This is a genomic window from Caloramator australicus RC3, assembly GCF_000297115.1.
Classification (GTDB): Bacteria; Bacillota; Clostridia; order Clostridiales; family Caloramatoraceae; genus Caloramator; species Caloramator australicus.
The window spans coordinates 57,672-115,342 of sequence record NZ_CAKP01000096.1 but is presented as its reverse complement, the minus strand read 5'-3'; the positions used below and the strand labels follow the sequence as shown (position 1 = coordinate 115,342).

The window sequence follows — 57,671 nt, the reverse complement described above, 5'->3', positions numbered from 1 at the left end:
TAAAATAAGATCTGAATACCCTTTTTTGTAAAAGTAATAAAAATCATCACTATTGATAAAAGCCATTAAATCTGTCTTTTTGTTCCCTTTAAATTGAGCTCTTAATTTACTTGTATATCCAATAAAATCATCATATTTTTCTAAAAGTCTTTTAATTTTTGTAGATAAAAATACTGCTGCCTTAGGATTGCCAAAATTCGTATTTAAACTTAAAGTTACATTTTTAGTCCTTACATTCATCGATGAGACCATATTACCATTTAAAAAATTACTACAATCAATATATAATTTGCTATATTGTTTACAATCTTTAATGATTTCCTCCTTAATTGCTCCATCCAAAGCTATTACCATAATATGTTTGTCTAAAATAAAATCTGATCTATATTCTCCATTAAATAAGTATAAATTATCATATTTTAATCTATAAAATTCATCTAAAAAATCCTTAGATAATACATAAACTTTAGCTCCACTTTTTAAAAAGGATTTAGTCTTTATAAGACTTGCCCTTCCTCCTCCGATAATACCTATTCGTATTTTTGGGGAAATTAAACTAACTCCTAAATACTCTAATTCTTTATTATTTTTTCTATTATTCTTATACATTCATCTCCCCTACCCTCTAAATATTCCTCCTTTAATACCTTTATAATCCTATGGGCAAAATAGTCTGAAACACTTTTAAAGTAAAATTCAGCCATCTCAAAATCTAAACTATTATTTTTATATTTTTTAATAAATTTATCCAACCTTACTTTATAATTTTTGTTACTAACATCTTGAATATTTTTTATCAAAGGAATTATTTCTGATATTTTTTCCCATTTCATAAATTCACTTACATAATCATCAATAATAAATCTATATTCTTGCATAATCTTATATCTTAAATTGATATTATTTTCATTCATTTTTGATATAGCATCAATATCATAAAGCTCAATACCATCTATTAACTTCACATCCTCCTCCACATCCCTTGGCATCGCAAGATCAAAGATAAGCATTTTTTTCTTGATATCCCCTTTTTTTATAATAGTATGTGGAGCAGAGGTAGCAGAAATTATACATTCAACAGCTTCAATATAGTTTTTCCAATTTTTAAATTCTATAAATTCTAATCTATCATCCATATTTTTAACTTTATTTTTATCTCTAACCGCTATAAAAATTTTCTCAACACTTTTTGTTAATAAATATTTACATGTTAACTCCCCAATCTCACCAAATCCAAGTATTAAAACCTTTTTAATACTTCTTTTTTTAACTTCATTAGCTATAATAGATGCCGATGATACAGGATACATATATAATTTAGCCTTTCTTCTAAACTCCTTACCACATGCAACAGCTCTTTGAAAAAGTCTTGATAAAATTCTCATGCATGATTTGTTTTCCCTTGCTATTTCATAGGCTCTTTTAATTTGTCCTAAAATTTGTTCTTCTCCAACTATCAAAGAATCAAACCCACATGCAACTTCAAAAATATGTTTAACAGCGTCAAAATCCGTTAAATAAAACAAATTATCTTTATTATCATCCCACTCTAAACTTTTTAACATTTTATCTAGATTATATTGCTCATTATAATAATATATCTCTGTTCTATTACAAGTGCTAAGAATAATAACTTCCTCACAAATTTCCTTTAATTTTTCTAATTTTTGAGGAATTCTTTTCTCAATTATTGACAATTTTTCTCTTATTCTTATGTCTGTCTTTGGACTTATTCCTATTACTCCAACCAATTCCATCACCACTTTAAAACATATTGAAGTATTTCATCTATACTATATATTCCATCTTCTTTAGGTCTTAAAATAACCAATGGAACTATACCTATTTTTTTACACGCTCTTATTTTTTGCAATGTTCCACCTTCGTTACCACTATCCTTCATAACTACATACTTAGCATCAAATTCTTTAAAAAAAGCTTCGTTAAAATCTTCAGAAAATACTCCTTTAATTGCTACTAGGTCACTTATTGGTATTCCTAAAGATATACACTTTTTAATACTGTCCTCTGATGGTAAAATTCTATAGATAAATCTTCTACCATTTTTTACTCTTTCAAATACTTCTATATTATTTGAACCTATAGTAAAAACAACATTCCCTTCTTTGTCTTTTAAGTAATCAGCACATTCATTAAAATCTTTAAAAACAACACAACCATCAAGTTCTGTTTCATTCCTTAAATACCTTATATATTCAATTTTAAACTCCTCTGCCACTTTTTTAGAATTCAATGAAACTTCCTTTGCAAATGGATGTGACATATCAACTATAAGATCTATATTATTTTTAAATACAAATTTTTTCATATCTTCATAGTTTAACCTTACCTTAACAATATTATATTTAAAGAATTCCCTTTCACCTTCATCAGTAGCAACAGTTGCTATATAATTTACCTTACCATGGACATTTTCCAAAAGCTTTTTAGCCTCATAAGTCCCAGAGATAATCCAAATCAAATAATATACCCCCTTGGAGTTATCATATATCCATCTTTAACATAGGTCATACTATTGCCTATTATTAAAATAGTTCTCATATCAATATTCTCAAGATTAATACTATCAAGAGTAGTTATAATCTTTTCTTCATTATATCTTCTTGCGTTTTTTACAATACCTACAAAAGTTTTTGGATTTCTATATCTTAAAATAATCTCCAATGCTCTATTAAGGTTATAAACTCTTGCCGAACTCTTAGGATTATATAATGCTATAACAAAGTCTCCTTCAGCAGCAGCTTTAATCCTTTTTTCAATAATCTGCCAGGGAGTTAAAAGATCACTAAGACTAATAGAGCAAAAATCATGCATAATAGGTGCACCTAAGCTAGCTGCTGCTAAAAAAGCAGAAGTAACTCCGGGAATGATTTCATATTCTATATCTGTGTTGAGTTCTAAAAGAAGTCCTGCCATACCGTAAAGTCCTGAATCCCCAGATGATATAACACCGGTATCATATCCTTCCTTTACCTTGCTAATAGCTAGTCTGCATCTTTCAACCTCACTCTTCATTGAAGTTTTTATTATTACTTTATCTTTAATAAAATCTTTAATTAATTCTATATAAAAATCGTAACCAACGATTACCTGACATTTTTTAATACATTCTACAGCCCTTAAGGTCATATCCTCCCTCTGACCCGAACCTATACCTATAACATATAATTTTGCCATATTCAATCCTCCTTTGAAACAGCAACTGTTACCCCATCTATGATTTTCCTATTAACTATAATATTTGGTGATAAAAGATATGCACAGGGCTCGGCAACAGAATATATTCCAAAGTTCCTATAAACCCATGGACTTTTGGGGAAGTTTTCCTCAACCTTTTTGATTTCCTCTCTTGAAAAAAAGATAACCGGAAGTTTTTTTTCTTTTGCAAATCTTAAAAGCCCTTCTTCATCCTTTTTTATATCTAAAGTCCCAATAGACTTTATACTAAACATACTTAAATTATTTTCTTTAAAAACTCTTTGAATTGCTGAATCAATTTTCTCAAAACTTGTCCCCCTTTTACATCCTATTCCAACATGTAAAACCTTTGGTCTTAATATACAATAAGGTTCTTTTCTAGGAAATTCATCCTTATAAGTAATATAAATAAATGCCTCGCCTTCATCGGTTATATTTGGATAATCAATTTTAATATTTATAGAAGAACATATAGAAATTGTTCTCCCCTCAATCATTAGGGATGTAATTCTTTTCAATCTTTCCTTATCTTCTATATAAAAATCATTATCCTTTGCTATAAGGTCAAGGGATTTGAATCCCCTTCCATCTGATGCAGTTGTAACAATTGGCATAGCACCTATTTTCTCGGCTACTTCAATACAAAATTCATTCGCTCCTCCAAAATGTCCTGATAGTAAACTAATCACATATCTACCCATATCATCTATCACTAATACCGCTGGATCTTGCCATTTACTTCTTATATAAGGAGCTAAAATCCTAACTGCTATACCTACAGCAGAAATAAAAATAATCCTTTCATACTTTACTATCTTCTCAATGTTTTCTTTAAAATTCTCTTTAGAAAAAACATCTACCTTTTCATAGACATCTTTTATCTTTTTTACAACTTTTTCTCCTTCCTTAGTAAAATAAATACAAGCTATCATTCCTTTGCCTCCCTAAAGCCATGGCTAAAATTTTTAGAATACAAAAGGCTTCTTGAGGATTTTTTCAAAAATTCACCAACGAGTATTTGAGCAGTTTTGTTTATTCCAACACTTTTAACCTTTTCTGCAATATCCTTAAGCGTTCCTAATATAATTTTTTCATCTTTCCAAGTAGCTTTATAAACAACCGCAACTGGAACATTTTCATCTTCATATCCTTTTATAAGTTTTTCCACAACTTTATCTATATCTTGAACCGACAAAAATATTGCCATAGAGGCTTTGTGCTTTGCTAAAAGTTCTAAATCTTCGCTTTCAGGAACACTAGTCCTTCCGGATAACCTTGTTATAATTATGCTTTGTGAAATTTTAGGAACTGTAAATTCCTTTTTCAATACCGAACAACTTGCTGTAAAGCTACTCACTCCTGGAATAATTTCGTATTTAATGCCTAATTTATCCATCTGATCCATCTGTTCACCTATTGCCCCATAAATAGTTGGATCACCAGTATGAAGTCTCACAATAACCTTATCTTCTCCATCGTATTTTCTTATATATTCTATAATCTCCTCTAAAGTTAATCTGGAACTATCAATAATAATTGCATCTTCTCGACAAAATTTTAAGTGTTCACTTGAAACTAAAGAGCCTGCATAAATTATAACATCTGCTTTTTCAAGCAATTTTCTCCCCTTTACCGTAATTAAATCTACATCTCCTGGACCTGCACCAACAAAATAAACCATATACTCACTCCCTAAAGGATATTATCAAAGCAAGATAATCCTCATCTTTTTCTATATCTTCCTCATCCATTAAAATTTTTTCACCATCCAAAGTGCACCTTTTAATATAGTAGTTTTTAAAGCCTTTTTCTTTTAACTTCTTTATTATCTCCTTTTTGTTGTTAGCTTTAAGGAAAATTATTTTGTCTATATCATTAACTTTATCTAATTCAATATTTTTATCTGTAATTAAAACAGATTCATTTTTAACTGCAAAGGGTAATTTGATTTTTGAAAAGGCTGCATTATATGATGTAACTCCTGGAATTATTTCTACTTTAATACCGAATTTATTTATTTCTCTGTATAAATATATAAATGTGCTATAAGTTAAAGGATCTCCTAACGTTAAAAAACAAGCAACATCAATATCTCTAAAAACTTCATTTATAATTTTTGCTGCTTCTTTGTAGTTAAACTTATTTTCTTCTCCCATAGGGAAATTAAGTTCAATTATTTTTTTACCCATTAAATATCCTTTAACTATCTCCTTTGCTAAGCTTTTTCCTTTGCTAGCTGGAACAAATATGATACTACTTTCGTTTATAACCCTTAAAGCTTTTAATGTTAAAAGTTCTGGATCTCCTGGTCCTATTCCTATTCCATAAAATGTTTTCAAAATATCACCTACCTCTTGTAGCCCTCGCTATAAAAATAGGATTGTTGGCCTTTAAAAGATCGTTTTCTATTTTTGAAATCGATAGCATCCTAACCTCAAGATCATATTTTAATTCTCTAAAAGTTTTAATAAATAAACTTAAATTTTCCACCTTAATAAAATTCGCAACAACAATTTTATTATTTGGATTTTTATCAATTAAATTTATAATTTTTAAAAGGTTACCACCACTACCTCCAATAAAACATTTAGTAAAATTCAAACTTTCTATATAATCCTCTGCATTTCCCTTTATAATTTCTATATCTACGTTAAATTTTTCTTTATTCTTTTTTAGAAGCTTAACAGCCTCATCATCCCTATCAATAGCGAAAACACTTGCACCCAAAATTGCAGCTTGAATTGAAATACTACCCGTTCCTGCCCCTATGTCAAGTAAAACATCTTTATTGCATATATCAAGATATGCTAAACTAATAACCCTTGCCTCAAATTTTGTCATAGGGACATCTCCCCTTACAAAATATTCATCCTTTATCCACATGCTTCCACCACCAAAATACTCAAATTAGACATCTCTTCAAAAGTATCACCTATGTTTCCTTCAACAATCACTTCATCCTCATATGACAAATTGAATCCTACATAAATTTTCCCTTTATAACCTTTCCAAAACAAATGCTCTGAAAAGAAAGACGGATTATATTTTGAATCTGTAAATATAATAGTTATTCCATTCCTTTTTACCTTATCTAAATCAGCCTCTCTTCCATGAAAACTTAAAATCAAAGCATCGTTCCAACTCTTTTTTAATTTACACATCATATATTGAAAGGACGATATGGAGGGAATTACCTTTTCAATTTTTATCCCTTTTCTTTGTAAAAAATCAAAGGCACTATATAAAAGCGGATCACCAGAAACAACTAATGTAACATTTCCGTCGTAATCTAATATATCTTCCAAGGTTCGTATATATTTTACAGATACCATATCTTCTAATTCTTTCCCTAATCTTGAAAAAGCTAAAACTTGTCTTGAATTTTTAATAACTTCTATAGCCTCAAGACTTGCATATTTAATATTTCCAGGTCCAATACCTACAAGAATCATTGCACCACCCTACCATCCTTAAAGGTATAAATTATAACATCTAATTCGATATCATAATCGCTTATATAGTTTCTTATTCTGTCTATTATTCCTTGTTTCATATCATTAAATATGACATCATATCCTCTTTCTTTTATAAAAGCTGCCACCTCCTCCGCTGTTTTAAACTTCTCAACCCTTTGAATTATTTCATAGGGACATCTTTTTTTTGCAAGATAATACACAAAGGCTTCCATTCTTGAATCCACTACTTTACTATGTGTATTAAAGGCTCCTATTGACAACTTGCACATTTTTCCTATATGGCCAACTATCGTAATTTTTTTAAAACCAACTTCCTTAGCATATAAAAGAGCATCGCCAATATAATTTGATGTCTTTATAATGTCCCCCTTTATACCATTTTTTTTAACAAATTCTTCTCCATGATTTCCAAAAGTAAATATTACTTGATTACTTTTTCTGATAAGTATATCAAGCTGCATATAAATTGTTTTTTTCATCGCATCATCAGACATAGGATAAACTATCCCTTTAGTCCCTATTATTGAAATGCCTCCCACTATACCAATCTTTGGATTATATGTTTTTTTAGCAATTTCAATCCCATCAGGTGCAAAAATCAAAACATCTGCTCCTTTTGGATACACCTCCATAATAGCTTCTTTAATCATTTCCCTTGGGACTTTATTTATTGCAGCCTCACCCTTCTTACCAAAAGGCGAATCTTCTATAAATCTTCCTATTCCTATTCCACCATCTATATTTACTTTTCCATCTTGCCTTAACTTAACTTTAGAATAAATCTTTATCTTATCAGTAACATCCACGTCATCTCCAGCATCTTTTTTTACAGAAGCTACTGCAAATTCTCCCTCTTTAAAGCATTCAATAACTTTAATTTTTAGTGTTATCCCTTCAGGAGTTTTTATTTCAACAAATTTCGTTTCAACCCCCAATAGTTTTAATAATGCAGCCTTCGTTGCAGCTGCTGCACAACTTCCAGTAGTATAACCTAGTCTTAACTTTTTCCCTTCATGGATTACATATTCCATCATCTTCCCACCGCCATATATAGTATTGCATTAAATATGGCAGCAGCCACATTGCTTCCTCCCTTTGTTCCTTTTGTCGTAATAGAAGGGACATCCAGTTTATATAAAATCTCCTTAGACTCTTCCGCTCCAACAAAACCAACAGGAACGCCTATAATTAATTTAGGCAAAATTATTCCTTTTTCAATATACTCACAAAGTCTAAAAAGAGCCGTTGGAGCATTTCCTATTACAAATACCTCTGTCCCGTCCTCAACTGCTTTATCTATAGCTGCCATAGAACGTGTTATTTTTTTTAGCCTTGAAATTTCATAAATTTTCTCTTCATCAATATAACAATGAATTGATGACTCCGTTATTAAAAGGGATTTTTTATTTATTCCTGACAAAGCCATTTTCGTATCTGTAAAAACTTTTGTCCCACCTCTAATTGTTTCTATCCCTACATTAACAGGTTTATTTTTAAACCTAATTATATTTTCATAATCATAATCCCCTGTAGAATGAATCGCTCTTAAAACAACAGGTATTTCATCTAAAGTAAATTCCCTTTTAATATTTGATTTTATAATTTCAAAGCTTTTTTCCTCTATTTTTAAAGGGTCCTTAATGTATTTCATATAATCTTCCTTTCCCCATTAAATCGTTCCTTTAGAATTTCTAAAATAAATGGATGATATTCAATTGGACTTGTAAATTCTATTGTTAAATCTTTATATTTGTTTGCAACTTCTTTTAATAGATTTGGAATATCCTCTTTTATATGAATTCCAGTATACAGAAAATAAGGTATAGCAATTATTCGTTTTATTCCTTGTTTGTAAATTTCATCAATCGCTTTTTTTATATTAGGTTCATTAAACTCCATAAATGCTGGAAAAACCTTTATATTCATAAAATTCTGGAACTCATCCGAAACTTTTAAAAAGGTTTTATAAGCATCTTGACTCCTACTTCCATGACTTATTAAAAGAATAGCTTCCATTTTTATTCTCCTTTCATTCTTTGTAAAATATTTTTAACTATATTAAAACTACCAAAGAAGCTTACATGAGGATACATTGCAAAGGCATTTTTATATTGATATCCACAATCAGTAATTCTATTTCCCATTGCCTTCTTAACCCTTAAAATTTTTTCATGCTTTAAATTTACAACTGACTTATGGAACTCATGTCCTGTAAATTTATCTCCCTTATAACCAATAACACAATCTCTTTCAATTTCAACTTCTACATATCCAAAATTTTGTAACTTGTCCGTCATATATGTTTCGCCTTTAAAAATACCAACCATATATCTATCATCTATCTTTTCTGTTAAATACATAAGTCCACCGCATTCAGCAAACAAAAAACCACCGCCTTCAACAAAATCTCTAATTGACATTAACATTTTTTTGTTTGCCGAAAGCTCCTCTTTAAAAATCTCTGGATACCCTCCCCCAATATAAACAAAATCAGCATCTGGTAAAACCTTATCTTTAATCGGCGAAAAAAATTCAACTTCAAACAGTGAATTTAAAATATCTATATTTTCCCTATAATAAAACGAAAAGGCTCTATCTAATGCAATTGCAGCTTTAAAATTTGTTTTAGTGAATGTCATCGGACTAAATACATTAATTTCTTTTGTTAATTTCAAAAATTCATCTAAATCTACATTTTTTTTTATTTCGTGTGAAACCTTCTCTATCTTTTCCTCCAAATCTTCTACCTCTACACTTTGAATTAATCCCAAATGTCTTGAATTTATTTCCAAATATTTACTTTCTTCTATAAAACCTAAAACTTTTATTCCAACATATTTTTCAACTATTTCCTTTAATAATTTAAAATAGTTTTTAGAAACTCTGTTAAAAATAATTCCTTTTATATTAGGAGCAAAATTTACCATACCCTGAATTTTGGGAACTACACTAAACATCTCACCCTTTGGAGCATAAACCAGAATAGCATTTAAATTTAAATCTTTTGCTATGCTGTATGTCGAATTTTCAAAGGTATTATATATCCCATCAAAATATCCCATAACACCTTCAATGATACAAAGGTCTAAATCCTTATTTATTAAAATTTTATATTCCTTTCCTTGAAGAAAAGAATCCAAATTTTGAGCTTCTTGACCTGAAATTCTTCTTAAAAAAGCCGTGTCGATATAGTCAGGTCCAACTTTGCATGGAAAAACCGTATATTTTAAATCTTTAAGAGTTTTTATAATTCCCAAAGTTAATATTGTTTTTCCACTGCCACTATTTGGTGCTGCAATCACTATTCCCTTCATTTTATCCCCCTCAAAAAGCTTTTTTTAATGTTTTTAATAAGTAAGACTTATATCCTTTAAAGTTTACATCCAAATATACAGGTTTTTCAAACACTATACCTAACATATTTCCACTATGTGCACCAATTAAACCTAATGCTCCTTTTTTTCTTGATAACCATAAACAATCATCGAGAATTTGATAAGGCAATCTTTGCTGATTTCTTATTATACTCTCAGTTGAAATCTGTGCTAATGTCCTTATATCTTTATTTTTAATTGCAACTTTTAATTCGTCGAATAAATCAGAAACATTCGCTAAACTTATTTTTACATTTTTATTAAACTCAACCGTATCTATTTCCTTTTCTCCTTCAAAAGCCCAAACATAAAATTCAAAATATTCTCCAAGTTCTTCATAATATTCTCCATTTTTATAATCAAAGGCACATGCTTTATTAAAAATAATACTATCTGTGGGTTCAATTTTTATTGTTTCTCTAATAAGTTCCTCTTGATTGTATTCTTTGTTAAACTTCTTTAATAAGCAATGATAAAGAGCACATAGGTCTGCCGTGCTGCTGGCAAAGCCTTTCCCTTTTGGAATAGTTGAATTTATTTTAAAATACACTTCCTCTTCTATATCCCAAGAAATCAAGAGATTCTTAGAAAAATTTTTTGCCTTGTAATTACCATCATCGAAAAGATCATCAATTAATTCCACATAAGTAAAAAGATTAACCGGAAAGGAAACTAAAATATCTTTATCCTTTACTCTTCCCTGAAGAATCTCTCCAATGCTTCCTGGGTATTTAAATTTCATCTTCATCACCTAAAATATTATTAATTTCTCTTAATAAAACTTCATTATCTTCTTTTCTTTTTATTGCTATTCTAATAAATGTATTATCTAATCCATAAAAATTTGAGCATTTCCGTATTAATATATTTTTTTGCAACAATCTTTCAAATATATATTCTTCATCATATTTTAATAATTTAATAAGCATAAAATTGCAATCTGTGTTAAAGGGTTTAACATTTTTAATTTCACTAAGTCGTTTAAACATATAATCCTTTTGAATCTTTATATATTCTTTAGTCTTTTTTATATAATCTTCATTAAAAATAATATCAGCAGCAAGTTCTGCAAATATATTTACTGTCCAAGGTAATTCATAATTTGAATACTTATCAACAAAATTTTTATCAGCATAAGCATATCCAAGCCTTATTCCAGGTAATGCAAAAAACTTAGTAGCAGCTCTTATAATACATACGTTTTTAAAAGCTCTAAGTTCCTTTATACTATCGTATCCTTCACAAAACTCAAAAAAAGCCTCATCAAGCAGCAAAAAAGCACCTCTTTTTTCCGTTAAACTAGCTATCTCGATCAATTTATCTTTATCTATTCTAAGACCAGTTGGATTATTAGGATTACCTAAAATCAAAAGATCCGACGATTTTAAATGTTTGTGAAGTAAATCTAAATCTAAACTAAAATCATCTTTAAGATATAACATTAACACTTCCTTTTTATACAACTTAGGTCTTAATATATATTCAATAAAACATGGAACAAAAACAACTATCCTTTCAAACATCAAAACTATATTGTTTAATATATCCACAGCACCATTTCCAACTATTACTTCTTCAACATTTACTCCTAAATAGTCAGCAATCCTTTTTTTTAAATTTCTATATTTAATATCTGGATAAACCTCAACCCTATTAAAATTTTGAAATAAATGTTCCTTCAACCCCTCAACAATTCCAAGAGGATTTATATTGCTTGAAAAATCTAATACAGTTTTTTGTATGGAATATATATCTCCTCCGTGTATCATACATCCTCCTTAAATCCAAAAACTTAATATTAATGAAATTATTAAAAACAAAAATTCTGTTCTAAACATTATTTTTATAGTTTTTAATATATCTTCCTTTTCTAACTCTCTAACCGCATCACCAATCGTAGGTTTTTTAACAAGTTCACCAAAGTAATAATTATCTCCACCGAGCCTTACCTTTAAAAGTCCAGCTGCTGCACCCTCAGGATAAGCACAATTTGGACTTTTATGATTTTTTCGATCTCTTATCATTATTTTTAAAGCATACTTTATATCATAATTGAATATCCCTGACAATATCATTAGAAATCCTGTAATACGTGCAGGAATAAAATTGAAAATATCATCTGTCTTAGCAGGGAAAAAACCAATATACCTATATTCTTCCTTCATATATCCAAGCATTGAATCCATTGTATTTACCATTTTATAAACAAATCCTAAAGGAGTTCCAAAGATCAGGAAAAAAATAGGAGCAATTACTCCATCAGAAGTATTTTCAGCAACTGTTTCTACTGTTGCCCTTATAATTTCCTTTTCTTCTAAATTTTTAGTATCACGTCCTACTATGAAAGAAAGTCTATATCTTGCTTCATCTAAAGAAATATTTAATGCTTTAAAAACCTTGAAAGCCTCATCCCTTAAACTTCTTGCAGCCACCAAAGTATATATAAAAAATATATTTACAGCATGATATATATACTTATTAAACCTTAAAGCTTTCAAAATATAAAATGGAATAAAATATGCTAAAGATATATTAATTAAAACAATTAAAAATCCTGCAAAATATAAACCATTACCTCTAAACAATCTTCTTGAAATCTTTTCCTCAAATGCAATAAGTTTTCCCATAAATTTTACAGGATGTGGAAACCAATAAGGATCACCAAATATCAAATCTAAAATACATCCTAACAAAATATCAATCATATCACTCTTCCTCTTTCATGAGCTTATATATGAAATCTATATCCACATTTTGTCTAAAAATGTCCGCAAGTTTATTAAGCTCCTCCTCCCTTTTTTCATCCAAATCAACGGACTTTTTTATTCTTATCCCCTTTTTATCCCTAATTAAATTTAAAATAAAACTCCTAAACTCTCCTGAATCAAAAATTCCATGAACATATGTTCCAAAATACTTATTATCCTTATAATCTCCATCAAGATAATTTTCTTTTTCAAAATTTATTTCAACAAAAGGATTTTTATTATTTATGGTTTTTCCCATATGTATTTCATATCCTTTTATTCTTTTACCAAAAGCTTGTCCTGAAATATTTCTTGTCTTTTTATCTCCAAGCAAAAAAGTTGTTGTATCAAAAAACTTAAGTCCCTCCTCAAAATCTCCCTTTTGTGTTTCCCAACCTTCTACATCTATTACTTTATTCCCCATCATTTGATATCCGCCACATATACCAAACACTATACCATCAAATTTTAAAAGTTCATCATAAAATCCGCTGACTTTTAACCATCTTAAATCCTCTAAAGTATTTTTACTTCCAGGTATTATTACCATATCTGCACCTTCAAGCTCAATAGGTCTATCAATAAACTTGATAGTTACATCCTCGTCAAACATAAAAGCATCAAAATCTGTAAAATTTGAAATCCTAGGTAGATTTATAACCCTAATATTAATTTTGCCATTGGCCTTTTCCTTTCTGTATCCTGCAGCATCCTCGTCTTCAAGTTTTAAATTAAAATAGGGCACTATACCTATAACCGGAACATTTATTAATGATTCAATTTTTTCGATTCCGCTTTTTAGAAGTAATTTATCCCCTCTAAATTTATTTATAATTATTCCTTTTATTCTTTTTCTTTCTTCATCTTCAAGCAACATGTATGTTCCATAAATTGAAGCAAATACTCCACCTTTATCAATATCTGCCACTAAAATGACTTTTGAATTTGCAATATCTGCCATACCCATATTCACAATATCATTTTCTTTCAAGTTTATTTCTGCAGGACTTCCAGCTCCTTCTATAACGACTATGTCAAAATTTTTCTCTATCATTTTGTATATTTCTTTAATTTTATCCTTAAGGTTAGCTTTATATTCAAAATACTCAACTGCATCCATATTTTTGTATGGACGCCCCATTATAATAACCTGACTTTTTTTATCTGTGGTAGGTTTTAACAAAATTGGATTCATAAAAGCTCTTGGCTGTATACCTGCAGCTTGAGCTTGAAGAACTTGAGCTCTTCCCATCTCTAATCCTTCATCATCCACATAAGAATTTAATGACATATTTTGGGATTTGAATGGACATACCCTGTAACCATCTTGATAAAATATCCTACAAAGAGCTGCAACAGTTATACTTTTACCACAGGAGGATGATGTTCCTTGAACCATTATTCTCATTTAATCACTCCTTATAAAATCTTCCTAATATGTGTATAGGGATATCAATTTTCGATTTAAAATCTTCCAAATATTTTTCTTCTAATGTAACAATTGCACAGGTTGATGGTCCTCCAGACTTTTTTAAATCTATATCAATTTGATTTCTATAAACCAGTTTTAAATTATTAGCCCTTTCAATCTCCTTTAACTCAACATAAATCCCCTTTGAGCCTACAGGAAGAATTTCTTTAACATAGCTTATAGACCTAATTTCAATAAGTTTTTTTATCGTCAAGATTTCTCCTTTATCTTCTAATACTTCTTCTCCAACCTTTGGTATTCCTACTATCAACGCTATATCACCTTCATGGGTTGTTATTGGAAAATTCTTTTTTAAAAGATATCCTATAACAGTAATTCCAACACCTGTTTGCACAGTTTTAAAATTTTCTTCCGTGCTACCGTTTAAAATACAATCAACCAAACCAGCTTCCCTGGATAATTTTTTAATACCTTCAATGATCTTTATTCCATAATTATCCATTTCAACCGAAAGAGTATCTATTATCGTAATTGGCTGTGCCTTTATAGATATAACCTCAGCCAATGGAACATAAGCGGTATAATAACCTACTATTTCAGGCTCGGCTCTGACAACGTCAAATTCTTTTTTTCCAACCCCTCCACAAGAATCACAAGCAACAACAAGATATTTTTCATCGTCTAAATCAATTATTGTTAAATCCCTGTATCTTTCAATCCTCATATTATCACCTTATTTGCGTCAATTTAGACAAAGGAACTATAAATGGCCTGTTATTAATAGGATTTGTAAAAACAGAAACTTCTAAATTAAAAAGCATTTTAATAACATTTTTATTTATAACCTCTTTAGGTGTTCCAACTTTAATTATTCGTCCATCCTTCATTGCTATTAAAAAATCACTATATTGTGAAGCCATATTCAAATCATGTAATACACAAAAAATTGTAATATTTAGTTCTTCCTTTAATTTTAAAAGCAAATCCAAAATTTCTACCTGATAATTTATTTGAAACTCCCACGACTAAAGTCGCGGGATTCCTGCTTCATTGACCTTTTACCTACTATCTCCACAGGCGTTAATTCGAGTAGTCCCTACCCTACTGTTTTTACTTATGCTATACCTAATATCCTCTTTCCCTCTTTTAATATATTTTTAATTGCATTTACATCTCTATCGTGGACTGTCCTACATATTGGACATTCCCACTCCCTTATGTTTAAGTCTTTTACTTCTTCATTTTTATAACCACATATATTACATATTTGACTTGATGGATAAAACATATCTATTTTTACTATTGTTCTTCCATACCATAATGCTTTATATTCAAGCATATTTGCAAATTTTGACCATGCTACATCTGATATGGACTTTGATAGTTTGTTATTTCTTAACATATTCTTAACCTTTAAGTCCTCCAAAATTATAACTTGGTTTTCGTTTATAATTTTAGAGGACAGCTTTTGCAAAAAATCTTCCCTTTGGTTTCTTATCTTCTCATGTATTTTGGCTACTTTCTTAGCTTGTTTCTTAAAGTTACTACTACCTAATTGTTTTTTAGAAAGCTTCCTTTGTTCCTTCAGGTATTTGAGTTTTAGCACAAGATAAGAAAGTCAACATAATAGTCAAAATTATACCTAAAGATATAAATTTAATTTTACTTTTAAACATATTTATCCCTGCAGTTTTAATGTTTTTAATATTTAATTCCTTTTCTTGCCATTACACCCTTCATATAATAATAATGTTTTATTTCTTTCATCTCAGTAACCAGGTCAGCGATATCTATTATTTCCTTGTGAGCATAGCGTCCTGTTAAAATAAGTTCAGTTTTTTCCGGTTTTAACTTTATCAAATTTAAAACTTCATCTAATGAAACCAATCTATAGTTTTTGTTTGATAACTCTATAGATTAGAACAGCTATTAAAGAATTTAAAAAAGATGCAATAGTAAGCGGAATAACTACAGCATAAAATAATGGCCATCCATTTAATGGTAGTTTAAATAAAATTGAAATAGCAGATGCTATCAATGCTGCAATAGGACCATTTAATATTGTAACTATACCAGTTGCTATATATGGATTATACCTTTTATATGTAATAGAAAATACATAAGCAAATACAAACATCTCCAAAGCAATAATAATATGCATAGGTATAGTTAAAGGAAAGCCACTTGTTATTGCTGTAAGTAAGTGCCCTAACAAAGCTACTATTCCACCTAAATAGGGTCCTAAAATTATTGCAGCAAAATAACCTGGCATTGAATCAAAAGCAATTGAACCTTGGATTTTAATTAAAGACCCTATGAAGGATAAGGCAATTAATATCGCCATATAAGTAACTGTTTTAACATTAAATTCTTTAACATTTTTCATCTTATCGCCCCTTTACATGCAATCTAAAATTATTAAATTAATAATAAATATAAAAACTATCAATATCTCAATTAAAAAACTTTTTTTAAAACTAACATCGAAATATGAAAGCTTACCATTAAAACAACGTGAATCAACTGAAACTTTTATTTCTTGCCATTTAAAAAACATATTTTTAAAAAGTAAGGCTCCAATCTTTGCACTTGTTTTAATCATTTTTATATTAGAGTCAAAACCACCCTTTGACTTTGCTGACTTTATCATTATTGAAAGTTCATCTTCTAACACGATTATGAATCTTTCCATAAGTTTTGCAATATCAACTAAATCTATTAAAGCTTTATTTTTAGACATAATAAATAGGATATCATCTAATGGAGTTGTAAATATAAAAAATGTTATCGAAAGAGAATTTATAAATCCTCTGTAACACATTAAATAAAACAAGCTAAAATTTCCATCTATTAAAAAAGTTATGCCGCTTAAAATATAAAATAATGTTAACGAAAAAACATATTTTAAAACTTTTATAATAGGCGTTTCATATTTTAGATGTAGAAAAATTAAAACTACAAAATTGATTAAAAACTGTCTAAAACTATTAAAACATCCATTAAATACTATAATCAAAATGCATAAAATAAATTTTTTTTGAGGAATAATACTTCTAGCTCTGCTGTTCTTTGAAAACAAGATTATCTCTTTTATCATTTTTCTTCCTTCCTAAAACATACCCAATAATGAAAGCTCCACCGGCAGATTGAAGTGCAAAAATCAAACTTTCTATTTCACCTGAAGGGGGCTCAAATATACTGTTAAAATATGGCTTATAATCTGGAGCAACCTCAGATATGACATCCTGCGCCTTATCGTCAGCACCTCCCAAATCTCCTCTTTGAGAACCTATTAGCAATGATGTTATTATTATTAAACATGCTATTAATCCTAACAACCAATTTCTTTTCACTGTTTTTCCCCCCATAATTTAAAACTTTGCCTAGTATTTTCAAATAAATAATCAAAAATTATAACAGTAAATATCCCCTCAACAACAGCTAAAGGAATTTGAGTCAATGCGAAAATACCAAGAAATTTCACTAATGAAGCAAAAAACCCTCCATTATTCGACGGAAATGCAAGAGCTAATTGAATAGAAGTTATAACATAAGTTGATAAATCTCCCAGAGCAGCTGCTAAAAACACTGAAAGCTTTTTATTTTTATCCTTTAAAAACTTATAAATTAAGAATGAAACAAAAGGACCAACTATGCCCATAGAAAAAGTATTTGCTCCTAATGTTGTTAACCCTCCATGAGCCAGAAATATAGCTTGAAATAATAATACCAACATGGATAAAACCGAAGTAACTAACGGACCAAAAACTATAGCACTAAGTCCAACTCCTGTTGGATGTGAACATGAACCAGTAACAGAAGGTAATTTTAAAGCAGAAAGCAAAAATATAAATGCTCCACAAAGGGCCAATAAAAGCTTTGAATCCTTTTCTTTGTTTGAAATTTCTATAACCCTTTTCATTCCTAAAAATATAACTGGAAATGAAATAACAAAATAAAATATCGCCCATTTTATAGGCAAAAATCCTTCTGAAATATGCATTGCATGAACAATACTTGAAATTTGAAATAATAAAAACAAAGTTAAAAATATAATTTTTCGCATTTTAATCCCCCCTATATGGAATAATTGATTTTACATTAAGGGCCTTAATATATGTAAAATCATCATGAATAGATATGATAGTTATAGATGCTGGGTCAACTTGAAACTTATAAAATAAATTTATATCATTAAAGACATAACATAAAAAACATCTTATTACTCCTCCATGGGTAACTATTAATAACTTTTTATTATTCATATCTAAAGATTTTATAAATTCTTCTGTGCGAATATATAAATCCTTTAAACTTTCGCCATTTGGAATTTTATAGTTTACAAAATCCTTGTTCCATTCCATAACTTCTTTTTGAAATCTTTCAAGAATGCTATTATAACTTAGTCCCTCAAAAATACCAAAATTTATTTCCCTTAATCTTTCATCGATCTCAAAGGGTCCTGTAAATAAAATATTTGCCGTTTGAATGCATCTTTTTAATGGACTAGATATACATTTTTCAAATTTTATTTTTTTTAAATATGGTTTTAAAGCCTTTACATTTGCTATCCCCTTCAAAGACAAATTGCAATCTGAACTCCCTGAATAAACACCTAATTCATTATCTTCACTTTCTCCATGTCTCACTAAATATAAATCCACTCTAACACCACCCATGACAGAAGAAGAACTATTTCATTTAATTCTATAGAAGCCCCATAAATATCTCCTGTTAATCCTTCTATCTTTTTATAAGATAATCTCATTACCAACAGGGTATTTAAAATTCCGATAATTAACAATATAAAAAACCTTGAACCAGCTAAAACAAAAGATAATATTCCAAAAATAACCACAGAAAAAATAAAATAAACTTGCCTATCCCTTCCTGTAAATAAACTTCCGAGTCCGTCTTTTCTTGCACTTTTACCGTAAGTAAATAAAAACGAAGTAAACAATCTTGCCCATCCCAAAGCTAAAATTAAAGCGATTAATGAGCTTTTTCTCGATAAATTTTTCAAAATAAGAAATTTACTTAAAATATCAAAGACAATCGCAATAACTCCAAAAGTTCCTACCCTGCTATCCTTCATTATATCAAGGATTTTTTCCTTATCCCTTCCTGAAAAAAAACCATCACATGTATCTGAAAGACCATCTATATGTAATCCTCCAGTTATAAAAATCCATAACGCTAAGGAAAAAAAGGCCTCTAATTCTTTATTAAATTTATTTATCATAAAAGGAATATTAATTATCATTGCAATAATTGCCCCAACAAACGGAAAGAAAAAAGTCATCTTTTTAATTGTTGATTCATTAAAATCGACTTTAATATTTACTGGCAGCCGAGTCAGAAACTGTAAACTTAAAATAAAAGCTTTGATCACTTTATTTTAAGTGGAATTCCTAAAAACACAAGATAAACTTCATCTGATATAGCGGCTGCCATCTGATTAACCCTTCCTTGAATGTCCCTAAACACCCTTGCAATATAATTTTCTGGAACAACTGACATCCCAACCTCATTAGTCACTATAATTAAATCACCATCTATTTCACGAATCCTTTTTATTAAGCCTACAAGTTCCTTCATAACTTTATCTACTATCTCCTTTTGTTTAATATAATCAATTATTTCTAAATCTTTTGTTACATCGAACATAATATTTGATATAAGATTTGTTAAACAATCAAGCAAATAATATTTTTCACTTCCAACTGCATCAACTAAATTATATGTTCCTTCAAAGGTTCTCCAAGTAGCATTTCGTCTTTTTTTATGTAAATTTATTCTCTCATCCATCTCATCGTCAATAGCTCTCATAGTAGCTATATAAACAACATCATTTTTATTCTCTAAAAGTTTTTCTGCAAAGGTGCTTTTTCCTGATCTTACACCTCCACTTATTAACCTTATCAAAATATCACCTACTTTTCCCTTATATCTATTAAAAAGTCATTTACAATATTTGCCTCTTCAAAAGTTCCCATCTCATTAACTATTGCAAGTGCTGCCTCTATTATCATAAAGGCTAATGGACATCCAGATCCCTCACCAAGCCTCATCTTTAAATTGATCATCGGCTCTAAACCTAATTCCTTCATCATATATACTGCTCCCGGCTCTGCTGAAAGATGGGATGGAAATATGTAATCCCTAACTAAAGGGTTTAACCTTACAGCACAAAGTGCAGCTGCTGATGAAATAAAACCATCAATTACTATAGGAACTCTGTTTTTTGCTGCAGCCAGGAAACAACCTGTTAATCCAGCAATATCAAATCCTCCAACCTTTGAAATAACATCAATAGGATCATTTCTGTTAGGTTTATTTATTTCAAGGGCCTTCTTAACAACATTAATTTTATTTTTATGCTGCTCATCAGTAAGACCTGCCCCTTTACCTACTACAATATCCGGAGACAAACCTGATAAAGCACACAGAACTGCAGCAGAAGTTGTAGTATTGCCTATCCCCATTTCACCTGTCCCAAGAAGATCAACACCATCCATAACTAGCTTGTCTACTACTTCAATTCCAACTTCAACAGCTCTTATAGCATCCTCATAGCTCATAGCAGCTTCTTTTGCAATATTTTTTGTTCCATAAGCTATTTTTTTGTTTAATATTTTAGGATTGTTAAAGTCATCATCTACACCTATATCTACTATTGTAAGGTCTGCACCCGCCTGTTTTGCTAAAACACATACACCAGTTATTCCTCTTGTAAAATTTTCTGTAACTACTTTAGTAATAAACTTTGGAGCACAACTTACACCTTCTTCAACAACACCATTGTCTGCAGCCATTATAACTATATTTTTCTTTTTGACCTTATTGTGAAGCTTACCCGTAATCCCTGCAAATCTAGCTCCTATTTCTTCTAACATCCCCAAGCTACCAATAGGCTTTGTTAAATTGTCAATGTGCTTCCACGCCATCTCAACTGCATCCTTATCAAGAGGCTTGATATTATCAAGAGTTGGTTTTAAAAGTTTCATGTTATCCTCCTTTTCTAAAAAAATGCTCCCAACCTTCGTTGGGAGCTTTTATACGTAAAAAAGCCTACCAAAGGGTAGGCTTAACTTCATATAAATACTTGTATTTAACTACGCCATTCCCTTCCCTCCGAAGGATTAGCCAACATCAAAGGCAGGTCTCCTGGCTCACGGGTCCTCCTCCTCCAACCCTTCCCAGTTTCCCAGTGGGTATTGGATTTGTCGCCGTATACAGTAGCGGGGGCTGCAGCGGATTTTCACCGCTTTCCCTTTTAAGCTCCTAAGAGCACCCTTGACTGAAATATTCACTTTTAATTTTATTATAGTCTACTTTTCTGAAAATTTCAATATTTAAATTGCTGTTTTTCTTGACTGATACATGCTTGAAACCATCCCTAATATATCATGAACAAAGTTTGAACCTCTGCTCACTAAAATACCCGTAAGAATATTGCCTACATAATTTATTTTTGTCAATCCAAGATAGGTAGAAAAAATATCAAAGTCAAAAATTATGCACATAAAAACTGAAACTAAAATAGCTCCTATCCTGTCAATATTAAAATACTTATCCTTTTTTATCATCTTTAAAGTTTCCCATATGGCCTCTGTAAAGATGGCGATTATAATTATCTTTTCCATAAAGAACCCTTTAGATTGCTCTTATATAAATATATTTTTTAAAGTTATTATTTATTCCTAGGTAGTAATATATTAATAAATTCCTTATTTATTTCAAAGTTTGCCTCATTTGTTTCCAAAGTTTCACCGTCAATATTTACGATAAAATTTTTATTTGCTTGTATGCTCAATCTCTTAGTTTTAAATATTGTAACCTCTTTAATCTGTGTATGGGTTCCCTTTAAGAATTTATATAAAAGTGCAATTATTTTTATTTTACTTAAATTTTTAATATGACAAACATCAAAATATCCATCTTTAATGTCTGCATCTGGAGTTGGAATCATACCTCCTCCATAAAATTTGCCATTGGAGGCTGTAATTAACAAAGTGTTTGCCCTAAAGGAAACATCATCAAGTTTTATATTAAAATCTATTCCTTTATAAGTTACTAATGTTTTTAAAAGTGTATTTAGATAGGCTAATTTTCCTGGTAAAAGCTTTTTAACCCTTTGAACCCTATGGGCAATCTCTGCATCAATACCTGCACTTGCTATGTTAATAAAGTATTTATTATTGCATTTTCCTATATCTATACTCTTAACTTCTCCATCAATAATAGTCTTAAGAATATCATCTATGTTAAGGCTTGGATAAATTGTCTTTGCAAAATCATTCCCTGTTCCTGCAGGGATAACTCCAAGGATAGACCTGCTTCCTGCTATTCCGTTGACTACCTCATTTAAAGTTCCATCCCCGCCTACGGAAACAATTTTATTAAAAGAATTCGAGGCCTCCCTGGCAATGGTTATCGCATCCTCTGGTCCCTTTGTGTAGGCAATTTCATAATCTTTTTTTAAAATTTTCATCTTTTCTTGAATTTTATCCGATACTTTTAATGCCTTTCCATTACCTGCCTTGGGGTTAACAATAAACAATATACTCATAAAATCACCTAAAAAATTATGTTTTCTATACAAACATTAATTTTCTCCACCAAATTAATATCATAGGGTTCTATTTCTTTGCCTTCTTCATTTTTAAATATTCTTACCCTTGGTCTGTCGGGGAAACCCTTATTTTGTCCAATTACATAGGCATGGCATCCATTTGAAAGCTTAACTTCAATTCCTAATGGATATACACAAAAATGATTTCTAAAAAGGTCAACAATTTCCGGATCAAAAAACGTTCCAGAGGAAGCTAATATAAACTCATAGGCCTCATTTGGGGGAAAGGCCCTTCTATATATTCTATCACTAATTAGAGCATCATAAACATCGCTAACACAGGCTATCCTTGCATACTTTGATATTTCATTTCCTTTAAGCCCATAAGGATAGCCCTTTCCATCATATCTTTCGTGGTGTTCTAATACTATACTTTTTCCTCTTTCATTTATGCTATTCATACTTTTAATCATTTCATAGCCTATTTCAGGATGCGTCTTCATTACATCGTATTCTTCTTCAGTTAACTTACCATTTTTATTTAAAATGCTTTGGGGAATCTTCATTTTTCCTATATCATGAAGAAGCGTCCCTGCTCCTAAATCTATTAGCATTGCTTTAGAATAAGCCATTTGAACCCCTAAAAACAAGGAAACAACACAGGAATTTAAAGAGTGAACAAAAGTATAGTTATCATAGGTCTTTAACTCAGTTAAATACATAAAATTAACTTCTTTATTGTCTATCAGATATTCCACAAGCTCATTTATAGTCTTTAATGTTTCCTTAAAATCTCCATTACTAACATTATGCACCCTTGAATAAACCTTGTTAAGGGCTTTTACTGCCTGTGTTTTAATTTCTAAAAAATGCAAATCCTGACCTGGTATATCAGATAAATTCTTGTCCTTTATATAAACATACAAAATACCTAAATCTATTAGCTTATTTATATACTTTTGTGTTAAAACTACGCCTTCCCTTAATAAAATATTCCCCTTAGCATCTATGATGGTTTGGGATAGCACATCACCTGGGCTTACACTAAAGATGCTGGTAAGTTTCATAGTCCACCTACTTCCAATGTTAAATTCTATTCTCCACAATTCAAAATTTTATACTATAATTTGCAATGTTTCAACAAAATTTGATGTTTTAGACATAAAAAATGGAATAGGTAGCCGTTTCATATCGTATGTAAAACTTTTTTGACATAGAAACAAAAAAAATAAGACCTACAAAGAGGCCTATTGATTAAGGACTTTATTCAAATCGTTCATGAACTTATAAGTTTCTTCAACTTTGTAAAATTCTTTATCAATTTCTGAGATGAAATTAAGGATGGTTTGTTGAGTTGATTCAATAGAATCAACTTTTGAATTAATTGAATTTAGTTCTTGATAAATAGGCTTAAGTTTTTCATCAAGCAGTTTTTCAATGGCTTTTAAAAGAATTTCGTTTTCCATATCAACACCTGTGAAAAGATAGTGATTTAATTATAGCATAGTTTTCAGGGGTTGAAAAGAACAATTAAGAATGATGGAGTAAGTATGAAGGATTTATATTGTTCAGAAAAGGCTTTTTATCTTAGGTAAATATTCGTCCTCTCCCTTTTCATTATAAACATATCCACATACTCCACATCTTGGTGAATTCTGTCCTTCAATTATTTCATAAATTATTTCATGATAACAATTGCTTCTATCATTTTCAATACATTCATCACAATAGTAATTGCTACATTCATAGCAGTAAAAGCGTGCTTTATTCCCACACTTAGAACATTTATATTCTTTTGGATTATTTCTTGCCATTATCTCAATTCTACTGAGCTGATATCCCTTTTGCTTGCCTAAAACCTTTATTGTAATATGCGTTGTGTTACCAAAATCATACTCATAACTAAAAGTTAGTCCTTCGCGCAATACATTTTTTATTTTTACATCCATACTTTCATATTCTTTTTCGAAAATTAAACCATATTCATTTGCACTTTCTACATCAACGTCATAATCAATTCCTTCAATTTTAAACACGCTTAAATGGCCACAACATTCAACCCATACATCTCTTAAAAAAATGTCTAATTCTCTTAATGATGAATTCTCATCAATTGAAATAAACATCCAATAATCATCCGGATTATATTTATAACTTACTTGTAGTAAAAATAAGTTTTTCCTTCTTTTCCTCTCCAGCTTAACCTTGTTTTGATACTCTTCCTTTTTAAGACATGATTTTAAATGTTTTGTAACTGAAACTCTCGATATTTCTTTACCACAATAATAACATTTCCCTTTCATCTTCTTTTCTCCTTTACTAGTTTTTTCAGTTTTAAGCTGCAAATTGCTTCATCCTGGCACTTTCGGCAATTTCAAGATGCTTTTAGAACGTATTGAAGCGAATTAGCAATCCAGCTCTGTTTTTATAATAGAATTTGATAAAGATTTTTGAAAGTTTAAAAGACTTTTAAGATACAAAAAATGGAGCAGGTAACGGGAATCGAACCCGCATAGCCGGCTTGGGAAGCCGGAGCTCTGCCATTGAGCTATACCTGCCCATCGAAAAGCTAATATTTTCTTTATTTTAATTATATTCTTGTAAAACTTAATAAACAATTTTAATTTTACTCGATATTCAATAATTTTTTTGATATTTCTTTTAATTTCTTTTAGTTTAAAATTATTCTTTATTTTTTCATAATATTTACATATTTGAAATATATTTATTATTGTGCTATAAATCATACTGTAAGGGGGATGATAATATGCACAGTTTAAACCTCATAGTGCATGATAACATTCCGCTTTTTAAATGTTCCTATTGTGGAAATTGCTATGGCTTTTTAGAATCAACATCGTATCTAAAAGTTAAAATGAGGGGATGCTGCTGGTATTTCCCCAAATATAAGTTAATCGATATAAAAAACATCTTAAACCTTAGAAGGGAAGATTTTATTTACGATATTGCAAATCTTTCAAATTCAAAGATCGAAAAATATAACATCGAAGTTTTAGGATATTTTGATGATGAAAAATATAATAAATTAAAACCTCAAGCAAAGGATTTTGATTCAAAGCTTTTCTTTAAGCTTTGCCCATTTTTTGACAAAAACGGTTGTAAGCTTCATTTTACACTAAGGCCTCACCCCTGCAACCTTTACCTCTGCCGTGAGGTTATTGAATCCTGCGGATCAGAATATGAAAGTTACAATAGAGAAAGAAAAGATTACTTTGCCTACTGCAATTATTATAACGATTTATTAGCTAAAGAATTGCAAAACAATAATCTAAACTTAATAGATAATTTTGATGATAGCATAAAATTTTTAAAGCAAATCCACATTCCTAATTTCGATTTTAGAAGGCTGAGAGAAATACAAATAAATTTCGAAAATGAAATAGCGGTATAAAAGCCACAATATATTGACTTGACAATATATTCAGAATGTATACAAACTCTTTTTTGAGTTCACACTTTGCAAGAGCCCCGTGAATGGATTTCAAAAAGGCATCTCTCATAAGCTCTAGCAATTCTTGCTTTTCGACTTTTCAAAAGCCCGTAATTCTGCACACGGACGTGCAGAGCCGAGTGGCCGACATGGATGTCGGCTCACGAGGGTAGGACTTTTGAAAACAAAGAAAAGCTTAGAATTGCTTAGCGAAATGAGCGAATGCCAGGGAAATCCTCCACGGGGCTTATCAAAAAACAACTTTTTCAACAGTCTGAAGCCACAAGCCACAATATATTGACTTAACAATATATTGTGGCCCTTTATTATAGGTTAACTATCTCACAACTATCCTTATAGGCCTTAATTTCATTTATAAGCTCTGGAAGGACCTTATAAACATCTCCAACTATTCCAAGGTCTGCAATGGACATTATTGGGGCATTTTCATCCTTGTTTATGGCAATTATATATTCGCTCTCCTGCATCCCTGCAAGATGCTGAATTGCACCTGAGATGCCACATGCTATATAAAGCTTTGGTCTTACAGTTTTTCCTGTCTGTCCTACCTGATGATCCTTTCCTATCCATCCTGCATCTACTGCTGCACGGCTTGCTCCAACTACTCCCCCTAAAAGATGAGCAAGCTCTTTAAGCATCTCAAATCCTTCTTTATTTCCTATTCCTCTTCCCCCTGATACTATAACCTTTGCCTCTGTTATATCTATCTTTTCATCAAGAGATTTTACTATCTTTTCTACAACTGTTCTTATTTCCTCTTCCTTTATCTTGACATCTATTTTCTCTATCCTTCCTTCCCTTCTATCATCAGGACATGGAAGTGGGAATACTCCCGGCCTTACTGTTGCCATTTGTGGTCTGTGGTTTGGACATTCTATTGTCGCCATCAAATTTCCACCAAAGGCTGGTCTTGTCATTAATAGATTTTTAGTATTTTCATCTATATCAAGCCCTGTGCAGTCGGCTGTAAGTCCCGTCTTTAGTCTTGCTGCAAGCCTTGGGCCTAAGTCCCTTCCTATGTTTGTTGCTCCTATCAATATAATCTCAGGTTTTCTTTCTATTGCTATTTTTTCTATGGCATTTGTATATCCATCGGTTGTATAGTTCTTTAAAAGAATATTCTCAAGAACTATTACCTCATCTGCCCCATGCTTTATTAGGGTATTTGCAAGTTTTTCTACCTCATATCCTACCAATACTGCTGTAAGCTTTACTCCAAGCTTTTCTGAAAGCTCCCTTCCCTTTCCTAAAAGTTCTAAGGCTACCTTTTGCAAATACCCGTCTCTTTGTTCTGCTATAACCCATACGCTCATATTATCCCCCCTAAATGTAGTGCTTTTCCCTTAGCTTTTCTGCAATAAATGTTGCTGCTTCCTTTGCTGAAAGGTTTACTATCTCACCTTTTCCCTTTGGTTCCTTTGTAAATGTCTTTCTTACCTTTGTCGGTGAACCTAAAAGCCCTATTTCTTCCTTTTGAAGTGCTAAATCCTCTGCAGTTAAAACCTTTATTTCCTTTTGATAACATGTAAATATATCATATACGTTCATGTACCTTGGCTTGTTGAGTTCCTTTATACAGGTTAAAAGGCAGGGCATATTTATCTTTATTATCTCGTATCCATCCTCAAGGGCCCTTTTTACCCTTAATGTTCTTCCTTCTACATCTACCTTTTCTACATACGTAACCTGAGGAATATTAAGGTGTTCTGCAATCTCTGGTCCTACCTGGGCAGTATCACCATCGATTGCCTGTCTTCCTGCAAAGATTATGTCATAGCCTATCTTTTCTATCGCCTTTGCAAGGGTTAAGGATGTTGCCCATGTGTCTGCCCCTGCAAATAACCTATCTGTTAAAAGAATAGCCTTGTCCGCTCCCATTGCAAGGGCCTCCCTTAAAACCTTTTCCGCCTGAGGTGGTCCCATCGTTATTACTGTAACCTCTGCACCGAACTCATCCTTGAGCCTTAGAGCCTCCTCAAGGGCGTTTTTATCATCTGGATTCATTATGCTTGGAACTCCTTCTCTTATTAATGTTCCTTTTACAGGATCTATCTTAACTTCGTTTGTATCCGGAACCTGCTTTATGCATACTACTATTCTCATGTTATCCCCCCTATTTTAAAACATGTGCTGATATTACCATCTTTTGAACTTCGCTTGTTCCTTCGTATATCTCCGTTATCTTTGCATCCCTCATCATTCTTTCAACTGGATAGTCCCTTGTATAGCCGTATCCTCCGAATATTTGCACTGCCTTTGTTGTAACCTCCATTGCAGTTTCTGATGCAAATAGCTTTGCCATAGACGCATCAAGGCTTATCGGAAGTCCCTTTTCCTTTTTCCATGCCGCTTTATATACTAAAAGTTTCGCTGCTTCTACCTTTGTTGCCATTTCAGCTATATACCATTGAAGTCCCTGAAAACTTGATAATGGCTTTCCAAATTGTTTTCTTTCCTTCATGTATTTTAATGCCTCTTCAAGAGCACCTTCGGCTATTCCAAGGGCCTGTGCAGCGATTCCTATTCTTCCTCCGTCTAAAGTTGCCATAGCTATTGAAAAACCCTTCCCTTCTTGTCCAAGAAGGTTTTCCTTTGGAACTTTGCAGTCCTTAAATATAAGCTCTGCTGTTGATGAGCCCCTTATTCCCATCTTTTCTTCTATTTTCCCTATTTCAAAGCCTTCAAATCCATTTTCAACTATAAAGGCGGATATTCCCTTTGTCCCTTTGCTTCTATCAGTCATGGCAAACACTATAAATATATCGGCATATCCTCCGTTAGTTATAAAAACTTTGCTGCCGTTTAGGATGTAATAATCCCCCTCAAGCTTTGCTGTTGTCTGCTGGCTTGCTGCATCGGTTCCTGCATTGGGTTCTGTAAGGGCAAAGGCACCTATCTTTTCTCCCTTTAAAAGGGATGGTAAGTATTTTTTCTTTTGTTCCTCTGTTCCAAAATTGTATATAGGCCAGCAGCAGAGGGATGTATGGGCAGATAGGATAACTCCTGTTGTTGCACAAGCTTTAGATATTTCTTCAACAGCAAGGATATAACTTAAAAAGTCCCCTCCTGCACCTCCAACTTCCCTTGGAAATGGTATTCCCATAAGGCCTAACTTTGCCATTTTTTTAACCGTTTCCATCGGAAAAATTTCCTTTTCATCGACTTCTGCTGCTATAGGCTTTACCTCATTTTCTACAAATTTCTGCAGCATTTCCTTCATAAGTTCCTGTTCCTTTGTTAGAGTAAATTCCACATCCACCACCCCATTGTAATAAAATTATTATTTTTCTAAAATTTCTATAAATATTATACTACATAATTATTTTTTTAACAAACCAATTTTGTAAAATAATTTGTTATATTTTGTCACATATTCATATATTTTTTCATAGGATATACTAAAATTGTCTAAAGGGGGATAGTTATGAGTCTTCAGCAAAATCCTAATGTTCTTTATGACCTTTACGTTTTAGGACAATCGGAGTCTAAAAAACTAACAGGAATAGGCGAAGAGATCCGTATAGACTTGTCGCTTCAGGAAAATCCAAATGTTGAGGCAGGAGCTGTTTATGGAACCGTTACAGATGAAAACGCAAATCCTATCGAAGGAGCTCTTGTGAAGATTTTTGATGAAAACTATAACCCTATTGCCCATGCCTATACCGATGCTCAAGGTTCTTACGTATTTTCACCCTTCCCACCAGCAATGCAATATCATATTTCTGCTATAGCTAACGGCTACTTGCTCTGCGACCTTATTCCATTTTCACTTCAAACAAAACAACAGCTTGAAATAAATATGACATTAAAGGTCGATCCTAAAGCTACCCTTTCCATCATCGCTGGTGATGTATATGACATGGAGGGAAACATCCTTTCCAACTGCTCAATCAAGTTATTTAAACTTGTAAATGGAAATGAAGAAATTATTGCAACAACTACAACAAACGAATTCGGTCAGTTTATATTTGGTGAAGTTCCACAGGGACAATATAAAATAATCACCTCTAAACTTGGCTATGTAAACGACTCAACAAGCATCCTTATAGATAAACCTAATATGGTTGCAAGAACAATTATAAAATTAAACGTAAATCCAAATGCTTTTGCAGGAACTATATCTGGAGTAATCAAGGACAACAATAATACCCCTGTTGCAAATGCTATCGTAACTTTATATAAAGTTGAGGAAAACGGTAGATTAACCCCAATTAAATTTACAAGAACAAATACTAACGGTATGTATCTATTCACTGGCGTTGTTCCAGGGATGAATTATAAGATTAAGGCTAATAAAATAGCAGAATAAGGCAGGTAAATCCTGCCTTCAGACTGTTAAAAAAGTTGTTTTTTGATAAGCCCCGTGAAGGATTTCCCTGGCATTCGCTCATTTCGCTAAGCAATTCTAAGCTTTTCTTTGTTTTCAAAAGTCCTACCCTCGTGAGCCGACATCCGTGTCGGCCACTCGGCTCTGCACGTCCGTGTGCAGAATTACGGACTTTTGAAAAGTCGAAAAGCAAGAATTGCTAGAGCTCATGAGAGATGCCTTTTTGAAATCCATTCACGGGGCTCTTGCAAAATTTCAACACCAAAGATGGTTTGTCGACAATCTGAAGGCAGGTAAATCCTGCCTTATTCTTTATAATATACTAAGATCTAATTCCCTTGAAACTTCCTCTAAAACCTTCCATCCACCTATACTGTTTCCTTTGCTGTCAAGGGCTGGTCCAAATACTCCAATTCCCATCCTTGATGGAACTGAAGCTAAAATTCCTCCACCAACACCGCTCTTTCCGGGAACTCCAACCTTAACAGCAAATTCACCTGAGGCATCATACATTCCACAGGTTAGCATTATTGTCTTAACTATCCTTGCAACCTGTCTTGGAATTACCCTTTCTCCATTCCAAGGAAGCACCCCATCGTTGGCAAGCATTGCACCAATTCTTGCTATATCCTTGCATGTTACTTCGATGGAACATTGTTTAAAGTATACATCAAGGGCCTCCTCAACATCTCCTTCGATTATACCTATGCTCTTCATATAATAAGCAAGGGATCTATTTCTATGTCCGGTTTCCTTTTCAGATTTATAAACATCATAATTTATTTCTATGTGTGGATTGTTAGTTATTTTTCTTGTAAACTTTAAAAATTTTTCAATAACCTCATCGCCATTTCTGCCATTAATTAATGATGATGTAACTATTGCCCCGGAATTAATCATTGGATTTAAAGGTTTATTTGGAGTTCTTGTTTCAAGGCTACTTATTGAGTTAAATGTATCCGCTGTAGGTTCCATATCAACCTTTGAAAATACAATTTCTTTACCATTGTCTAAAAGAGCAAGCATTAAAGCGACTACCTTTGAGATGCTCTGCATAGTAAATTTTACATCATAATCGCCTGCAAAATATTCCTCATTATCAACGGTATAAACTGCTATCCCAAGATGTCTTGGGTTTGCCTTTGAAAGTTCAGGTATATATGTTGCAACTTTTCCTTTTTCTGTCCATACTCTATTGTTTTCTATGATGGTTTCTAAAAGCTTATTCATTTCAATTCCCCCACTTTTCCAGTTTGTATATTATATAGGTTACTGCCAGAAGGTCTGCAGCACCGCCTGGACTTATGTTCTTCTTCTTAAATATTTTATCCATATAAACCACATACTCCCGGCCTATTTGGGTTTTCATAGCTCCTAGGAAAATTGCGTTTTTGGCAATATTTTTCATAAAATAAAGGCCTTTAAGTCCCCTTCTGTTTAAAACTGTCGTGTCATCCAATTTTGATATGATATAAATTAGACTATGAATAAGGGCATCATTAACCGATAGTCCAAATCCTAATGCATCCTCAAAGGCAGGTAATCCCCATTTTAACACAGTTGGAAGCCCCTTTTCAACCTCTCCCCTTATGCCAGTAACTCCATATTTTAAATAAAGCTTTTCTCCATTTGTTAACTTTCCATCCTTATTTATATTTTTAAGTTCCTTCTCAACTATTCCACAGGTGATTTCTTTAATAATATTTGCTATGTTTAACCTATTTAAACTCAAATTTAATTTTTTGCATCTTCCTGCACTTGCCCCTATAAGACCTGTAAGAAAAATAAGCCCCTTTTGTGTATTTATTCCATAGGTTGCCCTAAACATATCATCTTCTGCTAAAAGGCCTATATTTCTTATTTTCTCCAAAATATTTTCATCATATTTTAAGCCTACATGGACGAAATCAGGAAGATACTTTGCAATGGCAGCAGTGCTCCTTAAAAAGGTATTATAATCCATATCGCTGTGGCTTCCCTGTGAAAAGGGTGAAACAAGTCCAGGTGATGGATGGGATATCACCTCAAGAAGCATCCCCTCCAAAAGAACTTGTCCAACCATGTTACAAAATTCCATGTCTTTTAACAATTCTCATCTTCCTTTTCATAAAATCTTTTTATCATCCAATTTATATCATCATAACTCAACGCCCCAAAATAATCATCAATTATTTTATCTATAATTTCAATAACTTCCCTTAAATCATGCCTTTTTTGTCTTGTGCATATCCCCGCATCATCACCACATACAATACATTTTCTAACATTGAGGCCTAAGTCCCTTCTTGATATAGGCTGGCCATTAACATATATATCTATGTCAAACAGCCTTCCTAATTGATGGAACTCTTCTATATTAATTGCCTTTTTCTTTGCCTCCTTTGGCGGGACATTAAGAACCATTAAAAGACTTTTTCCGTCGAATCCTTCGTTAGTTTCAGAATAAACCTCATGGTCCTTGAATGTATCCTTTAAAAGAGAATATAACACATTAAAGGCAAGGCCTGCCTTTAATGTGTTTTTATCATTTCCCGGGTAATTTATTTTGCCACAAATAACAGGAAGCTTATATTCTTCATTTAACTTTAAAATCCTTAAAAACCGTTTTTCCCTATCCTCAAGTATCCTCATCAATGGGGACTATCGCTCCTTTTTATTTTTTCTATAATATCTTCAGCTTCTTTAGATATTAAAAATTCATATGTGCTTTCAGGGACAAATTTCTTAGTATCCTCAAGTTTTCCCTGTTTTATTAAGTTTCTTACAAAGGATGCACTAACTGCAACATTATCTTTCATAAGCCTTTCGACGATCTTAACTTCTATTCCAAAGTTTGGTAATATGTCCATAAGGGCATTATTATATGCGTTTGTAACAGGACAATAGGGTTCAGTCCCTACATATCTTCTTTTTATGTTAAATTCCTTTGCAATATATCTTCCAAAAATAGCCGCATCCAGCCTTGTATAGGCCCTTAATCTATCATCTTCTTTTCTTAAAAAATAACTTGGAAAGGTTGCAGAAGATATTATATACTTTCCTCCAGGAATTACTGTTACATTTTTTAAATCCTTTACTCCTTTTTTAACAAGCTCTAGCCTTACATCAAAGGGGAAAAGGGATTTATTTTCCTCAACTATAAAAACTACAACCCTTTCGTTTTCCTTTGCTGCAGTTTCGATCAAATATTTGTGTCCTAAAGTAAAGGGATTACAGTTCATTACAAGGGCTGCCTTTTCGCCATCATCAAGGTCGCTTTTTAGAAACATGTCCCGGACATACTTTTGAACATTTGCAGCCCCACCCTCTAATAATGCAACATCGCTGTTTCCCTCTACAAACCTATATCCTAAACCTTCAAATATACTCTTATTCTCAGGTTTTGTAAAAATAAAGGTCTCATAGATTCCCTTGTCAAAGAGGATATTTTGAATTTTAGTTAAGAGCTTTGATGCAACACCTTCACTTTGATAGTCCTTTGATACTGCAAATCCCTTTATTATATTTTTAGCTGCAGAACAGGTTCCTATAATTTTATCATCCTCTACTGCAACTAAAGTTAAATCCACGTCATCATCAAGGCTCAAATCAAATTCCTTTAAAAATTCCTTTACCTTTTCTAAATCATTAGTTAAAACTATTTCCATAAAATCACCTAACCTGACGAACAACATCAATAACAGAACCGTCCCTATATTCAACAATTGCAACTATTTTATCTGCAAATTCAATTTTTTCAGGAATGCCTGTTAGTTTTTCAGCCATCGCCTTTAATTCTTCTATTGTGTAAATAGGAAGATTAGAATCCTTTAATTTTTCCAAAAGGTCAGTTCTTCTTGGATTAATAGCAATTCCCCTTTCGGTTACAACAGCATCGATTGTCTCACCTGGTGTTGTTACAGTTGTAACTTTATCCACGATAATTGGAAGCCTTGCTTTTGTAAGCTGCGTTACAACGATTGACAATTTTGATCCTGCAGCAGTGTCGGAATGCCCTCCAGAACCTCCCATTATTATTCCATTTGACCCTGTTGTAACATTTACATTGAAGTCGGTATCGATTTCCGTTGCGCCAAGAATCATAACATCAAGGTTGTTTACAACAGCCCCTTTATTGTGGGGATTTCCATACATGGAAGCAGACATTCCCTGATGGGCTCTGTTGTTTTTATAGGACTCAACAGCCTTTAAATCAAAGCACTGCACATCAAATAATGCCTTGAATAATCCTTCTTCAAACATCTCAACGATGTATCCTGTTATTCCTCCTGCTGCAAAGCTTCCTTTTATATTTTTCCTTTTCATTATATCCTTTACATAGGCAGCAACTGCAAGGGATGTGCCTCCTGCTCCAGTTTGGAATGAAAAGCCATCCTTTAAAAGCCCAGACTCGTCAATTAATTGTGCTGCAAGCTTTGCAATTTTAAGGCCTACAGGATCCTTTGTAATCCTTGTAGTTCCTGAAACAATCCCCTTAGGATCCCCTATTTCATCGACTTTAACTATATAATCCACATATTCTTGGCTTATTTCAATTGGGCATGCAGGATAATCAACTAAATTATCAGTAACTGCAACGACCTTATCGGCATACATAGCATCTGGAATGGCATATCCTAGGCTTCCACAGGCTGATTTTCCTTCAACTCCATTTATATTTCCATAGCTATCACAGGTTGGTGCTGCAATAAAGGCTATATCTATATGTAAATCCCCGCTCTCTATCGCCCTTGCCCTTCCTCCGTGGGTGTGCATTATAGCGGGATATTTTAAAAGCCCCTTTGATACCGCCTCAGCAACAGGCCCTGACATATAGTTTGCGTAAATCCTGGTTACAACACCGTTTTTTATATGTTCAACCAAAGGTGCATGGCAGGGAAATATGGAACTTGCCGCAACTGTTATATCCTTTACACCAAGCTTTGCAATTTCCTCCAAAACCATATTTAAAACATAATCACCGTTTCTTAAATGATGATGAAATGATACCGTCATCCCATCCTTTATATCGCATTTTAAAAGGGCTTCCTTTATTGAAGATAAAATCTTGTTTTCTCCTGGCTTTACGCTCTTTAGCTTCGTAGAAACCTTTCTTACTTCACCATAATTTGCATAAGCTCCCATAAAGGGTTTTACTTTACCATAGCCTTCGATATATTCAGGAATCTCCCTTTTTACTGCATTGATCATGCTATCACCCCTTTATAAGGCCTATTGCCTTTGCCTTTTCTATGATATTTTTTGCCCTTTGAAGGATTGGAGCATCCACCATCTTGCCATCAAGGGAAAATACTCCTTTCCCTTCCCTTTGTGCTTCCTCATAGGCTGAAATTACCCTCTTTGCCCAGTTTATATCATCCTTGCTTGGTGAAAATACTTCATTGATAATATCGATCTGCCTTGGATTGATTGCAGCCTTCCCCGTCATTCCAATAAGCTTTGCCTTTTCTGAATCTTTCCTTAACCCTTCAAAATCATTTACATCTGTAAAGGGTGTATCTATTGCATCAACCTTTAGAGCTTTACAAACTGAAACAACCTTGCTTCTTGCATAGAAAATTTCTTCCCCTTCTTTAGTTCTTTTAATCTCCATATCCGCCGTCAAATCCTCTGCACCTAAAAGAACTGCAACAACCCTTTTTGAAGATTTAACGATATTAAAAACATCCTCAAGGCCAATTGCAGTTTCAATAAGTGGAATAATTTTAATGCTCCCTAATTTAAAGCCCTCTTCCCTTTCAATTGCAGATAAAAGTTCGTCAACCTCTTCAACTCCTTCTTCAGTAGCCTTTGGAATGATAAGAGCATCCGGCTTTACCCTTGCAATAACATCAATATCGTCGTATCCAAAGTTAGTCCCAATGGAATTAATCCTAACTACCCTCTCGCAGCCTGAAAAATCTATTTCCAATAAAGCATTTCTTACTAAATATCTTGCAGAATCCTTCTCATCGATGCTAACTGCATCCTCAAGGTCGAGAATAATGCTGTCAGCACCAAGAACTGGAGCATTCTGTATCATGGAAGGATTATTTCCTGGAATAAAAAGCATACTTCTTCTCATGAGTGCCAGCCTCCTGACATTTTGACTTTTTGACATTTCCATAATTTTACTCCAAAGCTCTTTTTATAGCAGTCTCGACCCTTGCCTTTATTGTATAATCAAGGGCACCCCTATCCTTAGCCACAACAAGGGCATTTTCCACATCAAGCTCCTTTAATGTATCAATAATGATCTTTTCAATCTGTTTTCCAAACTGTTTTAAGACAATGCTATCAAGCTGAATTTCATTTCCCTTTTCATTTGGATAAACCATTATGTAAATATCGTTAGACTCCATAGTCCCTGCCTTTGCAGGCTTTACTATTTTCATAGCACCCCTCCTATTTTAAGCTGCTTAGGTATTCCCTTTGACCTATTTCATAATAATTATTTCCCTCACTATCTATAACTACAACAAGGGGTAAATCTTCAACATAGAGCCTTCTTATAGCCTCTGCTCCTAAATCCTCATAAGCAATCAATGTGGATTCTTTTACACATTTTGCTGTTAAGGCTGCAGCACCACCAATTGCTGCAAAATATACCGCACAATTTTTCTTTATAGATTCTATAACCTCACCTGATCTTTTTCCCTTTCCTATCATCCCTTTAAGTCCCTTATCTAAAAGGGCTGGTGTATACGGGTCCATTCTGTAGCTTGTAGTTGGTCCTGCAGAACCTATAGGCTGGCCTTCCTTTGCTGGAGTTGGACCAACATAGTATATAATCTGCCCCTTTATATCAAAGGGAAGCTCTTTTCCAGCCTTTATGAGCTCTACTAATCTTTTATGGGCTGCATCCCTTGCAGTATATACATAACCCGTCAAAAGAACGCTATCCCCTGCCTTAAGGCTTTTTATAACATCATCAGTAAGAGGCGTAGTAATCCTAATCATTTTATCCCCCCTATAAGACTTTTTCTGCATGCCTTGTTGCATGGCAACTTATATTAACTGCAACTGGAAGTCCTGCAATATGGGTTGCAAAGGTTTCTATGTTTACAGCAAGGGCAGTTGTTCTTCCTCCAAATCCCTGTGGTCCAATTCCAAGGCCGTTAATTAAATTTAAAAGTTCCTCCTCAAGTTTTGCATAGAATGGATTTTCATTCCTTTTATCGATGGGTCTTAAAAGAGCCTTTTTTGCAAGGTATGCCGACAATTCAAAGGTTCCACCTATTCCAACGCCAACTATAATTGGTGGGCAAGGATTAGGTCCTGCCTCCTTTACAACTTTTAATACAAAGTCTTTCACTCCTTCTACTCCATCGGCAGGCTTTAGCATTTTTATCTGGCTCATGTTTTCACTTCCAAATCCCTTAGGAACCACAGTTATTTTAAGCTTATCCCCAGGAATTATATTAGTCCAAATAACAGCAGGTGTATTGTCCTTTGTGTTTTCCCTATCTATTGGATCTTTTACCACCGATTTTCTTAAATAACCTTCTATGTATCCTCTTCTTACGCCCTCGTTTATTGCATCGTTTAAATTTCCGCCAACAATATGAACATCCTGACCAACTTCAAGAAAAACCACCGTCATTCCTGTATCCTGACACATCGGCATATTTTCATTTTTTGCAATTTCAGCATTTTTAATCAAAATATCCATAATATCCTTTGCAAGCTTAAAACTTTCTTCATCCCTGGACTTTAAAAAGGCATTTTTGATATCTTCATTCAAATAATAATTAGCTTCTATGCATAAATCCCTAACAGCATTTATAATTTCATTTACATGAATTTCCCTCATTATTTCACCTCCACTTAAGTGCCAGCACTTAAGATTAAGACTTTATCTTGCAAGAACCCCGTAAAGGAGTAAAAATAGCAATCCTTCACGGGGCTAAGGAAATTACTTAAACATAAGTGCCTGGCACTTATGTTTAAGATTATTGATAACTATTTATTTAATGCTTTGTTTATTCTTTCCCTGTTCTTTGATAAAGTTAATACCCTTTGCATTTCGTTGTAAACTATCATAAATCCTTCATCAACGCCCATACCTGGCTTTGCAAGGCATTGATCTGCATCGCAGGCAATTGCAATATTAGTTAAAACCTGAGCTGATCTATCTGTTTCGTTGCAGGTTCCTCCACAGTATGCGCCAACCCCATGCTTTTTGCAGTAGAGTATTGCCTCTGCAACATTGTTTATTCCACCAAGGTCAGGAGTCTTTATCTGAATCATGTCTGCTGCACCTTCATCAACGAAAAGCTTAATATCCTCCCAAGTGTTGCACCATTCATCTGCAACGATTTCTACTCCAATTCCCTTTTGCTTTAAAAGATTTCTAAGTTTCTTTAATGCCTCAAGCTGTCCTTCTCTGTTTTCAACATCCATAGGTCCTTCAATCCTTAGCTTAAACGGATGAGCAACCTTTTCTAATTCTCCTAAGTAATTTGCCATCCTTTCATAGTCCATGTTAAATGCAATTCCTATTGTTCCGTAAACGTCTATATGAAGGACAGGATTATATACTTCTGTTGTTCTAAGCTTTAGTATTCTATCCCTTAGCCATGCAACGTATTCCATTAAAAGTTCTCCCTTTTCCCCAAGCTTTTCTTTAACATTGTTTATAAGCCCGTGGGGTAGAACATCTGCACCCTTTAAAATCATCTTATCAACATTGATGTATCTGTCATCCCCAGATTGTGTAAATATAGGTATCTTTTTAAATTCAACGCCTGTGTTGTATTCTTCCCTAATAACCTCTGCCATAGTAAGTCCTTTTGCCTTTGCAACTGCATCTAATATCGCCTGAGTTACACCGTATCTTATTGCCGTATGAAGCCTTTTCCCGTCGATTTCCATGCTGTCTATTTCCTCTGCCATATCCTTAAAGGTTGTAATTTCCCTGCCGATTAACTTTGGTGAAATATACTTTTCAATAACAGGAATAAACTCCTCAGCAAGGAATAGAGGATCCCTTCCACCAGCTCCTGAATATTGAACTGCGGCACAGTCTCCGTAAGCAACCTGGCCATCCTCAAGAATTAACATAACTGAAATAGATTCTCCAGCCATTCTTATTGTCTTAAAGCCTTCAGTTACAGGCTCTCCAATATAAACAAATCCATCGTGGGGTGCTCCCTTTTTTATCGCCCTTTGATCATCGAAGAAAAACCCAGTTCTTCCTGCCGATAATAAAACGTCTACTATTTTCATAATTTCTCCTCCCTAAATGTAATAGTTACATATTTGGTCTTCCAACTAAAAATCCTTTTCCAACCGCATAAATATCATCAACAACCATTTGGAATCCAACTTCTCTTTTTTCTACCTTTGCTCTTTCCTCTAATTGCTTTCTATGGAAATCCTTAATTTCCTGCGTAAAAGGAATATTTCCGAATTCTAATATTCTCACAGCGCCATTGTTGTCTCTTGCAGGTAGTATCCTTCCTGCATTATATTTGCTTGGTGCAAATGGAATATCTAAAATTCCCATTTCAAATGCCTTCACAACGCCTTGTGCTAAATCTCCCTTACCTACTTCAAACACTTTATCGATTATGCACTTTGTTTCCATCTTAATTAGCTTGATTTCCTCCTCAAGCTCCTTGGACATTGGAAGTCTTTGTCCTCTTAAAAGATTTAATGTCTGCTTTGTAGCCTTAATGCCCTGTGCGTTTGCCTCCTTAGTTGGAATCCCAACAGCTTCATGAGGAGTTTTTACGATAACCTTAGTCGCACCTGCAAGAGCTGCTGTTGCAGAACCCCATGAAATAACTCCAAAAGCCTTTGCCTCATCCTGTGGGAATCCACCCATCCATTGATGGAACACTGTTGTTAAATATACATCATATCCATACATCTTAAAATACTCGTTTGCCTGCTCTTCCAGTGCCTTCATAGCAGCAACGTCCTGAACTAAATTGCCGCACTGTCCATATCCTAATGTAATATTTTTAACTCCCTGTTCTGCAGCAAGAAGCCCTTCAATTATTGCAACTGCGTTTGAAATGCTTGGTGGAACCAATGTCCCAGTTAAAGGTCCAAAGGGTTCTCTATTTATTGAAATTCCCATTTCTTCATAAAGCCCAACTAATCTATCACAATATTGCCAGTCAAGTAATGACTTTTCAAGGCTAACGCTTTTTGCGTAAGGAATATTATATGAAATTCCTCCCCCTTCATTGGAAGTCCAACCTGAAGCATGGATTATTTCTGATAAAAGCCTTGCATCAGGAGTTCCATGCCTTGCCTGAAGTGGAAGGTCAACTGCCTCAAATACCCTTTTACATCCTTCAACACCATGGTTTACAGCAGGAAAACCGTTTAGCATTGAACGACCTGCTTTTCTACTTTCTTCAAGCCCTATTTCACATTCATTGTATCTATTTTGTCTTGTGTAACTGTCTATTGTTGAAGGTAAAAGGTCCGCCTCACCAACATCCTGTAAGTATTTTAAAAGATTAATATGGTCTTCAATTAATGCAACTCCTGCCCTTGGCTGAGCTAGGGTTATTCCCTCTTCCTTTGCCTTTTTTAACTTTGCAGGAAAACTTTTATGCTCTGGAACCTTCTTAAGGTATTCAGCAGCCTTTTCAAGGTCCACATCCTTTCCTGTTGGCCAGTGGTTTAAAACCTCCTGTCTTACTTTAAAAAATTCCTCTTCAGTCCACTTTTTATTTTTAAGTTCCATAAAATAAACCTCCTCAAGCCTTCACAATATATTTTTTCATAATTCTTATCGCCTTATCAGGATATTTTTCCGCCAAAAGCCCCATGGCTGATAAAATGTATTCCTTATCAACTAAAATCTCTGGATTCATTGGTTTTAAATAATTTGGAGTATCAGGGTTAAATTTTCCTGCAGAAAGTATCTTCTTTGGATTTCTGCTGTGGACGATAACTCCCCCTGTGCCAATTAGGTATCTTACATTTAAAAGGTCCTTCCCAACTTGAGAATATATTATTCCCATTGGCGTATATACGCTTTCAATTAATCCAACATGCCTTTCCATTGCCATTTCTGTTGCAACCATTCCCAGGGCCTCATCAAACTCTATATCCTCTTCTTCCTTTGGAATAAAATTTACATTAGCCTGTAGGAATTTGCATCTTTCCTCAACATCATACTTGGTATTAGGCACAAACTTTTTAATCCTTCTAGTTCCTGCAGCCTCCCAAAGGGATACTGCACTAACCCTCATTCCAAGGTCCCCTTCAACCGTCCTCTTTGCATATGGCTCCTGAAGCCCTCTTAATGTAACTCCTGCCTTTGAAGGTTCACCACTTGCGATGGAGTGAACGTCTGTTGTGGCACCACCTATATCGACAATAATTAGCTCTCCTATTCCTTCCTCTTTATCTGTTCCATCTGCTAAAATCCTTGCTGCCTTTAAAACCGCCGCAGGAGTTGGCATCAAAATACCGCTTATAAATTCCTCTGCCCTTTTCATTCCCTTTGCTTCAACTATCTTTTCCATAAATATTTCCCTAATAACTTCCCTTGCTGGTTCAACGTTTATTTGATTGAGCCTTGGCATAACGTTTTCGGTTATTTTATGGTAAACGTGGGCATCGTTTAAAATATCATCGATCTCATCCTGTGCATTTTTGTTCCCAGCAACAACTATGGGAACATCCTTTATGTATTGTGCAATAAGTTTTGCATTGTGAAGTATACAATCTTTATTTCCTCCATCGGTTCCTCCGGCAAGGAGGATGATGTCGGGTTTTTTCTTTACTATCTCCTCCATCTCGTGCTTTGTCAGTTCATAGCTGTAAACACCAAGGATTCTGGCACCAGCCCCAAGGGCAGCCCTTTTAGCTGCTTCAGCAGTAAGCTCAGGAACCAGTCCAATTGCAATCATTTTAAGTCCACCTGCTGCTGATGAGCAGGCCAGTTTTTCAACAAAATTAACCTTTGATAAATCTATTTTTTCCTTCAATTTTTCGAAGGCATTATTAAAGCCTATCATAATGTCCGTCTGAACCGTTGTTAAATCCTTTGCTGTTGCAAGTATTTCTTCATTTTCAAGATCCACTGCAGTAAGCTTAGTATAAGTGCTTCCAAAATCTATTAAAAGTGCCGCATCCATAAAACCACCTAATCCTCTATCCCAAGATCATGCTTAAGATCATTAATTCCAACCTCCGGTGATGTTCCTGGTGGGTATACTCTATTAAATCCCATTTCTTTAAACCTTTTTTCAACGTCGCTCCATTCCTGCTTTCCAACAACTAAGTTCCCACCTGCGTATAACAAAATATTTTTTAGCCCTGCCTCATCGCATTTTTCCCTTAAACCTCTGCAGTCTATTTCCCCGTGGCCATAAAGGGATGATACTAAGATAGCATCTGCATTAGTTTCAATTGCAGCGCTAATGAATTCTTCTTGAGAACACATAACGCCTATATTAACAACATTAAATCCAGCATCTGAAAATGCCCTTTCAAGAATTTTATTTCCTACAGCATGGCAGTCAGCACCAATAACGCCTAAAACAACAGTTTTACCCATATTTATCCTCCTTAAAGAATATTTTTTGATTCTATTATCTTTGACATAATAGCCTTGACGGACCCTTGATCAAGGGAATAATCAAAGCTTATTATTTCTTTATTATGTGCAATTTTTGAAACATCCTCACGTCTTCCTGGGGAAACTATTATAACGTCCGATGTGTCGACGATTTCCTTAACTTCCTCTGCCTTTTTGCTTGTGGATGCACGAATGTCAACAGCATCAAGCCCAGCTGATGTCAAAGCAGTTTTAACCTTAAAGGCAAACTCATTGGAAAGACATAAAAGGGCATACTTTGTCCCCTTTGGATATCGTGCAATCCTTACAATGGCCTCAAGGCAGGGATTAATCGCAACTCCAAATACTTCCTTATTAAGATCGGATGTTAATGTCTTTACCTCGTTGACGTGATTAAAGGTTGCTATAATAAGATGTGCATCCTTAAGCAGTTTTTCCGTTTTTTCATCCCTTTCCTTAAGGTGTGCTATGGTAAGTGGATTTACGTTCATTTTAGTATAAAAGGATAATTCTTTTGCAAACTCCTTTGCCTGTTCTATATTGCACTCTACAAATACAGCGTTTATATTCTTTAATAGTTCTTCCTTTTCGTTTATTCTTTCCTGAACTAATGCCAAGAATTCCTTTGGATTAAGCCCAAGTTCCAAAGCCTCTTCAAGGCCTAAATCGATTATTCTAAATAGCTTTTCCTTAACATTTTGCTGCTTCCAGGTTGTCCCCTCTTCTGCAACAAAGGTTCCTTTTCCTTGATAGGAAACAAGAACTCCTTCGCTTTCAAGAAGGTTATAGGCAGCACTTATCGTATTTCTGCTGGTATTTAATATTTTTGCAAGCTCCCTTTCCGTTGGCATCTTGTCCCCTATTTTAAGATTCCCATTTTTAATTTCATTCATTATTTGATTTTTAACTTGTATATAAATAGGAACCGAACTTTTTTTATCAATGGATATATTCATAATTCCACCCCATTGGTCCATTTAAAAATTGGCTTAATCCATTATTATTTTATCACAATATATCTCAAATTGTTAATTTACTCTTTATCATATTTTCTGAAATTTTTTGATTAAAAAACTTTATCGATTATTTTCTACATTATTTGCAGCTAATCTTGCAATTTCATAAAAAAAATAACGCCCCTTTAGGCGTTATTTTTAAAAAGTATCAATTTTTCATCCACAGTCCACCTTTTATATATTTCCGTTTTAAACTTTGCTTCTATGCTTTCAAATATTACTTTGTTATTTTTTTTATCCATCAACTTTTTTATTTCCTTTAATGTTTCAATATCTTCATAGGTAGATATATCATCTGTTAACAAAATGCCTTTTAATATTAGTTCTAAATCGTTTTTTAAAACCTTATCTATAGCATCCTTTAATTTATCCTCATCTATAAAGGGTTTATGAAAATAATCGTATTCTAAAATAATACCCGAAAGCCCAAGTCCCTTAAGGTCCTTTAATATTCTAAAATATATATCTAAATTACCCCAAAAACCATTTGTAATTACATACTTTTTTATATCTATGTCCTTTACTTTCTTTAAATACCTAAAAAGCATTGAAGGATTTAAAAATACTTCTCCACCTTCAATTATTATGTAATTATTGTATCCTTCCTTTATAGCTTCAAAAACCCTATCTTCAAATTCATCTTGGTTCATAAATCCCCTTTTATAGGGTGCACATCTAAATTTACAGTGGTGGCATAAGAAATTGCATTGATAAGTTACTATTACCCTGACGCCCTTCATACAACCACCATTAAAGAGCTTCATAAATATCCGAAAATTCAATGTTTATTTTTTCAACTAACGCATTTACATCGTTGCATCCTTCACAGGAATTCTCAACCAATCTTACAGGGATTTCAATAAAAAATTTTGTTCCTTTTCCCTTTTTGCTTTCTATCCAAATACTACCGCCGTGCATCTCAACTAATCTTTTAACAAGGGAAAGTCCAAGGCCTGTTCCTTCGTTTTCTTTATAATTCTTTTTAAGCTGTTTAAACTTATTAAATGCCTCATCCACTTCCTTCTTAGTCATTCCTACTCCATTATCCTGGACTATAATTTGAACTTTACTTCCTAAATCGTTAATCTTAATCCTTATCCTTCCTCCATAGTGGGTAAATTTAATGGAATTAGAGAGCAGATTTAGCATAATCCTTTCCATCTTATCGGGATCAAAGGCAAGTAACTTTTCGGAAACGTTTGAACAAAAGTGAACTTCAATTCCCTTTGTAGAAGCATAGTCCTTTACAGAACTTGTGATATTCTTAATAAGGCTTACTATTTCCAAGTTTACTAAATGGATATTAAAAAGATCCGCCTCGATTTTAGTAACATCAAGAACATTATTTACAAGCCTTATAAGTCTATAGCTGTTTTGCTTTAAAACCTTAAAATATTTTTTTATTATCGTATTGTCTTGATATAGTTTACCGCTTGCTTCATAAAGTTCTAATATCTGAAGAGAACTTAAGATTATATTTAAGGGCGTTTTAAGATCATGAAAAATACTATTAAATGTATCTAAAAGCTCATAAGGACAATTTTCGCTTAAACAGTCAACCCCCTGCTGTCTTCTGCATGTGCATTTATCCCTTAACCCATCCATCACCATCACCTGTTTATTCAGTTTTATAAGTATATTATTCTACAAAAATTTCAAATTTCCTTTTATTACTAATTAAAATATGAATTTTTTATTAAAAATTTCAGACTGTTGAAAAAGTTATTTTTTGATAAGCCCCGTGAAGGATTTCCCTGGCATTCGCTCATTTCGCTAAGCAATTCTAATTGCTAAAACTTATGAGAGATGCCTTTTCTAATCCTTTCGGGGCTCTTGCAAAGTATAAACATCAAAGAACGTTTGTCTACAATTTGGAATTTTTTATTAAAAATTTATTTGTAACCATTTAATTTGATTTTGCATAGGCTATATTAGAAAACCTAATGAAAGCGAGGGTGGATAGATGGATTATGGTAGCTTACTTTCAACTTTAAACTTTGATGGTAGAAGCGATAACCTGTTAACAACTTTAATTATACTTGGGATAATATTCTTCTTTGGCAAGGATCAAGGTGGATTTGGACTTGGATGTGGATGTGGACATGACGATTGCTGCTGCAAGCATAAGCATAAACACCACAAACATCGCTGCTGCCGCTGCTGCTGTGGTAAAAATGATGACAGCTTCTTTATAATCCTTTTGATTGCTTTAGTTCTTCTTTTAAGCCAAAACCCAAAGGATGATAAATGCTAAAAATTAAATTTAAGGAGGGATATATATGTCAAAGAAATGTGGCTGCTACAAGGGATCAGACTTTTATAATTTACTTGCCCTACTTTTAATAATCTTACAATTTGGTAAAAGACCAGACCACAGTGGAAGCCATCATGATGGAGGAGACCTTCTTGACAACAGCTTGTTATTCGTAATCTCACTCTTCTTAATCGTTTGCGGCTGCTGTGGCTTCAAGAGAGGATGCACTGCTGATTAACTAGGTATGGGCAGAGCAAAACTATCAAGTTCTTGATGGTTTTGCTCTGTCCATATAACTAATTTAAGGAGGGAACAAAATGTCTCACGAGAGAAAGGACAAAAAGGACATGTCAGATGAGTTTAAAAACATTCCGGATTTAGTGCCTGAAGAATTTAACTTAGAAAACTTTTTATCCGGTATTGATCAGCAGAAGATATTTCAACTAATTAATACCATCAGTCAAAATTTAAATAAAAGGGATAAAAGGATAGAAGTTTTATCCATGTTAAAGGAATTCTTACCGGAAGAAAGATGCAAAATAGTTGACATGTTTATTACAGCATTAGGTGGAAAGGTTAACTAGTCAAAGGAATATTATGATATTTCATAATTAAAAGTCCAACGACGGAAACCAAATTAAACAAAAAATGATTGAAAACAGCCGCTTTATATCCAAACTTATCATACAGATAGCAATTAAAGACTCCTACCATAAAAAAGGATACAGCCCCTGCAATATTATAGTGTAAAAGCATAAAAAGAAGGCTTGTAAATATAGCTGAAAATGTTTTGTTAATCTTTGCAAGATTTCTATAAAAAATATGCCTGAATATGAATTCTTCTAAAATTGGAGCTGCAATCACGGTCATTAAGGAAAGATAAATCACTTCTGGCCAAGGTTTTTCTAAAAATAGCTTCATTACCTCCTGTGGCTGAGGTTTAAGCCCAAATTTCATAAGCAAGGCAACATAAATCCCGTTAACTATTGTAACCGCTATTCTAAAAACTATTGAAATGCCAATTAAATAAGAGATCTTTCCCCTAATTGGTCTAAAATAATAAAGTTCCCCTTCATCACCTTGATTTTTTATAAAATAAAGGGTTATCAAAACAGCAAAAAAGGGGACAATGTTCTGGGTATAGGTTACTGCAACAATATAAGGAATAAATGCTAAAATCCAAATCATCCTTCTTGCCATTCTATTTCTAAATCTTTTTATCATTGAAAACCAGGGCGGCAAGCTCAAAAGCAATAAAATCGATAAGTATTGGATAATTCTTATTATTTTACCATCAAGCATATAATCTCTCCTTTTAAAAGAGGCATGCATTGTGCATGCCTATAAATTTTCTTCAAATACCTTCCAAAGCTCCTCTTTTCCTATTTTTTTTAATGATGAGAAAGGAATAAAATAATCTTGATCTGTTAACTGCAATTCTCTTTTTAACATATTTATATTCTTAATAAGCTCACTTCTTGACAATTTATCGATTTTAGTTGCAATGACTACAAGTTTCTTGCCGCTATGTCTTATAAAATTTAGCATCAACTTATCGTCCTCAGTTGGTGCATGCCTTGAATCCACCAAAAGTGCGATTAATTTTAACTCTTCTCTTCCGTTTAAATAATCCTCAATCATCTTTCCCCATTTTTTCTTTTCTTCCTTAGAAACCTTAGCATATCCATATCCTGGAAGGTCAACAAGATAAAAGGAATCGTTTATATTAAAAAAATTTATAGTCCTTGTTTTTCCTGGGGAACTACTCGTCCTTGCCAATGATTTTATATTCACAAGTGTATTGATTAATGATGACTTACCTACATTAGAACGGCCTGCAAGGGCAATTTCAGGCCGTCCAGTATTAGGATACTGATAAGGAAAGACTGCAACCTTTTCAAGCTCTGCCTTTTTTATCTTCATTTTTCTTCACCCTTTACAAGAGCATTTTCTAAAACTTCTTCGATTCTTTCAACAAATATAAAGTTAATCTTTTTTCTTATATTTTCAGGAACCTTTTCAATATCCCTTTTGTTTTCTAAAGGCAGAATTATATTTCTTATTCCTGCCCTATAGGCTGCAAGGGATTTTTCTTTTACACCGCCTATTGCAAGAACTCTTCCCGTTAGAGTGATTTCTCCCGTCATTGCAATATCGCTTCTTAATGGCTTTTTAGAAAGGGCTGAAACCATGGCTGTAACCATCGTAATTCCTGCCGAAGGTCCATCCTTTGGAACTGCTCCCTCTGGAACATGAATATGAAGGTCTGTTGATTCATAAAACTTTGGATCAATTCCAAACTTTTCGGCATTTCCTCTAATAAAGCTAAATCCTGCCCTTGCAGATTCCTTCATAACATCTCCAAGTTGGCCGGTAAGCTCTAAGTTTCCCTTTCCTGGCATCGGCATAACTTCAACAGGAAGGGTATCACCACCATAAGGTGTCCATGCAAGCCCCATTGCAACTCCAATTTGATCCTTCCTATCCCTTTCATCCTGTTTAAACTTTGGAATTCCAAGGTATTTTTCAAGGTTTTGTGAAGTTATCTTCACCTTTTTATCCGGCTTCTTAACAACCTCTATAGCAACCTTTCTGCAGATTGATCCTATCTTTCTTTCAAGGTTTCTGACACCAGATTCCCTTGTATAAAGATTAATAATATCCTTTATAACGCCTTCAGATATTGATATATTTTCCTCTTTAAGGCCGTTTTCCTTTATCTGCCTTGGAAGAAGGTATCTGCTGCAAATCTTCACCTTTTCCTCATCCGTATATCCTGATATTTCGATTACTTCCATTCTGTCAAGAAGTGGTCTTGGAATAGTATCTATAGTATTTGCTGTTGTTATAAATAAAACCTTAGAAAGATCAAAGGAAAGCTCAATATAATGGTCTCTAAAACTGTGATTTTGCTCAGCATCTAAAACCTCCAAAAGGGCATCAGCAGGATCCCCTCTAAAATCTGAACTTAATTTATCTATTTCATCCAATAGGAACACAGGATTTTTAGAACCTGCCTGCTTCATTCCGTAAATAATTCTTCCTGGAATTGCCCCGATGTAAGTTCTTCTATGCCCTCTAATCTCTGCCTCATCCCTAACTCCGCCTAATGAGATCCTTACAAAATTTCTATTTAAAGCATTGGCAATTGACCTTGCAATAGAAGTTTTTCCAACTCCGGGTGGCCCAACAAGACAAAGGATTGGTCCCTTCATGCTCTTATTTAGTTTTCTTACAGCTAAAAATTCCAAAATCCTTTCCTTAACCTCTTCAAGGCCATAATGTTCCTTTTCTAAAACCTCTCTTACCTTTTCAAGATCCTGTGTATCCTTAGTTTCCTTCGCCCAAGGGAGCTCCACTATCCAATCAAGATAAGTCCTAATAACTCCGCTCTCAGGAGAATTAGGCCCTATTCTTTCTAATCTTTTTAATTCGTAGGCTGCCTTTTCCTTTGCTTCTTTTGGGAGCTTTGCCTTTTCAATCTTTTTCTTATATTCCTCTATCTCCTCCTGTATTCCATCCCTATCTCCAAGTTCCTCTTGAATTACCTTTAGCTGTTCCCTCAGATAGTATTCCTTTTGCATCTTGTCTATTTTTCTTTTTACCTTCATTCCTATCCTTTTTTCTATCTTTAAAATGTCTATTTCCCTTGCAAGTATCTCAAGGAGCTTTCTTAGCCTTTCAACTGGATCAATTGCCTCTAAAAGTTCCTGCCTTTTATCCTGCTTTATTGCAAGATAAGAAGTTATTATATCGGCAAGTTTTCCAGGCTCATCAATATCCTCGACGGTGCCTAATATCTCATCTGGAATAGTGTTATTCTGATTTACATACTCCTCAAAGGCCTTAATTGCCTGCCTCATTAAAGCTTCCACTTCTGCAGTTTTTTCAACAAATTCCTCTTTAAATATCTTTATTTTAGCAGCAAAAAATGGTTCTTTTTGAGTTAATTCTTCTATTTCTGCCCTATGTAATCCTTCCACCAAAACCCTTATATTATCTCCAGGAAGTTTTAAGATCTGCTTTATTTTAGACACTGTTCCGATTTTATATATATCATCTATTTCAGGGTCTTCAACCTTAGGATCTCTTTGGGTGACTAAGAAAATAAGCTGTTCATTAACCATTGCCTCTTCAAGGGCTAAAATCGACTTTTGCCTTCCAACATCAAAGTGAAGAACCATATGGGGGAATATACTAACACCCCTTAAGGCAATAAGAGGCAGAAGGTTCTCCTTTAATTCCTCCATCTATATCAACTCCCTTCAATATGAGTATTTCCCATTTAGACTAATATATTATACCTTAATTATCCATATATTTTCAACACGGATATTATAACAATTGGCACCCTAAGGGTGCCAATTATGCTGTGCTCTTTTTAAGAAGAGTCCTCTTATCTACAAGGGCCTCACACAAAACCTCCTCTATCCTCTCAACCGGAATAATCTCTATGTCCATTTCCTTAAAGTTCTCCTGATAATTTTCCTTTGGAATCAAAACCTTTTTTGCACCGGCCTTTCTTGCAGCTTCAATTTTTGCAAGGATTCCTCCAACTGGTTTTACAAATCCCCTGATTGAAACCTCACCAGTCATCGCAACTTCATTATCAACCGGAATTTCAGTTATAGCACTATATATCGCAGTTGTTATTGTAACCCCTGCAGAGGGACCATCGATTGGCATTCCACCAGGGAAATTTACATGTATATCATAGTCCCTCGTATCTATATCTAAGTATTGCCTTAAAACCGTTAAAACGTTTTCAACGGATCCCTTTGATGTGCTTTTCCTTCTAAGTTTTCTTCCAAAGGTTCCGGTTTCCTCTTCATCTATAATACCTGTTATAGTTAATTTTCCACTTCCCTTTTCAACCTTAATAGCTGTAGCTTCAACTTCTAGTAAAACTCCAAGATTTGCACCAACCACCGCAAGGCCATTAACGCATCCTACCTGAGGTTCCTTTGTAATCTTCTTATCCGGTCTTGGGCTATAGTGTCCGCTTTCTATAACGTATTCAACATCATTTACCGTTATATTCCATCTTTTTTCATTAATTGCAATTCCACCTGCAATCTGCACTATGTTAACGGCTTCCCTACCGTTTGTAGCATACTTTGCAACCGTCGATACAGCATCCTCATCTATTGTAAATCCGCCCTTCTTTGCCGCATTCCTTGCAATAATTTCGATCTCGTCTGGTGTTAGAGCCCTAAAAAATATTTCAACGCATCTTGATCTTATAGCGGGGGGGATTTCCTCTGGACTTCTTGTTGTTGCACCTACAAGTCTAAAATCTGCCGGAAGCCCATTTTCAAATATATCCTTAATGTGGGTTGGTATATTGGGATCCTCTGAAGAATAATAGACGCTATCCAAAAATACCTTTCTATCCTCTAAAACCTTCAAAAGCTTATTCATCTGAATTGGATGGAGCTCCCCGATTTCATCTAAAAATAGTATTCCTCCATGGGCCTTAGTGACAGCTCCGGGCTTTGGCTGAGGTATCCCTGCAACCCCTAAGGGCCCTGCCCCCTGATAGATAGGATCATGGACAGAACCTATTAAGGGATCCGCAATACCTCTATCATCAAATCTTACCGTTGCTGCATCAACTTCTATAAACTTTGCGTTGCTCTTAAAGGGTGAAATAGGATTTTTCTTGGCCTCCTCCAAAACAAGTCTTGCTGCAGCGGTCTTGCCTACACCAGGTGGTCCATAAATTATAACATGCTGAGGATTGGGTCCGCAAAGGGCTGCCTTGAGTGCTTTAATTCCCATCTCCTGACCTATGATTTCGTCAAAGGATGAAGGTCTTGTTTTTTCAGAAAGCGGCTCAGTAAGGCTTATAGATCTTAACTTGTTCAACTTTTCTAATTCCTTTTTACTTTCCTTTTCAATGTAAACCTTTGTGCTCTGCTGTCCCTTTAAAAGGTTATAAAAGTAAATGGCAATTATGGCTGTAAATATTAAATTTAAAATCACCAAAAACTGACTTGCAATCATAATTTCCCCTCCCTTTCTATTTCAAACTTATTATTTCCCTTTTAAAGCTCATTATTCAGGGAGGAGAAATAAAAAGAGGCTTAAAGAAGCCTCACGATACGCTCTGTGTCTTTAATTTAGCCCTTTTTGCGCTTTGAGAAGATTTTTTCTTTTTTAATGATTCGCCAATTATAAGCTTTGGAGGCTGTTTATTAACAACCGTATCCAAAGTGATTATACATTTTGCAACATCTTCCCTTGATGGAATTTCAAACATAACATCCATCATAAGCTCTTCCATTATCGCCCTTAAACCTCTTGCCCCTGTCTTTCTCTTTAGCGCTTCATCTGCGATAGCTTCAAGGGCTTCCCTTTCGAATTCTAATTCTACACCGTCCATTTCAAAGAGCTTAGCATATTGCTTTGTAAGGGCATTTTTAGGTTCAGTTAAAATGTTTATAAGAGCATCCTTATCAAGCTGATTTAAAGTAACTACAATAGGAACTCTTCCTACGAATTCCGGTATCATACCAAATTTTAAAAGATCTTCAGGAAGTATATGCTTTAGAATTTCTCCTACATTTCTTTCATTTTTGCTCTTTATTTCAGCACCAAAACCTATTGAATTTTTGTGAAGCCTCTTTTCTATAATTTTGTCAATTCCTTCGAAGGCTCCCCCACATATAAACAGAATATTTGTAGTATCTATCTGTAAAAATTCCTGATGAGGATGTTTTCTGCCACCCTGAGGAGGAACATTAGCAACTGTTCCTTCTAATATTTTTAAAAGTGCCTGTTGAACACCTTCCCCTGAAACATCCCTTGTTATTGAAGGATTTTCAGATTTTCTTGCAATCTTATCGATCTCGTCTATATAAATAATTCCCTTTTCTGCCCTTTCAATATCATAATCAGCATTTTGAATAAGCCTTAATAGTATGTTTTCAACGTCTTCTCCAACATAACCTGCCTCAGTCAACGTTGTAGCATCAGCTATTGCAAAGGGAACATTAAGCATCTTTGCAAGTGTTTGGGCAAGCAAAGTCTTCCCTGAACCTGTAGGTCCTAAAAGAAGTATATTGCTTTTTTGAAGTTCAACATCATCTCTTCTGCTCTTTGGTGCATTTATTCTTTTATAGTGATTGTAAACCGCAACTGCAAGTGCCTTTTTAGCTTCATCCTGACCAACTACATATTGATCAAGATATTCCTTTATTTCCTTTGGTTTTGGAAGATCTCCTGTTTCATAATCCTGTTCGTATTCTAATTCTTCAGTTATAATTTCAGAACAAAGTTCAATGCACTCATCGCATATATATACACCAGGACCTGCGATAAGCCTTTTAACTTGGTCCTGAGGTTTTCCACAGAAGGAACATTTTAATTTCTTTTCATCTAGTTTTGACATTGTGACACCCCACAATTATTTAGTAATTTTCTTGGTAATAACATCGTCTATAAGACCATATTCCTTTGCTTCAAGTGCTGTCATAAAGTTGTCTCTGTCTGTATCCTTTTCAATTCTTTCTATTGGCTGACCTGTTCTTTCGCTTAAAATTTCATTTAACCTTTTCTTTAACTTTAATATATGCTCCGCATGAATTGCTATATCTGTTGCCTGACCCCTTGCCCCACCAAGTGGTTGATGTATCATTATTTCGCTGTTAGGTAGAGCAAATCTTTTTCCCTTAGCACCAGCAGCTAAAAGAACCGCCGCCATCGAAGCTGCCATACCAACGCATATAGTTGAAACATCCGGCTTTATATATTGCATAGTATCATAAATAGCAAGACCTGCTGATATAACTCCTCCAGGGCTGTTTATATAAAGATATATATCCTTATCTGGATCCTCCGATTCTAAGAATAAAAGCTGTGCAATAACAAGGTTTGCAGTTTGATCGTTTATTTCATCCCCAAGGAAAATAATTCTTTCCTTTAAAAGTCTTGAATAAATATCGTAGGATCTTTCACCCCTTGCGGTTTGTTCAACAACTATTGGAACCAAACTCATAACTATCCCTCCTTTAATTTATGTTAAAGCAATTGCCAAAAAGCAATTGCTTTAACAAATTAACCTATTATTTTGCTTTCACTAACAACAAAGTCTATAACTTTATTGTTCACAATTTCTTCAGCAATTAATGCTCTTTGTGAATCTAAAATAGCCTTCTTCATTCTTTCAATATCCTTAACTCCATAACGCTTTGCAAGTTCTTCTGCTCTACTTTCAATTTCCTCTTCAGTAGCTGTAATATTTTCTGCCTTTGCTATTGCTTCTAATACAAGGCTAGTTTTAACTCTGTTTGTTGCAACTTCCTTAAGATCGTTTCTTAAAGTTTCCATAGTGATTCCCATCATTTCGATGTATTGATCTATATTTAATCCTTGGTATCTTAATCTATAGTCCATATCCTTTACCATATAGTCGATTTCTTGATTTATCATGGCCTCTGGAATTTCAACCTCTGATGCATTAACAACTTTTCCGATAAGCTGATCCTCAAGTTCCATCTTTGCCCTTTTATCATTTTCTTCTTGAATTCTTTTTCTAATATCAGCCTTTAATTCCTCTAATGTTTCAAATTCTGAAACATCCTTTGCAAACTCATCATCAACTACAGGGTATTCCTTTACCTTTATATCCTTTATAGTAACCTTAAATAAAGCTGGCTTGCCCTTTAGATTTTCTGCATGATAATCTTCTGGGAATGTAACATTAACATCTACAGTTTCTCCAACCTTTGCACCTACTAATTGATCTTCAAATCCTGGAATGAATGTTCCTGAACCTATAACAAGCTCGTAATTTTCAGCCTTTCCACCTTCAAATGGTGTGTTGTCTATAAATCCTTCAAAATCTATAACAGCAATATCCCCTTTTTCTATTGTTCCATTTTCCTTGTTTATAATTCTGGCATTTTTTTCCTTTAACATGTTGATTTCAGCTTCAACGTCTTCATCCGTTACTAAGTAGCTTATTTTTGTAGCTTCAAGTCCTTTATATTGACCAAGCTTAACTTCTGGTTTTACTGTAACTCTTGCAGTATAGATAAAATCAACATCCTTACCAATTTGAACTATATCAAGTTCTGGGTAATCAACTGGATGAATATCGTTTTCTTCAACAGCCTTTGGATATGTTTCTTCTACTATGAAGTTAATAGCATCTTCATAGAAAACGCCTTCTCCATAGAATTTTTCAATAATAGCCATTGGAGCCTTTCCCTTTCTGAATCCAGGAACGCTAAATCTTGACACGTTCTTTTCATATGACTTTTTAAGAGCCTCTTTGAAATTTTCAACAGGAACAGTAACTTCAATTTTAACTACATTGTTTTCTATTCTTTCTACTTTTGTGTTCATTGAAAAATCCTCCATTCTATATTCAATTTTAATTTTTTACATATCTTAAAACCTTACAAATATGCACTATAATGATAACATACAATATTTTTACATTCAAGTGTAATTATCTATATAATTCTATCTTTTGCCCATCGAGCAAAAATATTATCGTCCCATCAAGATCCGTCCTTAAAATGTTTATATTGTTTTTCTTAAGAAGACTTAAAGTTTCCCTATGGGGATGACCATAATCGTTATTTTTACCACAGGAGATAACTGCATAGGAAGGGTTAACTTTATTTAAAAATCTGCTTCCAGTTGAGGATGAACTTCCATGATGTCCAACCTTTAAAATGTCAGCCTTAACGTCAAATTTTTTAATAATCTCATCCTCAGAAGGTTTTTCTGCATCCCCCATGAGCAAAATCTTGTTTTGGTCATAGCTTATCATCAATACTGCACTATAATTATTTAAATCTTCATAATAATTTCTATTAGGGGCTAAAAATTTAAATTCAACTCCATCTAACTGAAAATTTACCCCTGCCTTTGCTGTGTTTATTTTAAGACCTCTTTCCTCAATAGCTTCCATTAGATTTTCAAAGGATTTAGTATTTGAAGTAACCTTAGGCATATAAACCTTTTTAACATCAAAATTTTTGATAATATAATCCATGTTGCCTATATGATCTTCATGGGGATGGGTTGCAACAACATAGTCTATCCTTCTTATATTATACTCATTTAAAAAGTATTTTAATTTATTTTCTTCATTTTGTGAACCGGAATCTATCATTACATAATTATCACCTGGTGTTTTAATAAGAAGACAGTCTCCCTGACCAACATCAACAGTAAAAAAAACTAACTTTCCATTAAAGGTTGATATATCTGGACTTTGAATACTACAGGCATTAATAAGAAATAATGATAGTATTAAAAGAACAAACCAAATAAATTTTTTCATAGGATTCCTCCAAAATTTTTATCAGAATGTATAATAATTATAATTAAGGATAAAATATTAAATGGGTGCATAATTAAATATAATTAAAAAGGCAATCCCTTCTCCTGTTTTGTTCCTGTTCCTGTTTCAGTGCTGCCGCCTCATATTGTTTCCGTGGGGGTTGCCTTTTTATTTTGTCCCTCATACATGCTACATGCCTTAAATTTATCTGTTGTAGTTCCGTGTCTTTTGCAAAGCCCTTCACCGTCAAAAAATCTACAGGAAGCACAGTATAAATATTTAATATTATCATAGGGCTTTTCTTGCAACCTATTGAAAAAATTCATAAGATTATCATAATATTTATATGGATTAGAACTAATATTTTTATTGTCATTATCTACTTTAATATTTCCTTTTATCAAAATTGCTTGTTTTAAAAAATTTATTGCATTTACAATATTTTTTCTTCTACTTTCCATAGCCATAATTTCATACGCATTATAGGTGCATCTATCAAAAATGATGATTTCTTCAGTTTCTTTTTCTGCCTCTTTAAACAATTTTAATCTACTATCCAAAATCATATCAGTAGTCCTTTGAAAATTATTATCATCCTTTAAAAGCATGTAAATATGGCTTTTAAGGAGCCAAATCTGCTCGATCCAGGAAACATGATAGACCCCCATCTCGTCTCCTAACAAAATATCTCTAGTCCAATTTTTTTCTGCCCTTTCGATGAAGTTCATAGCCCTTTCAAAGGAGCATTCTTCTATAAACTCATGAGCTAAAACATATAGGTTCCAAACAAGTAGATTTCTTTCAATAAGATTAGAGGTATCATCTTTTATTGTATCTACAATTTCCAGTGCCATTATTATTCCTTCATGCCTCAATCCAAAGGTCCTATGAATTCCTGCCATAATCGACGACAATAAAAGATTTGTATAGTTTTTCTTATAATCCTCCAA

At 33.4% G+C, this 57,671-nt stretch carries 65 protein-coding genes, 1 tRNA gene, 2 pseudogenes and 1 riboswitch (2 of these 69 cut by a window edge); of the genes and pseudogenes, 5 read left to right on the top strand and 63 right to left on the bottom strand.

From position 1 onward, the window contains the following. The 35 genes and pseudogenes from CAAU_RS09405 to CAAU_RS09235 form a co-directional block, all read right to left on the bottom strand. A protein-coding gene (locus CAAU_RS09405; protein WP_008909204.1) for an NAD(P)-dependent oxidoreductase crosses the window boundary here: on the bottom strand, positions 1–609 show its 5' portion. The gene continues 30 nt to the left of window position 1, outside the view; only the first 609 of its 639 coding nucleotides appear in the window; its start codon is at positions 607–609; its stop codon lies off the left edge, out of view. After that, positions 573–1,751, bottom strand: coding sequence for a glutamyl-tRNA reductase (gene hemA / locus CAAU_RS09400; protein ID WP_040306445.1), 1,179 nt, complete (start codon positions 1,749–1,751; stop codon positions 573–575). The genes CAAU_RS09405 and hemA overlap by 37 nt, the downstream gene beginning before the upstream one ends. Positions 1,752–1,756: 5 nt before the next feature. Next, the gene (gene cobK, locus CAAU_RS09395; RefSeq protein ID WP_008909202.1) at positions 1,757–2,482 is read right to left on the bottom strand and encodes a precorrin-6A reductase; all 726 of its coding nucleotides are present in this window, start codon (positions 2,480–2,482) and stop codon (positions 1,757–1,759) included. Then, the gene (gene cobJ, locus CAAU_RS09390; RefSeq protein ID WP_008909201.1) at positions 2,479–3,198 is read right to left on the bottom strand and encodes a precorrin-3B C(17)-methyltransferase; all 720 of its coding nucleotides are present in this window, start codon (positions 3,196–3,198) and stop codon (positions 2,479–2,481) included. Before cobJ ends, cobK begins: the two co-directional genes overlap by 4 nt. Before the next feature lie 2 nt (positions 3,199–3,200). Then, complete coding sequence (cbiG, locus tag CAAU_RS09385) at positions 3,201–4,151, bottom strand: cobalt-precorrin 5A hydrolase (RefSeq protein WP_008909200.1); 951 nt, start codon at positions 4,149–4,151, stop codon at positions 3,201–3,203. Then, positions 4,148–4,900: a precorrin-4 C(11)-methyltransferase gene (gene cobM / locus CAAU_RS09380; protein WP_008909199.1), complete on the bottom strand. Its 753-nt coding sequence runs from the start codon at positions 4,898–4,900 to the stop codon at positions 4,148–4,150. Before cobM ends, cbiG begins: the two co-directional genes overlap by 4 nt. Before the next feature lie 4 nt (positions 4,901–4,904). Further along, entirely contained in the window at positions 4,905–5,558 is a 654-nt protein-coding gene (cobI, locus tag CAAU_RS09375; protein ID WP_008909198.1) for a precorrin-2 C(20)-methyltransferase, read from the bottom strand. A gap of 4 nt (positions 5,559–5,562) precedes the next feature. Then, entirely contained in the window at positions 5,563–6,102 is a 540-nt protein-coding gene (cbiT, locus tag CAAU_RS09370; protein WP_008909197.1) for a precorrin-6Y C5,15-methyltransferase (decarboxylating) subunit CbiT, read from the bottom strand. Further along, entirely contained in the window at positions 6,093–6,671 is a 579-nt protein-coding gene (gene cbiE / locus CAAU_RS09365; protein WP_008909196.1) for a precorrin-6y C5,15-methyltransferase (decarboxylating) subunit CbiE, read from the bottom strand. The genes cbiT and cbiE overlap by 10 nt, the downstream gene beginning before the upstream one ends. Beyond that, positions 6,668–7,726 carry a cobalt-precorrin-5B (C(1))-methyltransferase CbiD gene (gene cbiD, locus CAAU_RS09360; protein WP_242822579.1) on the bottom strand — a complete coding sequence of 353 codons (1,059 nt, stop codon included), beginning with the start codon at positions 7,724–7,726 and terminating at the stop codon, positions 6,668–6,670. Before cbiD ends, cbiE begins: the two co-directional genes overlap by 4 nt. Next, positions 7,726–8,346: a precorrin-8X methylmutase gene (locus tag CAAU_RS09355; protein WP_008909194.1), complete on the bottom strand. Its 621-nt coding sequence runs from the start codon at positions 8,344–8,346 to the stop codon at positions 7,726–7,728. The genes cbiD and CAAU_RS09355 overlap by 1 nt, the downstream gene beginning before the upstream one ends. Continuing rightward, a complete protein-coding gene (locus CAAU_RS09350) occupies positions 8,343–8,711 on the bottom strand; it encodes a sirohydrochlorin chelatase (protein WP_008909193.1) in 369 nt (122 codons plus the stop codon). The genes CAAU_RS09355 and CAAU_RS09350 overlap by 4 nt, the downstream gene beginning before the upstream one ends. A 2-nt stretch (positions 8,712–8,713) precedes the next feature. Continuing rightward, positions 8,714–10,009, bottom strand: a complete 1,296-nt coding sequence (locus CAAU_RS09345) for a cobyrinic acid a,c-diamide synthase CobB (protein ID WP_008909192.1) — start codon at positions 10,007–10,009, stop codon at positions 8,714–8,716. A 10-nt stretch (positions 10,010–10,019) separates the two neighbouring features. Further along, entirely contained in the window at positions 10,020–10,811 is a 792-nt protein-coding gene (locus tag CAAU_RS09340; protein WP_008909191.1) for a GHMP family kinase ATP-binding protein, read from the bottom strand. Next, positions 10,801–11,838: a pyridoxal phosphate-dependent aminotransferase gene (locus CAAU_RS09335; protein ID WP_008909190.1), complete on the bottom strand. Its 1,038-nt coding sequence runs from the start codon at positions 11,836–11,838 to the stop codon at positions 10,801–10,803. Before CAAU_RS09335 ends, CAAU_RS09340 begins: the two co-directional genes overlap by 11 nt. Before the next feature lie 9 nt (positions 11,839–11,847). Then, positions 11,848–12,774: an adenosylcobinamide-phosphate synthase CbiB gene (gene cbiB / locus CAAU_RS09330; RefSeq protein WP_008909189.1), complete on the bottom strand. Its 927-nt coding sequence runs from the start codon at positions 12,772–12,774 to the stop codon at positions 11,848–11,850. A gap of 1 nt (position 12,775) precedes the next feature. Then, positions 12,776–14,224: a cobyric acid synthase gene (locus CAAU_RS09325; RefSeq protein WP_008909188.1), complete on the bottom strand. Its 1,449-nt coding sequence runs from the start codon at positions 14,222–14,224 to the stop codon at positions 12,776–12,778. A gap of 4 nt (positions 14,225–14,228) precedes the next feature. Then, positions 14,229–14,972 (bottom strand): AIR synthase related protein, encoded by a 744-nt coding sequence (locus CAAU_RS09320; RefSeq protein ID WP_008909187.1) that lies wholly within the window; start codon positions 14,970–14,972, stop codon positions 14,229–14,231. A gap of 4 nt (positions 14,973–14,976) precedes the next feature. Further along, positions 14,977–15,237: an ATP-binding cassette domain-containing protein gene (locus CAAU_RS09315; RefSeq protein WP_008909186.1), complete on the bottom strand. Its 261-nt coding sequence runs from the start codon at positions 15,235–15,237 to the stop codon at positions 14,977–14,979. A 125-nt stretch (positions 15,238–15,362) separates the two neighbouring features. Then, a pseudogene (locus CAAU_RS09310) lies at positions 15,363–15,836 on the bottom strand (RNA-guided endonuclease TnpB family protein); the annotation flags it as partial. A 113-nt stretch (positions 15,837–15,949) separates the two neighbouring features. Next, positions 15,950–16,141 (bottom strand): annotated as a pseudogene (locus CAAU_RS09305) (cob(I)yrinic acid a,c-diamide adenosyltransferase); the annotation flags it as partial. After that, entirely contained in the window at positions 16,137–16,634 is a 498-nt protein-coding gene (locus CAAU_RS09300) for an ECF transporter S component (protein ID WP_008909182.1), read from the bottom strand. The gene CAAU_RS09300 and the pseudogene CAAU_RS09305, both read right to left, overlap by 5 nt. Positions 16,635–16,646: 12 nt before the next feature. Next, positions 16,647–17,345: a CbiQ family ECF transporter T component gene (locus CAAU_RS09295; protein ID WP_008909181.1), complete on the bottom strand. Its 699-nt coding sequence runs from the start codon at positions 17,343–17,345 to the stop codon at positions 16,647–16,649. Continuing rightward, positions 17,302–17,601 (bottom strand): energy-coupling factor ABC transporter substrate-binding protein, encoded by a 300-nt coding sequence (locus CAAU_RS09290; protein ID WP_008909180.1) that lies wholly within the window; start codon positions 17,599–17,601, stop codon positions 17,302–17,304. Before CAAU_RS09290 ends, CAAU_RS09295 begins: the two co-directional genes overlap by 44 nt. After that, positions 17,598–18,320 carry an energy-coupling factor ABC transporter permease gene (locus tag CAAU_RS09285; RefSeq protein WP_040306403.1) on the bottom strand — a complete coding sequence of 241 codons (723 nt, stop codon included), beginning with the start codon at positions 18,318–18,320 and terminating at the stop codon, positions 17,598–17,600. Before CAAU_RS09285 ends, CAAU_RS09290 begins: the two co-directional genes overlap by 4 nt. Further along, positions 18,316–18,912, bottom strand: coding sequence for a histidine phosphatase family protein (locus CAAU_RS09280; protein ID WP_008909178.1), 597 nt, complete (start codon positions 18,910–18,912; stop codon positions 18,316–18,318). The genes CAAU_RS09285 and CAAU_RS09280 overlap by 5 nt, the downstream gene beginning before the upstream one ends. Further along, positions 18,897–19,640, bottom strand: a complete 744-nt coding sequence (gene cobS, locus CAAU_RS09275) for an adenosylcobinamide-GDP ribazoletransferase (RefSeq protein WP_040306401.1) — start codon at positions 19,638–19,640, stop codon at positions 18,897–18,899. The genes CAAU_RS09280 and cobS overlap by 16 nt, the downstream gene beginning before the upstream one ends. Then, entirely contained in the window at positions 19,637–20,173 is a 537-nt protein-coding gene (gene cobU / locus CAAU_RS09270) for a bifunctional adenosylcobinamide kinase/adenosylcobinamide-phosphate guanylyltransferase (protein WP_008909176.1), read from the bottom strand. Before cobU ends, cobS begins: the two co-directional genes overlap by 4 nt. 8 nt (positions 20,174–20,181) lie before the next feature. Continuing rightward, positions 20,182–21,255, bottom strand: coding sequence for a nicotinate-nucleotide--dimethylbenzimidazole phosphoribosyltransferase (gene cobT / locus CAAU_RS09265; RefSeq protein ID WP_008909175.1), 1,074 nt, complete (start codon positions 21,253–21,255; stop codon positions 20,182–20,184). A 133-nt stretch (positions 21,256–21,388) separates the two neighbouring features. After that, positions 21,389–21,561, bottom strand: a riboswitch (cobalamin riboswitch). Positions 21,562–21,603: 42 nt separating this feature from the next. After that, positions 21,604–21,894, bottom strand: a complete 291-nt coding sequence (locus CAAU_RS09260) for a hypothetical protein (protein ID WP_008909174.1) — start codon at positions 21,892–21,894, stop codon at positions 21,604–21,606. A gap of 47 nt (positions 21,895–21,941) precedes the next feature. Next, the gene (locus CAAU_RS09255; protein ID WP_008909173.1) at positions 21,942–22,820 is read right to left on the bottom strand and encodes a diacylglycerol/lipid kinase family protein; all 879 of its coding nucleotides are present in this window, start codon (positions 22,818–22,820) and stop codon (positions 21,942–21,944) included. 8 nt (positions 22,821–22,828) lie between these two features. Next, on the bottom strand, positions 22,829–23,890 hold the full coding sequence (locus tag CAAU_RS09250) for an HD-GYP domain-containing protein (protein WP_008909172.1): 1,062 nt from the start codon (positions 23,888–23,890) through the stop codon (positions 22,829–22,831). A gap of 180 nt (positions 23,891–24,070) precedes the next feature. After that, positions 24,071–24,289, bottom strand: a complete 219-nt coding sequence (locus CAAU_RS09245; protein ID WP_008909171.1) for a hypothetical protein — start codon at positions 24,287–24,289, stop codon at positions 24,071–24,073. 102 nt (positions 24,290–24,391) lie between these two features. Next, complete coding sequence (locus tag CAAU_RS09240; RefSeq protein WP_008909170.1) at positions 24,392–25,168, bottom strand: IS1096 element passenger TnpR family protein; 777 nt, start codon at positions 25,166–25,168, stop codon at positions 24,392–24,394. A gap of 139 nt (positions 25,169–25,307) precedes the next feature. Then, positions 25,308–25,381: transfer RNA gene (locus CAAU_RS09235), tRNA-Gly, on the bottom strand. A gap of 209 nt (positions 25,382–25,590) precedes the next feature. Here CAAU_RS09235 and CAAU_RS09230 point away from each other — a divergent pair. Continuing rightward, positions 25,591–26,235 (top strand): hypothetical protein, encoded by a 645-nt coding sequence (locus CAAU_RS09230; protein ID WP_008909169.1) that lies wholly within the window; start codon positions 25,591–25,593, stop codon positions 26,233–26,235. A 365-nt stretch (positions 26,236–26,600) separates the two neighbouring features. Here the strand turns inward: CAAU_RS09230 and CAAU_RS09225 are convergent, their stop codons facing one another. Genes CAAU_RS09225 through CAAU_RS09215 form a run of 3 tightly spaced genes read right to left on the bottom strand, consistent with a single transcriptional unit; the run spans position 26,601 to position 29,548 of the window. Beyond that, positions 26,601–27,608, bottom strand: coding sequence for an electron transfer flavoprotein subunit alpha/FixB family protein (locus tag CAAU_RS09225; protein WP_008909168.1), 1,008 nt, complete (start codon positions 27,606–27,608; stop codon positions 26,601–26,603). Positions 27,609–27,618: 10 nt separating this feature from the next. Continuing rightward, complete coding sequence (locus tag CAAU_RS09220) at positions 27,619–28,398, bottom strand: electron transfer flavoprotein subunit beta/FixA family protein (RefSeq protein WP_008909167.1); 780 nt, start codon at positions 28,396–28,398, stop codon at positions 27,619–27,621. Between the two features lie 10 nt (positions 28,399–28,408). Next, positions 28,409–29,548, bottom strand: coding sequence for an acyl-CoA dehydrogenase (locus tag CAAU_RS09215; protein WP_008909166.1), 1,140 nt, complete (start codon positions 29,546–29,548; stop codon positions 28,409–28,411). A 171-nt stretch (positions 29,549–29,719) separates the two neighbouring features. Between CAAU_RS09215 and CAAU_RS09210 the strand changes: the two genes are divergently transcribed. Then, on the top strand, positions 29,720–30,604 hold the full coding sequence (locus tag CAAU_RS09210; protein ID WP_008909165.1) for an MSCRAMM family protein: 885 nt from the start codon (positions 29,720–29,722) through the stop codon (positions 30,602–30,604). A gap of 330 nt (positions 30,605–30,934) precedes the next feature. On the opposite strand, the gene glsA is transcribed toward CAAU_RS09210, so the two are convergent. From glsA to CAAU_RS09130, 16 genes are all read right to left on the bottom strand, one after another. After that, the gene (glsA, locus tag CAAU_RS09205) at positions 30,935–31,852 is read right to left on the bottom strand and encodes a glutaminase A (protein ID WP_008909164.1); all 918 of its coding nucleotides are present in this window, start codon (positions 31,850–31,852) and stop codon (positions 30,935–30,937) included. Position 31,853: 1 nt separating this feature from the next. After that, positions 31,854–32,711: a triphosphoribosyl-dephospho-CoA synthase gene (locus tag CAAU_RS09200; protein ID WP_008909163.1), complete on the bottom strand. Its 858-nt coding sequence runs from the start codon at positions 32,709–32,711 to the stop codon at positions 31,854–31,856. Further along, positions 32,705–33,253: a citrate lyase holo-[acyl-carrier protein] synthase gene (gene citX / locus CAAU_RS09195; RefSeq protein WP_040306398.1), complete on the bottom strand. Its 549-nt coding sequence runs from the start codon at positions 33,251–33,253 to the stop codon at positions 32,705–32,707. Before citX ends, CAAU_RS09200 begins: the two co-directional genes overlap by 7 nt. Then, positions 33,253–34,269: a [citrate (pro-3S)-lyase] ligase gene (citC, locus tag CAAU_RS09190; RefSeq protein WP_008909161.1), complete on the bottom strand. Its 1,017-nt coding sequence runs from the start codon at positions 34,267–34,269 to the stop codon at positions 33,253–33,255. Before citC ends, citX begins: the two co-directional genes overlap by 1 nt. A gap of 4 nt (positions 34,270–34,273) precedes the next feature. Continuing rightward, positions 34,274–35,812: a citrate lyase subunit alpha gene (gene citF, locus CAAU_RS09185; protein WP_008909160.1), complete on the bottom strand. Its 1,539-nt coding sequence runs from the start codon at positions 35,810–35,812 to the stop codon at positions 34,274–34,276. Positions 35,813–35,816: 4 nt separating this feature from the next. Further along, complete coding sequence (locus CAAU_RS09180; RefSeq protein WP_423219154.1) at positions 35,817–36,728, bottom strand: HpcH/HpaI aldolase/citrate lyase family protein; 912 nt, start codon at positions 36,726–36,728, stop codon at positions 35,817–35,819. A gap of 4 nt (positions 36,729–36,732) precedes the next feature. Beyond that, positions 36,733–36,996, bottom strand: a complete 264-nt coding sequence (citD, locus tag CAAU_RS09175; RefSeq protein WP_008909158.1) for a citrate lyase acyl carrier protein — start codon at positions 36,994–36,996, stop codon at positions 36,733–36,735. A 10-nt stretch (positions 36,997–37,006) separates the two neighbouring features. After that, on the bottom strand, positions 37,007–37,561 hold the full coding sequence (locus tag CAAU_RS09170) for a Fe-S-containing hydro-lyase (protein ID WP_008909157.1): 555 nt from the start codon (positions 37,559–37,561) through the stop codon (positions 37,007–37,009). A 10-nt stretch (positions 37,562–37,571) separates the two neighbouring features. Continuing rightward, entirely contained in the window at positions 37,572–38,414 is an 843-nt protein-coding gene (locus tag CAAU_RS09165; protein ID WP_008909156.1) for a fumarate hydratase, read from the bottom strand. 149 nt (positions 38,415–38,563) lie between these two features. Further along, a complete protein-coding gene (locus CAAU_RS09160; protein ID WP_008909155.1) occupies positions 38,564–39,829 on the bottom strand; it encodes a methylaspartate ammonia-lyase in 1,266 nt (421 codons plus the stop codon). 25 nt (positions 39,830–39,854) lie between these two features. After that, positions 39,855–41,306 carry a methylaspartate mutase subunit E gene (locus CAAU_RS09155; RefSeq protein ID WP_008909154.1) on the bottom strand — a complete coding sequence of 484 codons (1,452 nt, stop codon included), beginning with the start codon at positions 41,304–41,306 and terminating at the stop codon, positions 39,855–39,857. A 13-nt stretch (positions 41,307–41,319) separates the two neighbouring features. After that, positions 41,320–42,708 carry a methylaspartate mutase accessory protein GlmL gene (gene glmL / locus CAAU_RS09150; RefSeq protein WP_008909153.1) on the bottom strand — a complete coding sequence of 463 codons (1,389 nt, stop codon included), beginning with the start codon at positions 42,706–42,708 and terminating at the stop codon, positions 41,320–41,322. Positions 42,709–42,716: 8 nt separating this feature from the next. Then, entirely contained in the window at positions 42,717–43,130 is a 414-nt protein-coding gene (gene glmS / locus CAAU_RS09145; RefSeq protein WP_008909152.1) for a methylaspartate mutase subunit S, read from the bottom strand. 11 nt (positions 43,131–43,141) lie between these two features. Next, entirely contained in the window at positions 43,142–44,107 is a 966-nt protein-coding gene (locus CAAU_RS09140) for a GntR family transcriptional regulator (RefSeq protein ID WP_008909151.1), read from the bottom strand. 185 nt (positions 44,108–44,292) lie between these two features. Then, the gene (locus tag CAAU_RS09135) at positions 44,293–44,907 is read right to left on the bottom strand and encodes a radical SAM protein (protein ID WP_192811213.1); all 615 of its coding nucleotides are present in this window, start codon (positions 44,905–44,907) and stop codon (positions 44,293–44,295) included. A gap of 10 nt (positions 44,908–44,917) precedes the next feature. Next, positions 44,918–45,772, bottom strand: a complete 855-nt coding sequence (locus CAAU_RS09130) for a sensor histidine kinase (RefSeq protein WP_008909149.1) — start codon at positions 45,770–45,772, stop codon at positions 44,918–44,920. 358 nt (positions 45,773–46,130) lie between these two features. On the opposite strand from CAAU_RS09130, the gene CAAU_RS09125 reads away from it, so the two are divergent. The 3 genes from CAAU_RS09125 to CAAU_RS09120 all read left to right on the top strand — a co-directional run bounded on the left by CAAU_RS09125 (position 46,131) and on the right by CAAU_RS09120 (position 47,005). Continuing rightward, positions 46,131–46,421, top strand: coding sequence for a hypothetical protein (locus CAAU_RS09125; protein WP_008909148.1), 291 nt, complete (start codon positions 46,131–46,133; stop codon positions 46,419–46,421). A gap of 25 nt (positions 46,422–46,446) precedes the next feature. Continuing rightward, entirely contained in the window at positions 46,447–46,659 is a 213-nt protein-coding gene (locus CAAU_RS14655) for a hypothetical protein (protein WP_008909147.1), read from the top strand. 79 nt (positions 46,660–46,738) lie between these two features. After that, a complete protein-coding gene (locus CAAU_RS09120; RefSeq protein ID WP_008909146.1) occupies positions 46,739–47,005 on the top strand; it encodes a hypothetical protein in 267 nt (88 codons plus the stop codon). Here the strand turns inward: CAAU_RS09120 and CAAU_RS09115 are convergent. From CAAU_RS09115 to CAAU_RS09075, 9 genes are all read right to left on the bottom strand, one after another. Further along, positions 46,998–47,723: a CPBP family intramembrane glutamic endopeptidase gene (locus CAAU_RS09115; RefSeq protein WP_008909145.1), complete on the bottom strand. Its 726-nt coding sequence runs from the start codon at positions 47,721–47,723 to the stop codon at positions 46,998–47,000. The genes CAAU_RS09120 and CAAU_RS09115 overlap by 8 nt on opposite strands. A 39-nt stretch (positions 47,724–47,762) precedes the next feature. Then, complete coding sequence (gene yihA / locus CAAU_RS09110; protein WP_008909144.1) at positions 47,763–48,344, bottom strand: ribosome biogenesis GTP-binding protein YihA/YsxC; 582 nt, start codon at positions 48,342–48,344, stop codon at positions 47,763–47,765. Beyond that, positions 48,341–50,671 carry an endopeptidase La gene (gene lon / locus CAAU_RS09105; RefSeq protein ID WP_008909143.1) on the bottom strand — a complete coding sequence of 777 codons (2,331 nt, stop codon included), beginning with the start codon at positions 50,669–50,671 and terminating at the stop codon, positions 48,341–48,343. The genes yihA and lon overlap by 4 nt, the downstream gene beginning before the upstream one ends. Before the next feature lie 115 nt (positions 50,672–50,786). Beyond that, positions 50,787–52,427, bottom strand: coding sequence for an ATP-dependent protease LonB (lonB, locus tag CAAU_RS09100; RefSeq protein WP_008909142.1), 1,641 nt, complete (start codon positions 52,425–52,427; stop codon positions 50,787–50,789). 91 nt (positions 52,428–52,518) lie between these two features. Beyond that, positions 52,519–53,814, bottom strand: a complete 1,296-nt coding sequence (gene clpX, locus CAAU_RS09095) for an ATP-dependent Clp protease ATP-binding subunit ClpX (protein WP_008909141.1) — start codon at positions 53,812–53,814, stop codon at positions 52,519–52,521. Positions 53,815–53,829: 15 nt separating this feature from the next. Next, the gene (gene clpP / locus CAAU_RS09090) at positions 53,830–54,420 is read right to left on the bottom strand and encodes an ATP-dependent Clp endopeptidase proteolytic subunit ClpP (protein WP_008909140.1); all 591 of its coding nucleotides are present in this window, start codon (positions 54,418–54,420) and stop codon (positions 53,830–53,832) included. Between the two features lie 59 nt (positions 54,421–54,479). Next, the gene (tig, locus tag CAAU_RS09085) at positions 54,480–55,772 is read right to left on the bottom strand and encodes a trigger factor (protein WP_008909139.1); all 1,293 of its coding nucleotides are present in this window, start codon (positions 55,770–55,772) and stop codon (positions 54,480–54,482) included. Between the two features lie 106 nt (positions 55,773–55,878). Then, a complete protein-coding gene (locus CAAU_RS09080; protein WP_008909138.1) occupies positions 55,879–56,721 on the bottom strand; it encodes a ComEC/Rec2 family competence protein in 843 nt (280 codons plus the stop codon). 140 nt (positions 56,722–56,861) lie between these two features. Then, a protein-coding gene (locus CAAU_RS09075; protein WP_008909137.1) for a hypothetical protein crosses the window boundary here: on the bottom strand, positions 56,862–57,671 show its 3' portion. It continues 54 nt past the right edge of the window; the window shows 810 of its 864 coding nt (coding positions 55–864); its start codon lies beyond the right edge, outside the window — the gene reads right to left on this strand; it ends in the stop codon at positions 56,862–56,864.

Bases quoted from the DNA above. Each gene is read 5' to 3' on its own strand.
- CAAU_RS09210 (WP_008909165.1), top strand. From the start codon at position 29,720: ATGAGTCTTCAGCAAAATCCTAATGTTCTTTATGACCTTTACGTTTTA.
- CAAU_RS09225 (WP_008909168.1), bottom strand. From the start codon at position 27,608: ATGAGCGTATGGGTTATAGCAGAACAAAGAGACGGGTATTTGCAAAAG.
- CAAU_RS09130 (WP_008909149.1), bottom strand. From the start codon at position 45,772: ATGGATGGGTTAAGGGATAAATGCACATGCAGAAGACAGCAGGGGGTT.
- CAAU_RS09345 (WP_008909192.1), bottom strand. From the start codon at position 10,009: ATGAAGGGAATAGTGATTGCAGCACCAAATAGTGGCAGTGGAAAAACA.
- CAAU_RS09250 (WP_008909172.1), bottom strand. From the start codon at position 23,890: ATGAAACTTACCAGCATCTTTAGTGTAAGCCCAGGTGATGTGCTATCC.
- glmS (WP_008909152.1), bottom strand. From the start codon at position 43,130: ATGGGTAAAACTGTTGTTTTAGGCGTTATTGGTGCTGACTGCCATGCT.
- cobJ (WP_008909201.1), bottom strand. From the start codon at position 3,198: ATGGCAAAATTATATGTTATAGGTATAGGTTCGGGTCAGAGGGAGGAT.
- CAAU_RS09160 (WP_008909155.1), bottom strand. From the start codon at position 39,829: ATGAAAATAGTAGACGTTTTATTATCGGCAGGAAGAACTGGGTTTTTC.
- citF (WP_008909160.1), bottom strand. From the start codon at position 35,812: ATGATCAATGCAGTAAAAAGGGAGATTCCTGAATATATCGAAGGCTAT.
- cbiB (WP_008909189.1), bottom strand. From the start codon at position 12,774: ATGATTGATATTTTGTTAGGATGTATTTTAGATTTGATATTTGGTGAT.
- cbiD (WP_242822579.1), bottom strand. From the start codon at position 7,726: ATGGAATATGTAATCCATGAAGGGAAAAAGTTAAGACTAGGTTATACT.
- CAAU_RS09325 (WP_008909188.1), bottom strand. From the start codon at position 14,224: ATGAGAATAATGGTTCAAGGAACATCATCCTCCTGTGGTAAAAGTATA.
- citD (WP_008909158.1), bottom strand. From the start codon at position 36,996: ATGAAAATAGTAAAGCCTGCAAAGGCAGGGACTATGGAGTCTAACGAT.
- CAAU_RS09125 (WP_008909148.1), top strand. From the start codon at position 46,131: ATGGATTATGGTAGCTTACTTTCAACTTTAAACTTTGATGGTAGAAGC.
- CAAU_RS09245 (WP_008909171.1), bottom strand. From the start codon at position 24,289: ATGGAAAACGAAATTCTTTTAAAAGCCATTGAAAAACTGCTTGATGAA.
- glsA (WP_008909164.1), bottom strand. From the start codon at position 31,852: ATGAATAAGCTTTTAGAAACCATCATAGAAAACAATAGAGTATGGACA.
- CAAU_RS09080 (WP_008909138.1), bottom strand. From the start codon at position 56,721: ATGAAAAAATTTATTTGGTTTGTTCTTTTAATACTATCATTATTTCTT.
- CAAU_RS09300 (WP_008909182.1), bottom strand. From the start codon at position 16,634: ATGAAAAATGTTAAAGAATTTAATGTTAAAACAGTTACTTATATGGCG.
- lon (WP_008909143.1), bottom strand. From the start codon at position 50,671: ATGGAGGAATTAAAGGAGAACCTTCTGCCTCTTATTGCCTTAAGGGGT.
- clpX (WP_008909141.1), bottom strand. From the start codon at position 53,814: ATGTCAAAACTAGATGAAAAGAAATTAAAATGTTCCTTCTGTGGAAAA.
- citC (WP_008909161.1), bottom strand. From the start codon at position 34,269: ATGGAAATAGTTTTAACTAATGATTTAGAAAAGGTAAAGGAATTTTTA.
- CAAU_RS09355 (WP_008909194.1), bottom strand. From the start codon at position 8,346: ATGAAATACATTAAGGACCCTTTAAAAATAGAGGAAAAAAGCTTTGAA.
- CAAU_RS09170 (WP_008909157.1), bottom strand. From the start codon at position 37,561: ATGATTAGGATTACTACGCCTCTTACTGATGATGTTATAAAAAGCCTT.
- CAAU_RS09295 (WP_008909181.1), bottom strand. From the start codon at position 17,345: ATGATAAAAGAGATAATCTTGTTTTCAAAGAACAGCAGAGCTAGAAGT.
- CAAU_RS09260 (WP_008909174.1), bottom strand. From the start codon at position 21,894: ATGGAAAAGATAATTATAATCGCCATCTTTACAGAGGCCATATGGGAA.
- cbiE (WP_008909196.1), bottom strand. From the start codon at position 6,671: ATGATTCTTGTAGGTATTGGACCTGGAAATATTAAATATGCAAGTCTT.
- cobM (WP_008909199.1), bottom strand. From the start codon at position 4,900: ATGGTTTATTTTGTTGGTGCAGGTCCAGGAGATGTAGATTTAATTACG.
- cbiT (WP_008909197.1), bottom strand. From the start codon at position 6,102: ATGTGGATAAAGGATGAATATTTTGTAAGGGGAGATGTCCCTATGACA.
- yihA (WP_008909144.1), bottom strand. From the start codon at position 48,344: ATGAAGATAAAAAAGGCAGAGCTTGAAAAGGTTGCAGTCTTTCCTTAT.
- CAAU_RS09340 (WP_008909191.1), bottom strand. From the start codon at position 10,811: ATGAAATTTAAATACCCAGGAAGCATTGGAGAGATTCTTCAGGGAAGA.
- CAAU_RS09165 (WP_008909156.1), bottom strand. From the start codon at position 38,414: ATGAGGGAAATTCATGTAAATGAAATTATAAATGCTGTTAGGGATTTA.
- CAAU_RS09135 (WP_192811213.1), bottom strand. From the start codon at position 44,907: ATGAAGGGCGTCAGGGTAATAGTAACTTATCAATGCAATTTCTTATGC.
- CAAU_RS14655 (WP_008909147.1), top strand. From the start codon at position 46,447: ATGTCAAAGAAATGTGGCTGCTACAAGGGATCAGACTTTTATAATTTA.
- cbiG (WP_008909200.1), bottom strand. From the start codon at position 4,151: ATGATAGCTTGTATTTATTTTACTAAGGAAGGAGAAAAAGTTGTAAAA.
- CAAU_RS09255 (WP_008909173.1), bottom strand. From the start codon at position 22,820: ATGAGTATATTGTTTATTGTTAACCCCAAGGCAGGTAATGGAAAGGCA.
- CAAU_RS09120 (WP_008909146.1), top strand. From the start codon at position 46,739: ATGTCTCACGAGAGAAAGGACAAAAAGGACATGTCAGATGAGTTTAAA.
- CAAU_RS09335 (WP_008909190.1), bottom strand. From the start codon at position 11,838: ATGATACACGGAGGAGATATATATTCCATACAAAAAACTGTATTAGAT.
- cobT (WP_008909175.1), bottom strand. From the start codon at position 21,255: ATGAAACTTTTAAAACCAACTCTTGATAATATCAAGCCTCTTGATAAG.
- CAAU_RS09220 (WP_008909167.1), bottom strand. From the start codon at position 28,398: ATGAGAATAGTAGTATGCATAAAGCAGGTTCCGGATACAAACGAAGTT.
- glmL (WP_008909153.1), bottom strand. From the start codon at position 42,708: ATGGATGCGGCACTTTTAATAGATTTTGGAAGCACTTATACTAAGCTT.
- clpP (WP_008909140.1), bottom strand. From the start codon at position 54,420: ATGAGTTTGGTTCCAATAGTTGTTGAACAAACCGCAAGGGGTGAAAGA.
- CAAU_RS09350 (WP_008909193.1), bottom strand. From the start codon at position 8,711: ATGGAAGCTATTCTTTTAATAAGTCATGGAAGTAGGAGTCAAGATGCT.
- CAAU_RS09155 (WP_008909154.1), bottom strand. From the start codon at position 41,306: ATGGAACTTAAAAATAAAAAGTGGACTGAAGAGGAATTTTTTAAAGTA.
- CAAU_RS09320 (WP_008909187.1), bottom strand. From the start codon at position 14,972: ATGAGGATTGAAAGATACAGGGATTTAACAATAATTGATTTAGACGAT.
- CAAU_RS09115 (WP_008909145.1), bottom strand. From the start codon at position 47,723: ATGCTTGATGGTAAAATAATAAGAATTATCCAATACTTATCGATTTTA.
- citX (WP_040306398.1), bottom strand. From the start codon at position 33,253: ATGAGGATACTTGAGGATAGGGAAAAACGGTTTTTAAGGATTTTAAAG.
- lonB (WP_008909142.1), bottom strand. From the start codon at position 52,427: ATGATTGCAAGTCAGTTTTTGGTGATTTTAAATTTAATATTTACAGCC.
- CAAU_RS09180 (WP_423219154.1), bottom strand. From the start codon at position 36,728: ATGGAAATGTCAAAAAGTCAAAATGTCAGGAGGCTGGCACTCATGAGA.
- CAAU_RS09230 (WP_008909169.1), top strand. From the start codon at position 25,591: ATGCACAGTTTAAACCTCATAGTGCATGATAACATTCCGCTTTTTAAA.
- CAAU_RS09140 (WP_008909151.1), bottom strand. From the start codon at position 44,107: ATGAATATATCCATTGATAAAAAAAGTTCGGTTCCTATTTATATACAA.
- tig (WP_008909139.1), bottom strand. From the start codon at position 55,772: ATGAACACAAAAGTAGAAAGAATAGAAAACAATGTAGTTAAAATTGAA.